At 70.6% G+C, this 44,852-nt stretch carries 42 protein-coding genes (1 of these 42 cut by a window edge); 5 read left to right on the top strand and 37 right to left on the bottom strand.

Going from position 1 to position 44,852, the window contains the following annotated elements:
• From ACWD4O_RS33920 to pyrR, 4 genes are all read right to left on the bottom strand, one after another.
• A protein-coding gene (locus tag ACWD4O_RS33920; protein ID WP_451285805.1) for a PH-like domain-containing protein crosses the window boundary here: on the bottom strand, window positions 1–372 show its 5' portion. Its footprint begins 210 nt before the window's first position; only the first 372 of its 582 coding nucleotides appear in the window; the start codon lies at window positions 370–372; its stop codon lies beyond the left edge, outside the window.
• Complete coding sequence (locus ACWD4O_RS33925) at window positions 369–1,655, bottom strand: dihydroorotase (RefSeq protein WP_451285806.1); 1,287 nt, start codon at window positions 1,653–1,655, stop codon at window positions 369–371. Before ACWD4O_RS33925 ends, ACWD4O_RS33920 begins: the two co-directional genes overlap by 4 nt.
• 6 nt (window positions 1,656–1,661) lie before the next feature.
• Window positions 1,662–2,642 carry an aspartate carbamoyltransferase catalytic subunit gene (locus ACWD4O_RS33930; protein WP_451285808.1) on the bottom strand — a complete coding sequence of 327 codons (981 nt, stop codon included), beginning with the start codon at window positions 2,640–2,642 and terminating at the stop codon, window positions 1,662–1,664.
• A gap of 86 nt (window positions 2,643–2,728) precedes the next feature.
• A complete protein-coding gene (gene pyrR / locus ACWD4O_RS33935) occupies window positions 2,729–3,331 on the bottom strand; it encodes a bifunctional pyr operon transcriptional regulator/uracil phosphoribosyltransferase PyrR (RefSeq protein ID WP_451285810.1) in 603 nt (200 codons plus the stop codon).
• A gap of 241 nt (window positions 3,332–3,572) precedes the next feature.
• Here pyrR and bldD point away from each other — a divergent pair, with 241 nt between their 5' ends.
• The gene (bldD, locus tag ACWD4O_RS33940) at window positions 3,573–4,073 is read left to right on the top strand and encodes a transcriptional regulator BldD (RefSeq protein ID WP_020128858.1); all 501 of its coding nucleotides are present in this window, start codon (window positions 3,573–3,575) and stop codon (window positions 4,071–4,073) included.
• 238 nt (window positions 4,074–4,311) lie between these two features.
• On the opposite strand, the gene nusB is transcribed toward bldD, so the two are convergent.
• From nusB to ACWD4O_RS34030, 18 genes are all read right to left on the bottom strand, one after another.
• Window positions 4,312–4,746 carry a transcription antitermination factor NusB gene (gene nusB, locus ACWD4O_RS33945; RefSeq protein WP_451046938.1) on the bottom strand — a complete coding sequence of 145 codons (435 nt, stop codon included), beginning with the start codon at window positions 4,744–4,746 and terminating at the stop codon, window positions 4,312–4,314.
• A gap of 2 nt (window positions 4,747–4,748) precedes the next feature.
• Entirely contained in the window at window positions 4,749–5,315 is a 567-nt protein-coding gene (gene efp / locus ACWD4O_RS33950) for an elongation factor P (protein WP_351919104.1), read from the bottom strand.
• A 51-nt stretch (window positions 5,316–5,366) separates the two neighbouring features.
• Window positions 5,367–6,473, bottom strand: coding sequence for an aminopeptidase P family protein (locus ACWD4O_RS33955; RefSeq protein WP_451285813.1), 1,107 nt, complete (start codon window positions 6,471–6,473; stop codon window positions 5,367–5,369).
• A gap of 103 nt (window positions 6,474–6,576) precedes the next feature.
• Window positions 6,577–7,434 (bottom strand): Pro-rich N-terminal domain-containing protein, encoded by an 858-nt coding sequence (locus ACWD4O_RS33960; protein WP_451285815.1) that lies wholly within the window; start codon window positions 7,432–7,434, stop codon window positions 6,577–6,579.
• Between the two features lie 210 nt (window positions 7,435–7,644).
• The gene (gene aroB, locus ACWD4O_RS33965; protein WP_351919108.1) at window positions 7,645–8,739 is read right to left on the bottom strand and encodes a 3-dehydroquinate synthase; all 1,095 of its coding nucleotides are present in this window, start codon (window positions 8,737–8,739) and stop codon (window positions 7,645–7,647) included.
• Window positions 8,736–9,251, bottom strand: a complete 516-nt coding sequence (locus ACWD4O_RS33970) for a shikimate kinase (protein WP_451285817.1) — start codon at window positions 9,249–9,251, stop codon at window positions 8,736–8,738. The genes aroB and ACWD4O_RS33970 overlap by 4 nt, the downstream gene beginning before the upstream one ends.
• Window positions 9,248–10,432, bottom strand: coding sequence for a chorismate synthase (gene aroC, locus ACWD4O_RS33975; protein ID WP_451285818.1), 1,185 nt, complete (start codon window positions 10,430–10,432; stop codon window positions 9,248–9,250). The genes ACWD4O_RS33970 and aroC overlap by 4 nt, the downstream gene beginning before the upstream one ends.
• Window positions 10,433–10,635: 203 nt before the next feature.
• Entirely contained in the window at window positions 10,636–11,493 is an 858-nt protein-coding gene (locus tag ACWD4O_RS33980; protein WP_451285820.1) for a shikimate dehydrogenase, read from the bottom strand.
• Window positions 11,474–13,261 (bottom strand): endolytic transglycosylase MltG, encoded by a 1,788-nt coding sequence (gene mltG, locus ACWD4O_RS33985; RefSeq protein WP_451285822.1) that lies wholly within the window; start codon window positions 13,259–13,261, stop codon window positions 11,474–11,476. Before mltG ends, ACWD4O_RS33980 begins: the two co-directional genes overlap by 20 nt.
• A gap of 123 nt (window positions 13,262–13,384) precedes the next feature.
• Window positions 13,385–13,849, bottom strand: a complete 465-nt coding sequence (ruvX, locus tag ACWD4O_RS33990) for a Holliday junction resolvase RuvX (protein ID WP_451285878.1) — start codon at window positions 13,847–13,849, stop codon at window positions 13,385–13,387.
• An 8-nt stretch (window positions 13,850–13,857) separates the two neighbouring features.
• Window positions 13,858–16,530 carry an alanine--tRNA ligase gene (alaS, locus tag ACWD4O_RS33995; RefSeq protein WP_451285824.1) on the bottom strand — a complete coding sequence of 891 codons (2,673 nt, stop codon included), beginning with the start codon at window positions 16,528–16,530 and terminating at the stop codon, window positions 13,858–13,860.
• Complete coding sequence (locus tag ACWD4O_RS34000; RefSeq protein ID WP_450948689.1) at window positions 16,530–16,874, bottom strand: hypothetical protein; 345 nt, start codon at window positions 16,872–16,874, stop codon at window positions 16,530–16,532. Before ACWD4O_RS34000 ends, alaS begins: the two co-directional genes overlap by 1 nt.
• A gap of 8 nt (window positions 16,875–16,882) precedes the next feature.
• A complete protein-coding gene (locus ACWD4O_RS34005; protein ID WP_351919123.1) occupies window positions 16,883–17,320 on the bottom strand; it encodes a DUF948 domain-containing protein in 438 nt (145 codons plus the stop codon).
• Between the two features lie 145 nt (window positions 17,321–17,465).
• Window positions 17,466–18,080 carry a 30S ribosomal protein S4 gene (gene rpsD / locus ACWD4O_RS34010; RefSeq protein ID WP_351919125.1) on the bottom strand — a complete coding sequence of 205 codons (615 nt, stop codon included), beginning with the start codon at window positions 18,078–18,080 and terminating at the stop codon, window positions 17,466–17,468.
• Window positions 18,081–18,399: 319 nt separating this feature from the next.
• Window positions 18,400–19,755 carry a replication-associated recombination protein A gene (locus tag ACWD4O_RS34015; RefSeq protein ID WP_451285827.1) on the bottom strand — a complete coding sequence of 452 codons (1,356 nt, stop codon included), beginning with the start codon at window positions 19,753–19,755 and terminating at the stop codon, window positions 18,400–18,402.
• A gap of 60 nt (window positions 19,756–19,815) precedes the next feature.
• Complete coding sequence (locus ACWD4O_RS34020; RefSeq protein WP_451285829.1) at window positions 19,816–20,475, bottom strand: vitamin K epoxide reductase family protein; 660 nt, start codon at window positions 20,473–20,475, stop codon at window positions 19,816–19,818.
• A gap of 170 nt (window positions 20,476–20,645) precedes the next feature.
• Window positions 20,646–21,908: a histidine--tRNA ligase gene (gene hisS / locus ACWD4O_RS34025; RefSeq protein ID WP_451285831.1), complete on the bottom strand. Its 1,263-nt coding sequence runs from the start codon at window positions 21,906–21,908 to the stop codon at window positions 20,646–20,648.
• A 13-nt stretch (window positions 21,909–21,921) separates the two neighbouring features.
• The gene (locus ACWD4O_RS34030) at window positions 21,922–22,638 is read right to left on the bottom strand and encodes an MBL fold metallo-hydrolase (RefSeq protein ID WP_451285833.1); all 717 of its coding nucleotides are present in this window, start codon (window positions 22,636–22,638) and stop codon (window positions 21,922–21,924) included.
• A 179-nt stretch (window positions 22,639–22,817) separates the two neighbouring features.
• Between ACWD4O_RS34030 and ACWD4O_RS34035 the strand changes: the two genes are divergently transcribed.
• Together ACWD4O_RS34035 and ACWD4O_RS34040 are read left to right on the top strand one after the other, a co-directional pair.
• Window positions 22,818–23,636, top strand: a complete 819-nt coding sequence (locus tag ACWD4O_RS34035) for a peptidylprolyl isomerase (protein WP_451285835.1) — start codon at window positions 22,818–22,820, stop codon at window positions 23,634–23,636.
• Between the two features lie 167 nt (window positions 23,637–23,803).
• Window positions 23,804–25,033 (top strand): DUF349 domain-containing protein, encoded by a 1,230-nt coding sequence (locus ACWD4O_RS34040; protein ID WP_451285837.1) that lies wholly within the window; start codon window positions 23,804–23,806, stop codon window positions 25,031–25,033.
• 98 nt (window positions 25,034–25,131) lie between these two features.
• On the opposite strand, the gene ACWD4O_RS34045 is transcribed toward ACWD4O_RS34040, so the two are convergent.
• The 15 genes from ACWD4O_RS34045 to pgsA form a co-directional block, all read right to left on the bottom strand.
• Window positions 25,132–27,657 carry a RelA/SpoT family protein gene (locus ACWD4O_RS34045; protein ID WP_451285839.1) on the bottom strand — a complete coding sequence of 842 codons (2,526 nt, stop codon included), beginning with the start codon at window positions 27,655–27,657 and terminating at the stop codon, window positions 25,132–25,134.
• Between the two features lie 202 nt (window positions 27,658–27,859).
• Window positions 27,860–28,408, bottom strand: coding sequence for an adenine phosphoribosyltransferase (locus ACWD4O_RS34050; RefSeq protein ID WP_450948680.1), 549 nt, complete (start codon window positions 28,406–28,408; stop codon window positions 27,860–27,862).
• Window positions 28,405–29,517, bottom strand: a complete 1,113-nt coding sequence (gene secF, locus ACWD4O_RS34055; protein WP_451285841.1) for a protein translocase subunit SecF — start codon at window positions 29,515–29,517, stop codon at window positions 28,405–28,407. Before secF ends, ACWD4O_RS34050 begins: the two co-directional genes overlap by 4 nt.
• A 3-nt stretch (window positions 29,518–29,520) precedes the next feature.
• Complete coding sequence (gene secD / locus ACWD4O_RS34060; RefSeq protein WP_451285843.1) at window positions 29,521–31,320, bottom strand: protein translocase subunit SecD; 1,800 nt, start codon at window positions 31,318–31,320, stop codon at window positions 29,521–29,523.
• 134 nt (window positions 31,321–31,454) lie between these two features.
• Entirely contained in the window at window positions 31,455–31,973 is a 519-nt protein-coding gene (gene yajC, locus ACWD4O_RS34065) for a preprotein translocase subunit YajC (protein WP_451285845.1), read from the bottom strand.
• A 176-nt stretch (window positions 31,974–32,149) separates the two neighbouring features.
• A complete protein-coding gene (gene ruvB / locus ACWD4O_RS34070) occupies window positions 32,150–33,220 on the bottom strand; it encodes a Holliday junction branch migration DNA helicase RuvB (RefSeq protein ID WP_451285846.1) in 1,071 nt (356 codons plus the stop codon).
• Between the two features lie 10 nt (window positions 33,221–33,230).
• Window positions 33,231–33,836, bottom strand: coding sequence for a Holliday junction branch migration protein RuvA (gene ruvA / locus ACWD4O_RS34075; RefSeq protein WP_451285847.1), 606 nt, complete (start codon window positions 33,834–33,836; stop codon window positions 33,231–33,233).
• On the bottom strand, window positions 33,833–34,435 hold the full coding sequence (gene ruvC, locus ACWD4O_RS34080; protein WP_451285880.1) for a crossover junction endodeoxyribonuclease RuvC: 603 nt from the start codon (window positions 34,433–34,435) through the stop codon (window positions 33,833–33,835). Before ruvC ends, ruvA begins: the two co-directional genes overlap by 4 nt.
• 117 nt (window positions 34,436–34,552) lie before the next feature.
• Window positions 34,553–35,305, bottom strand: coding sequence for a YebC/PmpR family DNA-binding transcriptional regulator (locus ACWD4O_RS34085; RefSeq protein WP_351907895.1), 753 nt, complete (start codon window positions 35,303–35,305; stop codon window positions 34,553–34,555).
• A gap of 48 nt (window positions 35,306–35,353) precedes the next feature.
• Window positions 35,354–35,959 (bottom strand): pyridoxal 5'-phosphate synthase glutaminase subunit PdxT, encoded by a 606-nt coding sequence (pdxT, locus tag ACWD4O_RS34090; RefSeq protein ID WP_451285850.1) that lies wholly within the window; start codon window positions 35,957–35,959, stop codon window positions 35,354–35,356.
• A gap of 6 nt (window positions 35,960–35,965) precedes the next feature.
• The gene (gene pdxS, locus ACWD4O_RS34095) at window positions 35,966–36,877 is read right to left on the bottom strand and encodes a pyridoxal 5'-phosphate synthase lyase subunit PdxS (RefSeq protein ID WP_351907899.1); all 912 of its coding nucleotides are present in this window, start codon (window positions 36,875–36,877) and stop codon (window positions 35,966–35,968) included.
• A gap of 171 nt (window positions 36,878–37,048) precedes the next feature.
• Entirely contained in the window at window positions 37,049–37,600 is a 552-nt protein-coding gene (locus ACWD4O_RS34100) for a LemA family protein (RefSeq protein WP_358807440.1), read from the bottom strand.
• A gap of 34 nt (window positions 37,601–37,634) precedes the next feature.
• Entirely contained in the window at window positions 37,635–38,804 is a 1,170-nt protein-coding gene (locus ACWD4O_RS34105) for a glycosyltransferase family 4 protein (protein WP_451285853.1), read from the bottom strand.
• Window positions 38,801–39,718 carry a phosphatidylinositol mannoside acyltransferase gene (locus ACWD4O_RS34110; protein ID WP_451285855.1) on the bottom strand — a complete coding sequence of 306 codons (918 nt, stop codon included), beginning with the start codon at window positions 39,716–39,718 and terminating at the stop codon, window positions 38,801–38,803. The genes ACWD4O_RS34105 and ACWD4O_RS34110 overlap by 4 nt, the downstream gene beginning before the upstream one ends.
• A complete protein-coding gene (gene pgsA, locus ACWD4O_RS34115) occupies window positions 39,715–40,389 on the bottom strand; it encodes a phosphatidylinositol phosphate synthase (RefSeq protein WP_351907907.1) in 675 nt (224 codons plus the stop codon). Before pgsA ends, ACWD4O_RS34110 begins: the two co-directional genes overlap by 4 nt.
• Window positions 40,390–40,666: 277 nt before the next feature.
• Here pgsA and ACWD4O_RS34120 point away from each other — a divergent pair, with 277 nt between their 5' ends.
• Window positions 40,667–42,862: an elongation factor G-like protein EF-G2 gene (locus ACWD4O_RS34120; RefSeq protein ID WP_451285857.1), complete on the top strand. Its 2,196-nt coding sequence runs from the start codon at window positions 40,667–40,669 to the stop codon at window positions 42,860–42,862.
• A gap of 198 nt (window positions 42,863–43,060) precedes the next feature.
• Window positions 43,061–44,722 (top strand): hypothetical protein, encoded by a 1,662-nt coding sequence (locus ACWD4O_RS34125; protein ID WP_451285859.1) that lies wholly within the window; start codon window positions 43,061–43,063, stop codon window positions 44,720–44,722.
• The last annotated feature ends 130 nt before the right edge of the window (window positions 44,723–44,852 follow it).

Raw genomic sequence — 44,852 nt, forward strand, 5'->3', positions numbered from 1 at the left:
GCCGGCCGGGACGAAGAAGTCGGTCGCGCCGGGCCGTACGACGTCCAGTCCCGCGTCCGTCAGGGTGAGCTCGACCCGGCTGCGGGTGCCCAGGCCGTGCGCCACGATGCGGTCGAGCCACTGCCCGGCGGTGGTGGAGCCGTGGTAGCGGCCGCTCATGCTCAGTCTCACCGGGCCGAGGTCGTCCGGCGCGGTGGAGAGGTCGGGCAGGTCGCCCTGGAGTGTGCCGCGCCACTTCCAGCCCTCGCGCATCAGCCAGTACACGAGCGCGACGAAGAGGCCGAGACCGACCACCCAGCCGAGCCGGGCGGCCCAGTCGGTCACTTCGGCCGATTCCTTCTCGGCCGCGAGCAGTAGTGCTGCAGATGTCACGTGAGCTTCCCGTCGACGAGCGTGGCCTTGCCCCGGAGCCAGGTGTGCGTGACACGGCCCGGCAGCTCACGCCCCTCGTAGGGGGTGTTCCGGCTGCGCGAGGCGAAGCCCGCGGGGTCCACCGACCCACGGTATTCCGTGTCGACGAGCGTGAGGTTGGCGGGCTCACCTGCCGAGACGGGGCGTCCATGGCCACCCGCCCGTCCGATCCGGGCGGGTGCGAAGGACATGCGGTCGGCGACCCCGGCCCAGGTCAGCAGGCCCGTGTCCACCATCGTCTCCTGGACCACCGACAACGCGGTCTCCAGGCCGACCATGCCCATGGCGGCCGCGGCCCACTCGCAGTCCTTGTCCTCGTGCGGGTGCGGGGCGTGGTCGGTGGCGACGATGTCGATCGTGCCGTCGGCGAGCGCCTCGCGCAGCGCCAGCACATCGCGCTCGGTGCGCAGCGGCGGGTTCACCTTGTAGACCGGGTTGTAGCTGCGCACCAGCTCGTCGGTGAGGAGCAGGTGGTGCGGGGTGACCTCGGCGGTGACGTCGATGCCGCGCGACTTGGCCCAGCGGACGATCTCGACCGACCCGGCGGTGGAGAGGTGGCAGATGTGGACGCGGGAGCCGACGTGCTCGGCGAGCAGGACATCCCGGGCGATGATCGATTCTTCGGCCACCGCGGGCCAGCCCCCGAGCCCCAGCTCGGCGGAGACGACGCCCTCGTTCATCTGGGCGCCCTCGGTCAGCCGCGGCTCCTGGGCGTGCTGGGCGACGACCCCGCCGAAGGCCTTCACGTACTCCAGTGCGCGGCGCATGATCACCGCGTCGTCGACGCACTTGCCGTCGTCGGAGAAGACGGTGACGCCGGCGGCCGACTCGTGCATGGCGCCGAGCTCGGCAAGCTTCCTGCCCTCCAGGCCGACGGTGACCGCGCCGATGGGCTGCACATCGCAGTAGCCGTGCTCCCGGCCCAGTCGCCAGACCTGCTCGACCACGCCGGCGGTGTCGGCGACGGGGAAGGTGTTGGCCATGGCGAAGACGGCCGTGTAGCCGCCGGAGGCGGCCGCGCGGGTGCCCGTCAGCACGGTCTCGGAGTCCTCGCGGCCGGGCTCGCGCAGATGGGTGTGCAGGTCGACCAGGCCCGGCAGCAGCACCTTGCCGCCGGCCTCGACGACCTCGGCGCCCTCGGCGGACAGCCCCGCGCCCACGGCCTCGATGACGCCGCCGTCGATGAGGACGTCCTGCGGCTCGCCGCCGAGCACCTTCGCACCACGGATAAGGATCTTGCTCATGGGTTCTTACTTCTCCTCGGTGGTACGGGCGTGGCTGACGGCGGGCTCGTTGCCGCCCAGGAGCAGGTACAGGACGGCCATCCGGATGGACACGCCGTTGGCGACCTGTTCGACGACGGTGCAGCGCGGGGAGTCGGCGACCTCGGCGGTGATCTCCATGCCGCGGACCATCGGGCCGGGGTGCATCACGATGGCGTGCTCGGGCATCCGCGCCATCCGGTCGCCGTCGAGGCCGTAGCGCCGCGAGTACTCGCGCTCGGTCGGGAAGAACGCGGCGTTCATGCGCTCCCGCTGGACGCGCAGCATCATCACGGCGTCGGACTTGGGCAGCGTGCTGTCGAGGTCGTACGACACCTCGCAGGGCCAGGACTCGATGCCGACCGGCACCAGGGTGGGCGGGGCGACCAGGGTGACCTCGGCGCCCAGGGTGTGCAGCAGGTCGACGTTGGAGCGGGCGACCCGGCTGTGCAGGACGTCCCCGACGAGCGTGATGCGCTTGCCCGCGAGGTCCTGGCCGAGGCCGGCGTCCCGGCCGACCAGGCGGCGGCGCATGGTGAAGGCGTCCAGCAGCGCCTGGGTGGGGTGCTGGTGGGTGCCGTCGCCGGCGTTGACCACGGCCGCGTCGATCCAGCCGGAGGTGGCCAGGCGGTACGGCGCGCCGGAGGCGCCGTGCCGGATGACGACCGCGTCGACGCCCATCGCCTCCAGCGTCTGTGCGGTGTCCTTCAGGGACTCGCCCTTGGACACCGACGATCCCTTGGCGGTGAAGTTGATGACGTCCGCGGAGAGGCGCTTCTCGGCGGCCTCGAACGAGATACGCGTGCGCGTGGAGTCCTCGAAGAAGAGGTTGACGATCGTGCGGCCGCGCAGGGTCGGGAGTTTCTTGATGGGCCGGTCGGCGACGCGGGCCATCTCCTCGGCGGTGTCGAGGATCAGGACGGCGTCGTCGCGGGTGAGGTCGGCGGCCGAGATGAGATGACGCTGCATCTGTCAGGCTCCGTAAGGCAGTTCAGGATATTGGGGAGATTCCGGGCAGGCGAGGGCGCGCCGGAACGGCGGGCGCGCGACGTCCGCTACGGGGTCTGCTTCACACCGAGCAGCACGGTGTCGCGACCGTCCTCCTCGGCGAGCAGGACCTTGACCGTCTCCCGCAACGACGTGGGGAGGTTCTTGCCGACGTAGTCGGCGCGGATGGGCAGTTCCCGGTGGCCGCGGTCGACGAGGACCGCGAGCTGCACCGCGCGCGGGCGCCCGAGGTCGTTCAGGGCGTCGAGGGCGGCGCGGATGGTGCGGCCGGAGAAGAGCACGTCGTCGACGAGGACGACCAGCTTGCCGTCGAGGCCGTCACCGGGGATCTCGGTGCGGGCCAGCGCACGCGGCGGGTGCATGCGCAGGTCGTCGCGGTACATGGTGATGTCGAGGGAGCCGACGGGGATCTTGCGGTCGGTGATCTGCTCGAGTTTCTCGGCGAGCCGCCGGGCGAGGAAGACGCCGCGGGTCGGGATGCCGAGCACCACCACGTCGTCGGCGCCCTTGGCGCGTTCGACGATCTCGTGGGCGATGCGCGTCAGCACGCGCGCGATGTCGGGGCCTTCGAGAACGGGCCGCGCATCGGTGTGCCGGGGATCCTGCTGGGAGTCCTGCTGGGTGTCCTGCTGGGTGTCCTGCGTGTCCATATGAAACGGACCTCCTTCTCCGCCTCACGGGACGGACCTTAAAGGACGTCGGATTTGCGCCATCCACGGTAGCAGGCCGGGACGACACCCCTGATCACCCCCTTGGCGTAATCGGCCGGCGTTACCACGGAAGCGTCGGTGTGGACCATTCGGCTTGACGCAGAAGAATCACGCTGCGTAACCTCACAGTGAGTTACCAGCACGCGGCTCCTGCCGCGTCGACCCAGTGCCGGGGAGCTATATGTCCAGCGAATACGCCAAACAGCTCGGGGCCAAGCTCCGAGCGATCCGCACCCAGCAGGGCCTTTCCCTCCACGGTGTCGAGGAGAAGTCCCAGGGACGCTGGAAGGCCGTCGTGGTCGGTTCGTACGAGCGCGGCGACCGCGCCGTGACCGTGCAGCGCCTGGCCGAGCTGGCGGATTTCTACGGCGTTCCCGTGCAGGAGCTGCTGCCGGGCACCACCCCTGGCGGCGCGGCCGAGCCCCCGCCGAAGCTGGTCCTGGACCTGGAGCGACTGGCCCATGTGCCGGTCGAGAAGGCGGGCCCGCTGCAGCGCTACGCGGCCACGATCCAGTCGCAGCGTGGTGACTACAACGGCAAGGTGCTGTCGATCCGCCAGGACGACCTGCGCACCCTCGCCGTCATCTACGACCAGTCGCCCTCGGTCCTGACCGAGCAGCTGATCAGCTGGGGCGTCCTGGACGCGGACGCGCGTCGTGCCGTCTCCCACGAGGAGGGCTGAGCCTCTCGACGGCTCAGCAGGTCTCAGCAGAAACGTGCCGCCGGGGTGGCCGGAACTTGACGGTTCCGGCCACCCCAGCGGCTTTCTGCGGGCCTGTAGTGCCTCAGGGGTACCCGGCGACGCCCCAGGGGCGCGGGAATGCCGAAGGGGCCCTCAGCGTGCTGCTGCGGGCCCCTTCTGTGATGGTCGTACCGGCTCCGGCTCGTAGGACGCGCCGCCGGTCACGCCTCGCTGCCGTCTAAGCCTCGTCCCGGCGCAGTGACGGCTTGAGCTCCTTCAGCCGGCCGAGCAGGCCGTTGACGAACGAGGGCGACTCGTCCGTGGAGAACTCCTTCGCCAGCTGCACCATCTCGTCGAGGACGACCGCGTCCGGGGTCTCGTCGGCCCAGATCAGCTCGTAGGCGCCGAGCCGCAGGATGTTGCGGTCGACCACGGGCATCCGGTCCAGCGTCCAGCCGACCGAGTACTGGGAGATCAGCTCGTCGATACGCCGCGCGTGCTGCGCGTAGCCCTCGACCAGCTGCATCGTGTACTCGCTCACCGGCGGCTGCCGGGTGTCGGCCCGGGAGAGCCGGATCCAGTCCGCGAGGACCGTCAGGACATCGGCTCCGCGCTGGTCGCCCTCGAAGAGGATCTGGAAGGCGCGCTTGCGGGCCGTGTTGCGGGCAGCCACGGTTAGCTGTTCACCCGGCCGAGGTAGTCGCTGGTGCGGGTGTCGACCTTGATCTTCTCACCGGTGGTGATGAAGAGCGGGACCTGGATCTGGTGACCGGTCTCCAGGGTGGCGGGCTTGGTGCCACCGGTGGAGCGGTCGCCCTGCAGGCCCGGCTCGGTCTCCTGGACGACGAGCTCGACGGCGGCCGGCAGCTCGACGAAGAGCACCTCGCCCTCGTGCTGCGCGACCGTGGCGGTGAAGCCCTCGATCAGGAAGTTGGCGGAGTCGCCGACAGCCTTGCGGTCGACCATGAGCTGGTCGTAGGTCTCCATGTCCATGAAGACGAAGTACTCGCCGTCCATGTAGGAGAACTGCATGTCGCGCTTGTCGACAGTGGCCGTCTCGACCTTGACGCCGGCGTTGAACGTCTTGTCGACGACCTTGCCGGAAAGCACGTTCTTGAGCTTGGTGCGCACGAATGCGGGGCCCTTGCCGGGCTTGACGTGCTGGAACTCGACGACGGACCAGAGCTGGCCGCCTTCGAGCTTGAGCACCAGGCCGTTCTTGAGGTCGTTCGTGGAAGCCACGGTTGCGGAATCTCCTGGACTGACGTGGACGACCCCGGGGCACGCACCTGCCTAGAGGGCGAGCAGCTCCTTGGTCGTGATGGTGAGTAGCTCGGGTCCGCCGTCCGCCTCGGGGCGCACGACGAGCGTGTCATCGATCCGGACCCCGCCCCGGCCCGGGAGGTGTACCCCGGGTTCGACGGTGACCGGCACGCAAGCGTCCAGTTTACCCATGGCTGCGGGAGCCAGCTGCGGGTCCTCTTCGATTTCGAGTCCGACGCCGTGCCCGGTGAGTGCCGAAAGGCCCTCGGTACGCCCTGCGGAGTCCAGGATCTGGCGGGCCGCGCGGTCCACGTCACGATAGGCGGCACCGGGCGCCAGGGCCTCACGTCCGGCGCGCTGAGCGGCGAAGACGAGGTCGTACAGCTCGATCTGCCAGTCGGCCGGGGACGTCCCGATCACGAAGGTGCGGCCGATCTCGCAGCGGTAGCCGCGGTAGGTCGCCCCCAGGCAGACCGAGAGGAAGTCGCCTTCCTCCACCCGCCGGTCGGTGGGCCGGTGCCCGCGTCGGCCGGAGTTCGGGCCCGCGGCGACCGACGTGGCGAAGGCGGGACCGTCGGCGCCGTGGTCGACGAGGCGCCGCTCCAGCTCCAGGGCCAGGTGCCGTTCCGTGCGGCCGACCAGGATGGACTCCAGCAGCTCCCCCAGCGCCTGGTCGGCGATCTCGGCGCCGATCCGCAGACAGGAGATCTCCTCCTCGTCCTTCACCACCCTCAGCTGTTCGACCGCGCCGCCCAGGTCGGCGAGGCGCAGCCGGGCCGCGACCGAGCGGAGCTCACGGTGGCGGGCCACCGTGAGGTGATGTTCCTCGACCGCGAGACAGTCGCCGCCCTGGCCCAGCAGAAGGCCGGCGGCGGCGACCGCCGGATCGCCTCCGGCGCCGGGCAGGACATGGACGCGCAGCGCGTCGTCCGGTCGCCCCTCGGAGGGGCGGTCCTCGGGCGGGACGGCGCAGACGAGGAGGTCCTCGCGTCGGCCCAGCAGCAGGACGGCGCCGCGCGGAGCCGCGCCCGCCAGATACCTCACATTGGCGGGGCGGGAGATGAGCGCCGCGGTGCTGCCGGCCGCGTTACAGCGCTCCCGGAGACGGGTTCGGCGGGACGCGTAGACCTCTGACATGACACGAGCGTAGGAGCGGTGGCCGGATTGTGCTGGCTGGAAGGGTGCCGTTCGGGGGACCGGGCGGGGCGAACGGTGGTATGCCGGGGCCGGGTCCCGCCCGTCACCACTTCGGGGGGCTGGCGATCGCCCTTGCCAGCACGTCGTCCAGGACCCTTGCCGTGGTCGGGACGTCCAGCTGGGAGTTGTCGATGATGGGCAGGCCGGAGCCGTACCAGCCCGCCATGCGGCCGTGGATGCGGGCCACCTCCTCGTCGGCGAGGCGGCGGTTGCCGGAGCGTTCGGCGTTGCGCTCCAGGACGACCTCCAGCCCGGGGAGCAGGACGACGGGCAGCAGACCGGGGCCCACATGGCGCTTCCAGCCGCCGAGGCCCACGGCCGGGCGGTCGGGGAAGATCGCGTCGTCCAGGATGCACGAGATGCCGTTGGCCAGGAAGTTGCGCGCGGCGAAGCCGCAGGTGCGGCGGGCCAGGCGGTACTGGGCCTCGGAGTGGTCGTTCCACCCCGACTGCGGGTCGGCGAAGCCGGAGCGGACCCATTCGCGTACGTCGTCGAGGCTGACGTGGGCGGTGGGCACCCGGCGGTGGTCGGCCCAGAACTTGGCGACGCTGGTCTTGCCGGCGCCCGCGGGGCCGATCAGCAGGACCGCGAGCGTCGTGGCCGTCGGGTCGGGGACGGTCGGGGCGGGCGGCGCGCTGGGCATCGGGACCGGACCGCCGGGCGGCAGCGGGACGTGCCCGGTGGTGTCGGCGCTCTGCGGGACGGGGGCGTGGCCGGGGGCGGGCGGCGGCGGCACGGGCGGGATCGGCGGCTGGGGCGCGGGCGGGACCGGGCCCGAGGGAGCCCCCAGGTATCCCGGCTGGTGCGGGCCCGGGTGATGTGCGGCCGGCGACCAGCCGACGGCCGGACCGTGCCCCGGCTGATGGGGCGGCGGCAGCGGAGAACCCACTGCGTGCTGCATCCGGTGCCACTCCGTCTCGTACAGGCAATTGGCGCTGGCTGTAGGGGTGCGGACCCCGTCTTCGCTACTGAACGGTACCGCCCCAGGCCATCGTTTGGTGAACGGCCGGGGGCGGTCCGAAGTGCCCGGTGCGGAAAGCGAATCGGGCGGAAGGGGAGCGGTCGGACTTACCCGGCCGTCCCGTGGCCCTGCCCGGCCTCAGGCCGTGTCCTACTCGCCCACCTCGCCGTACGCGGCGAGCAGCACGGCCGGGTCGGGACCCTCGAGGACGGTCGGCTTGGCCAGGCCGTCCAGGACGATGAAGCGCAGCAGGTCGCCGCGGGACTTCTTGTCGACCTTCATGTTCTCCAGCAGCTTGGGCCACTGGTCGTGACGGTAGTGCAGCGGCAGCCCCACGGCCTCGAGTACCGTGCGGTGGCGGTCGGCCGTGGCATCGTCCAACCGGCCCGCCAGGCGGCCCAGTTCGGCGGCGAAGTGCATGCCCACCGAGACGGCCGCGCCGTGCCGCCACTTGTAGCGCTCGTTCTTCTCGATGGCGTGCGCCAGGGTGTGGCCGTAGTTGAGGATCTCCCGCAGGCCCGACTCCTTCAGGTCGGAGGACACGACGTCCGCCTTGACCCTGATGGAGCGTTCGATGAGCTCGGCGGTGTGCGGGCCCGCCGGGGTGCGGGCGGCCTCGGGGTCGGACTCGATGAGGTCGAGGATCGCCGGGTCGGCGATGAAGCCCGCCTTGATGATCTCGGCGAGCCCGGAGACGTAGTCGTTGACCGGGAGGGAGTCCAGCGCGGCCAGATCGCACAGCACGCCGGCCGGCGGATGGAAGGAGCCGACGAGGTTCTTGCCCTCGGCCGTGTTGATGCCGGTCTTGCCGCCGACGGCCGCGTCGACCATGGCGAGCACGGTGGTCGGGACGGCGATCCAGCGCACCCCGCGCAGCCAGGTCGCCGCGACGAACCCGGCGAGGTCGGTGGTCGAGCCGCCGCCGACGCCCACGACGACGTCGGTGCGGGTGAACCCGGACTGGCCGAGCGCCTTCCAGCAGTAGGCGGCGACCTCTGCGGTCTTGGCCTCCTCCGCGTTGGGCACCTGGATGGCGACCGCCTCGTAGCCCTGCTCGACCAGGTCGGCGCGCAGCGCGTCCCCGGTCTCGGCGAGCGCCTCGGGGTGGATGACGGCGACCCGCTTGACCCGGTCGCCGATCAGAGCGCCGAGTTCGCTCAGCAGCCGGCGTCCGACCAGGACCTCGTACGGCTCGGATCCCGCGCTGCCGCCGACCCGGATCCGCGTTACGGACTCGCTGCTCATGCTTCCTTCAACTCCAAAGCGTCCAGGGCGACTTGGGTGACCTCTTCGGCCGTACGGCCGTCCGTCGGCACCACGGCCGTGGCGACTCCCTCGTACAGATGGCGGCGGGCCTCCATCAGCTCGCGCCACTGCTTGCGCGGGTTGACGGCGAGCAGCGGGCGGGCCGCGTTGAGGCCGGTGCGCCGGACGGCTTCCTCGACGTCCATGGACAGGTAGACCACGCACTGTCCGGCCAGCAGGCCGCGCGTGTCCGCGTCCAGGATCGAGCCGCCGCCGAGCGCCAGGACGCCGTCGTGCTCGGCGAGCGCGCGGTGCACGGCCTGCTTCTCGAGCGCACGGAAGGCTTCCTCGCCGTCGTCGACGAAGATCTCCGCGATGCTGCGGCCCTGCTCGGCGACGATGTCGTCGTCGGTGTCCCGGTAGCCGACGCCGAGCCGCTCGGCCAGCAGCCCGCCGACGGTGGACTTGCCGACGCCCATCGGGCCGACCAGGACGACCAGCGGCCCGCTCATCGGATGCGCAGGTTGTCGAGGTACGAGCGCACGTTGCGGTGGGTCTCGGTGACGCTGTCGCCGCCGAACTTCTCCGCCACGGCGTCCGCCAGCACCAGCGCGACCATCGCCTCGGCGACGATCCCGGCGGCCGGGACCGCGCACACGTCGGAGCGCTGGTGGTGCGCCTGGGTGGCCTCGCCCGTGACCACGTCCACCGTCTTCAGGGCGCGCGGCACGGTCGCGATCGGCTTCATGGCCGCCCGCACGCGCAGCAGCTCGCCCGTGGTCAGACCGCCCTCGGTGCCGCCGGAGCGACCGCTGGTGCGCCTGATGCCCTCGGGCGTGGTGACGATCTCGTCGTGCGCCTTCGAGCCGGGCACGCGCGCGAGGTCGAAGCCGTCTCCGACCTCGACGCCCTTGATCGCCTGGATGCCCATCAGGGCGGCGGCGAGACGGGCGTCCAGTCGGCGGTCCCAGTGCACGTGCGAGCCGAGGCCGACCGGGACGCCGTACGCGAGCACCTCGACGACGCCGCCGAGGGTGTCGCCGTCCTTGTGGGCCTGGTCGATCTCCGCGACCATCGCCTTCGACGCGTCCGCGTCCAGGCAGCGCACCGGGTCCTCGTCCAGCTTCTCGACGTCGGCGGGGACGGGGTAGACGCCGTAGGGCGCCTTGGCGGCGGCCAGCTCCACCACGTGGGAGACGATCTCGATGCCGGCCGTCTCCTTCAGGTACGACCGGGCGACCGCGCCCAGCGCGACCCGGGCGGCCGTCTCACGCGCGGAGGCGCGCTCCAGGACGGGCCGTGCCTCGTCGAAGCCGTACTTCTGCATCCCGGCGAGGTCGGCGTGGCCGGGGCGCGGGCGGGTGAGCGGGGCGTTGCGGGCGAGGCCCGCGAGGATCTCCGGGTCGACCGGGTCGGCCGCCATGACCTGTTCCCACTTCGGCCACTCCGTGTTGCCCACCATGACCGCCACCGGCGAACCCATGGTGAGACCGTGCCGGACGCCGCCGAGGAAGGTGACCTCGTCGCGTTCGAACTTCATGCGCGCGCCGCGCCCGTAGCCGAGCCGCCGTCGCGCCAGGTGGTCGGCCACCATCTCCGTGGTGATCGGGACGCCGGCGGGAAGGCCCTCCAGCGTCGCGACAAGTGCGGGACCGTGGGATTCCCCCGCGGTCAGCCAACGCAGCCTGCTCAACGATGCTCCTCAGTACTCGCGCCCCGTATGCCCTGCCGCACGCGCGTCCTCGCGTACGTCGTCGGCGTGACCTGGTGCGCGGCCCTGGCCCGCCGCCTCCGATCCTCCCACGTCCCGGCTCCGGAACCGGTCGCCGGTCCAGCAACCGGACGGCAGGAACCTGAAAGCACCACCTGGCGGGGCGCTCTTGCGGTCCGCCGTGGTCATGGTTCTTCGTGCGTCCGGCGGGCGGCGAGGGCGTGTTCGCCGGCCTTGCGCATGGCCTCCACGGGGGCCGGGGCGCGTCCGGTCATCTGCTCCACCTGGAGCACCGCCTGGTGCACGAGCAGGTCGAGCCCGCCGACGACGGCGCCGCCGAACATGGACCAGCGGGCGGCCAGCTCGGTCGGCCAGGGGTCGTAGAGCACGTCGAAGAGGGTGGCGGGGCGTTCCGGCACCGCGGCGGCGAGGGCGTCGGTGGCCTGGGCCGGGGTGGTCGCGACGACCAACGGGAAGCGCAGGGCGTCGGCGGCGTCCGTCCAGTCCGCGATCCGGACCTCGACGTCGAGCCGCTCGCCCCACTGCCGCATCTCGGCGGCGCGGGCCGCGCTGCGCACATAGGCGACGATCTCGCCGGTGCAGACCCTGGACAGGGCGGCCAGCGCGGAGGACGCGGTGGCGCCCGCGCCGAGGATCGCGGCCGAGTCGACCTGTTCGATCCCGCGCTCGCGCAGGGCGGCGACCATGCCGGGGATGTCGGTGTTGTCGCCGAGCCGTCGGCCGTCATCGGTGAGGACGAGGGTGTTGACGGCCTCGACGGAGGCCGCCGTCTCGCTGATCTCGTCGAGCAGCGGGATGACGGCACGCTTCAGCGGCATGGTCAGCGAGAGACCGGCCCACTCGGCGCCGAGCCCGTCGACGAAGGCGGGCAGAGCCGCCTCGTCGACGTCGAAGCGGTCGTAGGTCCAGCCGCCGAGTTCCAGCGCGTCGTACGCGGCGCGGTGCAGCGCCGGTGAGAGGGAGTGGGCGATGGGGCTGCCCAGTACCGCGGCCCGGCGGGCGTCAGTTGCCCGTGCTCTCATCGAACTTGTCCTTGAGTTTCAGGAATTCTTCGTGCGTCTTGGCGAATTCGGTCTTGCTCACGCCGTCGGTCGCCACGAAGTAGTACCAGCCCTCGTCGGTCGGATTCAGCGTCGCCTTGATCGCCACGTCGCCGGGATTTCCGATCGGGCCCGGCGGCAGGCCCTTGCGGGTGTAGGTGTTGTACGGGTCCTTGTCCTTGTTGATCTCCGACTCGCTGATTTCGATGTTGCTCTCGTTCTTCGCGTAATTGAAGGTCGAGTCGAACTGCAGGAAGCCGTATGTCTGGGGGTTCGCGAGATCGAGGCGGTTGTAGATGACCTCGGCCATCCTGCGGTAGTCGTCGCTGGTCTTGCCCTCGGCCTGGACAAGGCTGGCGACCGTGATCACCTGCAGCGGACTGTCGAGTTTGAGCGTCTTGGCCTTGGCCTCGAGGTCGTACCCGGCGTACGCCTCGTTGGCGCGGGCGACCATCGACTTGAGGACCGCCTCCGGCTTCATGCCCTTGGCCGCGCCGTAGGTGCCGGGCAGGAGGAAGCCCTCCAGCGGGTCCTTGATGTCATCGTTGTCATTCGCCCACTTGGGCAGCCCGAGCGTCTGAAACTTGCTTTCCGCGACCTTTTTGGTGGTACCGGCGGAAAGGCCGAGTTTCGTGTCGATGACCTTGTAGACGGCGATGTTGCGCTGGCCGGGCGTGACCACCACATTGGCCTGGCTCTTCGGGTCGAGCATCATCGCGACGGCGCTCTTCGCGGACATCTCCTTCTTCAGGATGTACGCGCCCGCCTGGATGCCGTCCGCTTCGGCATTGCTCGTGAACGCGGAGACGAACGCGTCCACGCTCTTCACGACCCCGGCGTCCTTCAGCAGCCGGCCGATGGCGGCGCCGCCGGATCCCTTGGGAACCTCCACGCTCACGGACTCGCTCGTGCCCTCGCCCGCGTAGTCCGGAGCCGCGCCGTAACGATTCTGGTAGAAGTCGTAGCCGAAGTAGCCGACGCCCGCGATGCCCCCGCCGAACACCAGCACGACGACCAGACAGGCACAGCCGCTGCGGCTCTTCTTGCTCTTCGTGGCCTTGGCGCCTTTGCCGCCCCGGCCCCGCCGACTCCCGGGCTCCGCCTCGTCGTCGTCCTCGTCGTCCTCGGCCCCGCCGCCCGCGAAGAAGGCGTGCTCGCCCTGGTCCGGACCCGGATCCCAGTCAGTTCTCTGCTCCGACTCGGGATCCGGCGCCGCTTCGGGCGCGGGATCCGGTTCGGGCTCGGCACGCCGCCGGGCGGGCGGCTCCGGAGGCGGGTAGGCGTCCGGGGTGCCGTAGAAGTCGGGCTGCTGCGCGCCGTAGGCCGCGGCCTGCTGGCCGTAGGGGTCGCCGGGGTCGGCCGCGTACGGGACATGGGCATGAGTGCCCGTGCCGTCCCAGCCGCCCTCCGGGTAACCCTCGTGGTAGGCCTGCTGGTTCGGGTCTACGTACTGCTGCTGACCCTGGTCCCCGTACTGCTGCTGGTCGTAGCCCTGGTACTGCGGGTCGTACTGCTGCTGCTCGTACTGCTGTTGGTACTGCTGCTGGTCGTACTGCTGCGCCTGTCCGTGGCCCCAGTCGCCGTACTCCGGCTGCTGAGGCTGCTGCTGCGGGTAGTGGTGCTGCTGCTGGCCGCCGTAGGCAGGCTGATGACCCGTGGGGGCCTGCTGCCCTTCCCATCCGCCGTCCCCGAACAACGGGTCCTCCGGATGCCACGGTTCGGAGCCTGGGCCCCGGCCATACTCAGTCATCGATCCCCTAGAGCCGCGAGGCGGCGATCACGCGGCCTTCGCGGGCCCGTCACCGTTCCGCCTCTCTCTGTGCGGCGACTGTTCGAACAGCACCGCATCGCGCGGAACGTTACCGTATCGCGATCAGATGACCACTTCGACGCCCTCGCCCGGTGCTTTACCTGACACCCGTTCGGATTCCAGTGCCTGCTGAAGGATGATCACAGCGGCTGCCTGGTCGATGACCGCACGGCCCTTCTTCGACTTCACGCCCGAGGCGCGCAGTCCCTGACTGGCCGTCACGGTCGTCATCCGCTCGTCGACGAGCCGCACCGCGATCGGCGCGATGCCCTTCGCGAGCTCCTGGGCGAAGCCCCGAACCTTTACCGCGGCCGGGCCCTCGCCCCCCTTGAGGGAACGCGGAAGACCCACGACGACCTCGATCGGCTCGTACTCCTCGACCAGTTGCCGAAGGCGGCGATGAGCTGCCGGAAGATCCCGGCCGGGGACCGTCTCCACCGGAGTGGCGAGGATCCCGTCGGGGTCGCACGAGGCGACCCCGATCCGGGCGTCCCCGACGTCGATCGCGAGCCGACGGCCCTTGCGCATCGGGTGACTCACTTGGCCGTTTCCGCCACGAGCCGCTCGACCGCGTCGACGGCCTCGCCGACGGCGGCCGGGTTCTGGCCGCCGCCCTGGGCGACGTCCGGCTTGCCGCCACCGCCGCCGCCGAGGGTCTTGGCGGCCGTGCGGACCAGCTCGCCGGCCTTGAGACCGCGCTCGCGGGCGGCCTCGTTGGTGGCGATGACCGTCAGCGGCTTGCCGTTGTTGACCGCGAACAGGGCGACCACGGCGGCCCGTCCGCCCTGGATGCGACCGCGCACGTCGAGGACCAGCTTGCGCAGGTCGTCGGGGGCGGTGCCGTCCGGGACCTGACCGGTGACGACGGCGATCCCGTGGACGTCCTTGGCGGACTCGACAAGTCCGGCGGCGGCCTGGAGCACCTTCTCCGCGCGGAACTTCTCGATCTCCTTCTCGGCGTCCTTCAGCTTGCCGAGCATGGCGGAGACCCGCTCCGGGAGCTCCTCCGGACGCCCCTTGATCAACTCCTGGAGCTGGGCGACGACCGTGTGCTCACGGGCGAGGAAGTTGTAGGCGTCGACGCCGACGAGGGCCTCGATCCGGCGCACGCCCGAGCCGATCGACGACTCGCCGAGCAGCTTCACCAGACCCAGCTGGGAGGTGTTGTGCACATGGGTGCCGCCGCACAGCTCCTTGGAGAAGTCGCCGATGGTCACCACACGGACCCGCTCGCCGTACTTCTCGCCGAACTCGGCGATGGCGCCCTGCTTCTTGGCCTCGTCGATGCCCATGACGTCGGCGCGGACGTCCAGGTCGCGGGCGAGCACCTCGTTGATCTTCTGCTCGACGTCGGTCATCACAGCCGTCGGAACGGCGGCCGGGGAGCCGAAGTCGAAGCGGAAGCGGCCGGGCTGGTTCTCGGAACCGGCCTGGGCGGCCGTCGGGCCGAGCGCGTCGCGCAGGGCCTGGTGGGTGAGGTGGGTGGCCGAGTGGGCGCGGGCGATGGCGGTGCGGCGACGGGAGTCGATCGAGGCGTGCACCGAATCGCCGACGGTCACCTCGCCGACCTGGACGACGCCCTTGTGGACGTAGACGCCCGGGACCGGCTTCTGGGTGTCGCGGATCTCGACGACGGCGCCGGAGCCCACCTTGATACGGCCGGTGTCGCCGATCTGGCCGCCGCCCTCGGCGTAGAACGGGGTGCGGTCGAGGACGATCTCGACCTCGTCGCCCTCGGTGGCGGCCGGGGAGGAGACGCCGTCGACGAGGATCCCGACGACCGTGGACTCGCCCTCGGTGTCCGAGTAGCCGAAGAACTCGGTCTCGCCGGCCTTGTCGGCGATCTCCCGGTAGGCGCCGGTCCCGGCGTGGCCGGTCTTCTTGGCCTGGGCGTCGGCCTTGGCGCGCTCCCGCTGCTCCTTCATCAGACGGCGGAAGCCGTCCTCGTCCACGGACAGCCCCTGCTCGGCGGCCATCTCGAGGGTGAGGTCGATCGGGAAGCCCCAGGTGTCGTGGAGCAGGAACGCCTTGTCGCCGGCCAGGACACTGCCACCGGACTGCTTGGTCTCGGTGACGGCGGTGTCGAGGATGTTGGTGCCGGCCTTCAGCGTCTTGAGGAAGGCGTTCTCCTCGGCGACGGCGACCTTCTCGATGCGCTCGCGCTCGGTGATCAGCTCCGGGTACTGCTGGCCCATCATGCCGATCACGGTGTCGACGAGGTCCAGGACGACCGGACCGGACGCGCCGAGCAGGCGCATGTTGCGGATGGCGCGGCGCATGATCCGGCGCAGGACGTAGCCGCGGCCCTCGTTGCCGGGGGTGACGCCGTCGCCGATGAGCATCACGGAGGTGCGCATGTGGTCGGTGACCACGCGCAGCGAGACGTCCGAGTCGTGGGCCTTGCCGTACTCGACGCCGGTCAGCTCGGTGGCCTTCTTGATGACGGCCATGGAGGTGTCGATCTCGTACATGTTCTGCACGCCCTGCAGAATCATGGCGAGGCGCTCCATGCCGAGGCCCGTGTCGATGTTCTTGCTCGGCAGGTCGCCCAGGATCTCGAAGTTGTCCTTGCCGATGCCCTCGCCGCGCTCGTACTGCATGAAGACGAGGTTCCAGATCTCCACGTACCGCTCGTCGTTGACGGCGGGGCCGCCCTCGACGCCGAACTCGGGGCCGCGGTCGTAGTTGATCTCGGAACAGGGTCCGCAGGGGCCGGGGACGCCCATGGACCAGTAGTTGTCCTTCATGCCGAGGCGCTGGATGCGCTCGGCGGGGACGCCGATCTTGTCGCGCCAGATGGTCTCGGCCTCGTCGTCGTCGAGGTAGACCGTGATCCACAGACGCTCGGGGTCGAGCCCGTAGCCACCCTTGTCCTGGGGCGTGGTGAGCAGCTCCCAGGCGTAGGTGATGGCGCCTTCCTTGAAGTAGTCGCCGAAGGAGAAGTTGCCGCACATCTGGAAGAACGTGCCGTGACGGGTGGTCTTGCCGACCTCTTCGATGTCGGGCGTGCGGACGCACTTCTGCACGCTGGTGGCGCGCGACCACGGCGGCTTGACCTCACCGAGGAAGTACGGCTTGAAGGGGACCATGCCGGCCGGGACGAGGAGCAGAGTCGGGTCGTCCGCGATGAGCGACGCCGAAGGGACGACGGTGTGCCCGCGCTCCTCGTAGAAGCTCAGCCAGCGGCGGCGAATCTCGGCCGACTCCATCAGTGGTCCTCATTCCGGTCGTACGGGTGCGTCGTGGTCTCGACGTACGTCGTGTGCTTGCTGTTCTCGATGGCGGCGTACCGCCGGGGGCCGGGGAGTGCGGGGTCCTCGTGGATGCCGAGCGCGTCCTCGAGTTCCGCCTCCCGCTGAGCCATGTTGTCGCGGACGTCGAGCGCGAAGCCGACCGCGCGGTCCTTGAGGCGTGCTCCCGTCTCGAGCGCCTTGTTGGCCGCGGTCGCGGCGAGGCTCTCGGGGGTCAGCTGCCTGAGCTTGCGGTTGACCTTGGTGGTGGCCCAGACACCGGCGGCGACGCCCGTGGTGAACCAGAAGGTGCGGCGGAACATCGCTGGTCTCAGTCCCTCTTTCCACGGGGCTTGCGCTTCTCCCGCCGGGAGACCGTACGGCCCACGATCACGGTACGCCGGGGCTCCCTGGCGGGCGCGTCGTCCTTCCGGCCCAGGGCGCGGCGGACGCCGTACCCGAAGGCGGCGACCTTCACCAGGGGGCCGCCGAAGGTGGAGGCGACGGTCGTCGAGAGCGCGGAGGCGTTCGACGTGACCTCCTGGACGTCGGAGGCGATGGAGTCGACCCGGTCGATCTGGGTCTGTGCGGAGCGCACCGCCGCGGAGGCGTCGGCCAGCAGCGGGACGGCCTGCTCGGTCACGTCCGCGACCAGCTTGGTGGTCGCCCTGAGCGTCTGGGCCAGCCTCGCCAGCGCGACGGCCAGGAAGGAGACCAGGATCGCCCAGAAGACGGCCACCAGGATCCCGGCCACTTCTCCACCGGACACCTGGCACTCTCCTTGCAGTGATGTCACCTATCTCTGGCGCTGAGCCTATCGCGCCGGACCCGGCGATCCGTACCGGATTAGGGGTGTGCGAAGGCCCGCCGTCGCCCGCCCCGAGGGGCAGGCGGCCGGCGGGCCTTCGCGGAGATCAGCGTGCGTAGTACTCGACGACGAGCTGCTCGTCGCAGATCACCGGGATCTCCTTGCGGTTCGGCTCGCGGTCCAGGCGGAAGGCCAGGGCGCGGAGGTTCACCTGGAGGTAGCGCGGGGTCTCGCCGTCGGGGGCGAAGCCGCCCTCACGGGAGATGGAGAAGAGGGTCTTCTCGCGGCTGCGCTCACGGACCATCACGACGTCGTCGGGCTTGACGCGGAAGGACGGCTTGTCGACCTTCTGGCCGTTGACCTCGATGTGGCCGTGGACGACCATCTGGCGGGCCTGGTAGATCGTGCGGGCGATGCCCGAACGCAGGACCAGCGCGTCGAGACGGCGCTCGAGCTCGATGATCAGGGCCTCACCGGTCTTGCCCTGGACCTTGGAGGCACGCTCGTAGGCGCGCACGAGCTGGCGCTCGGACACGTCGTACTGCGCGCGCAGACGCTGCTTCTCGAGCAGACGGACCTTGTAGTCCGAGTTCTGCTTGCGGCCGCGACCGTGCTCGCCCGGCGGGTAGGGGCGGGCCTCGAAGTACTTGACGGCCTTCGGGGTCAGCGCGATGCCGAGGGCACGCGACTTCTTGACCTTGGGGCGGGACTGATTCGCCACTGTGTTCTTCTCTTTCCTGAATTTCCGGCTTGTCAGGGTTAAGGGAGGTCGCATCCGCAGCCGGGGAAACCCGCCGGTCCGCAAGGGACCTGTCGGGCAGCCGCTCCCCTTGGTCTGGGCACATACGTGCAGCACGCGAGTTGCCCACCGACCGTTCCCGGAGCTCCGGGTGGTGGTGGGCTGCCCGCGACACCGTTCGACCGGTGCGCGACGCTCCTGGAGCCGATCCATGGACCAGGGATCCGAGGACCGGGGCTCCGGCTGACTGTCCTGTTCTGACGGCACAGGACGCAGCACTTCGGGCGAGTCTACAGGGTGCTCAGGAGCCCTTGCGACCGAGGTGCGCTCTGGTCCACTCGACCGCGTCCGCGTAGCGGGCCTCGGCGCCGTGCCGGGTGGGCGCGTAGTACTCCCGGCCGTCGATCGCGTCCGGCGCGTACTGCTGGGCGGCGATGCCCTCGGGCAGGTCGTGCGGATACACGTACCCCTGGGCGTGCCCCAGCTTGGCGGCGCCCTTGTAGTGCCCGTCCCGCAGATGCGGCGGGACGGGGCCGGCCAGTCCCTTGCGGACGTCTTCCAGGGCGGCGCCGATCGCCGTCGTCGCGGCGTTGGACTTGGGGGCCAGGGCGAGCGCGATGGTGACATGGCTGAGGGTGAGCGCGGCCTCGGGGAAGCCGATCATGGCGACGGCCTGGGCGGCGGCCACCGCGAGGGGCAGGGCGCCCGGATCGGCGAGGCCGATGTCCTCGCTGGCGGAGATCATCAGCCGGCGGGCGATGAAGCGGGGGTCCTCGCCGGCCTCGACCATGCGGGCCAGGTAGTGCAGGGCCGCGTCGACGTCCGAACCGCGGATGGACTTGATGAGGGCGCTGGCGACGTCGTAGTGCTGGTCGCCGTCGCGGTCGTACTTCACCGCCGCGCGGTCGACCGTCTGTTCCAGCGTCTTGAGGCTGATCTCGGTCTCGTCCTGGTCGAGGGCGGCGCCGGCGGCCGCCTCCAGGGCCGTCAGGGCGCGGCGGGCGTCGCCGCCGGCGATGCGCAGGAGGTGGGCCTCGGTGTCCTCGGGGAGCGTGACGGCCCGCTTCAGGCCGCGGTCGTCGGCCAGCGCCCGCCTGACGAGGTCGCGGAGGTCGCCGTCCGTGAGGGGTTCGAGGGTGAGCAGGAGCGAGCGGGAGAGGAGCGGCGAGATGACCGAGAAGTACGGGTTCTCGGTGGTCGCCGCGATCAGCGTCACCCAGCGGTTCTCGACGGCCGGCAGGAGGGAGTCCTGCTGGGCCTTGCTGAAGCGGTGGATCTCGTCGAGGAAGAGGACGGTCTCCTTGCCGAAGCCGCCGATGGCGCGGCGGGCGCCGTCGATGACCGCGCGGACCTCCTTGACGCCCGCGGTGATCGCCGACAGCTCCACGAACCGCTTGTCGGTGGCCTTGGAGACGACGTACGCCAACGTCGTCTTCCCGGTGCCGGGCGGGCCCCAGAGGATCACCGAGGAGGGGCCGGCCGGGCCCTTGCCGCCGTCGCCGACCAGGCGGCGCAGGGGTGAGCCCGGCTTCAGCAGGTGCTGCTGGCCCACCACCTCGTCGAGGGTGCGCGGGCGCATCCGGACCGCCAGGGGGCTCCCTGCGGGGTCCTTCTCCTGGCGTGCTTCGGCTGCGGCGGTGAACAGGTCGGGCTCCACACGTCGGAGCCTACGTCAGGGGTCCGACAGTCCCGCCGGGCACGTGGTCCGCCGCCGGGCTCAGGCCCAGAGGTCGGCGCCCCAGCGGGTCAGGATCAGCATGCCGATGATGCCGACGTGGGTGGCCGGCAGGACCCAGGTGAACTCGCCGAAGAACCGCTTCAGCCAGCTCGGGGCGGGCAGGAGGTCGTTGCGCACGTTGAACGAGGTGACGTACCAGAACATGGTGATCGTCGCGACCCAGGCCAGCGAGCACCACAGGCACAGGGCGTTGATCTTGTACAGGGACTGGTACTGCAGCCAGGTGCAGAAGACCACGCCGAAGAGCGTGCCGAAGTTGAACGTCAGCCAGTACCAGCGGGGGAACCGGGCCCGGGTCAGCAGGCTCATGCCGACGCAGATGACGATCCCGTAGCAGACCAGGCCGAGCATCGGGTTGGGGAAGCCGAAGGCGGCGGCCTGCTTGCTCTCCATGACGCTGCCGCAGGACACGATCGGGTTGATGCTGCAGCTGGGGGTGAACGTCTTGCCGTCCACCTTGCCTTCGAGGATCTTGAACTTGTCGACCGTGATGACCCACGCGGCGAGCAGACCGGCCGCGCCGGTGATCAGCAGCAGGATCGCGAACGCACGGCTGCCGCCCACCGTCCGGGGCTCGGACGCGGCGACGCGCTCGGGCTCGGACTCCGTGGAGACGTCTTTGACTGTCGTCTTGCTCATCACGCCGATCCGTCACTTGAGAGTTGGACCATCTTCGGGCTGGGGCCATTGTGCCGCACGAGGCCGTCCGTCCACCGTTCGGTGGACATAAGGACGTACGTGCGGCAGCCGCCGGGCGTTCGGTTCCGGCCACCTGCCGAAACCGGTGACGCCCGGCGTGCGGCGGGGCCCTAGCCCAGCCTCGACTCCAGTTCTGCCACGATCTCGTTGACGCCGATCGCCGTCTGCTCCCCGGACTGCATGTCCTTGAGCTGGACGACGCCCTCGGCCAGGTCGCGTTCGCCCGCGACGATCGTGTAGCGGGCGCCGCTGCGGTTGGCGCTCTTCATCGCGCCCTTGAGCCCCTTGGCGCCGTAGGAGAAGTCGGCGGCGACGCCGAGCTTGCGCAGCTCGGTGACCTTCGCGAAGAGCACCCGGCGGGCCTCCTCGCCCAGCGGGACCGCGAACACGGAGGTCGAGGCGGGCATTTCGAGCTCCACGCCCTCCGCCTCCAGCGCCAGCACCGTGCGGTCGACGCCCAGGGCCCAGCCCACCGAGGGCAGCGCGGGGCCGCCGAGCATCTCGGAGAGGCCGTCGTAGCGGCCGCCGCCGCCCACCGCGGACTGGGAGCCCAGTCCGTCGTGGACGAACTCGAAGGTCGTACGGGTGTAGTAGTCCAGGCCGCGCACCAGCTTCGGGTCGTCCTCGAAGGCGACGCCGGCCGCGGTGATCAGCTCGCGGACCTCCTCGTGGTACGCCTTGCAGGCGTCGCACAGGTAGTCGCGCAGCAGCGGGGCGTCGCCGAGCTGCTTCTGCACCGACTCGCGCTTGTCGTCGAGCACCCGGAGCGGGTTGATCTCCGCGCGGCGCAGGGTGTCCTCGTCGAGGTCCAGGCCCCGCAGGAAGGTCTGCAGCGCCTCCCGGTACACCGGACGGCACTCCTTGTCGCCCAGCGAGTTGAGCAGGATGCGGAAGTTCCTCAGGCCCAGCGTGCGGTACGCCTGGTCGGCCAGGATGATCAGCTCGGCGTCCAGCGCCGGGTCCTCCGCGCCGATCGCCTCGGCGCCGACCTGGGAGAAGTGCCGGTAACGGCCCTTCTGGGGGCGCTCGTAGCGGTAGTACGAGCCGGAGTACCAGAGCTTGACCGGCAGGTTGCCCGTCTTGTGCAGGTTGGCCTCGAGGGCGGCGCGCAGCACGGAGGCCGTGCCCTCGGGGCGCAGCGCGAGCTTGTCGCCGCCCTTGGTCTCGAAGGCGTACATCTCCTTCGTCACGATGTCGGTCGACTCGCCGACACCGCGCGCGAACAGCTCGACGTTCTCGAAGCCGGGCGTCTCGACGTAGCCGTAGCCGGAGTTGCGCAGCGGCGCGGCGATCGCCTCGCGGACGGCCAGGAACTTGGCGCTGTCCGGCGGAATCAGGTCGTACGTGCCCTTGGGGGCCTGAAAGGTGCTCACGGAAGGTCTCTCGTCACATTCCTCGTCGGGGAGGGGTGGGCGAACCCGCTCCCTGGCCGGCGGCCGCCACCTGCCGCAGATACGGGTTGGCGGCGCGTTCCTGGCCGATGGTCGTCTGGGGGCCGTGGCCGGACAGCACCACGGTCGAGTCCTCGAGCGGCAGGCACACACGGGCCAGCGAGTCGAGCATCTCGGCCATGTCGCCGCCGGGCAGGTCGGTGCGTCCGATGGAGCCGGCGAACAGCAGATCCCCGGAGAAGAAGACCGACGGGACGTCGGCCGTCTCGGGCATCCGGAAGGTCACCGACCCCCTGGTATGGCCCGGCGCGTGCGCGACGGAGAACTCCAGGCCCGCCAGGTCCAGCCGGACGCCGTCGGTCAGCTCCCGGACGTCGTCCGGCTCCCCCACGGTCAGCTCGCCCATCAGCGGCATCCCGATGGACCGGCCCAGCGCCTTCTCGGGGTCGCTCATCATGTAGCGGTCCTCGGGGTGGATCCAGGCGGGCACGTCGTGCGCGCCGCACACCGGGACGACCGAGGCCACATGGTCGAGGTGGCCGTGGGTGAGGACGACGGCGACGGGCTTCAGCCGATGCTTCGCAATCGCTTCCTCGACTCCGGGGGCCGCCTGGTGGCCCGGGTCGATGATCACGCACTCCTCGCCCGCGGCGGGGGCGACGAGATAACAGTTCGTCCCCCAGGCGCCGGCGGGGAACCCGGCAATGAGCACGATCGTCCTTCGTTTGTGTCGATACGCGTGGGCTTCTGGCGGCTGCGCCAGTGGTCAGAGCCTACCGGCGCTGCCGTTTCCTCAGCGAACCCATATACGGTACGGGACACACGCAGGCTGTCGGCTCACAAGACGCACGCGTCCCAGTCGACGTACGAGACGCACGAGGAGAAAACCCGGTGGTCACCCAGGAACAGCGGAAGCGTCAGCTCGCCCGGGAGAAGTTCTTGCGGCAGCAGCAGCGGCGCACCAGCGCCCGGCGCAAGGCGCGTGTACGCAACTCGGTGATCGCGTCGGTGCTCGGCGTGATCATCATCGGCAGCCTGGCGCTGTACACGACGGGCGTCCTGAAGGACGACGACGACAAGGCGAACGCGAGCTCGGAGACGACGCCGTCCGCGACGCCCAGCGCCGCGAAGGACCCGTGCGAGAAGGCCGCCGCCGGCGCGATCAAGACGGAGACCTGGAAGAAGGAGCCGACGGTCACCATCGACGCGTCGGCGAAGTACACGATGACGCTGGCGACCACCTGCGGTGACATCGGCATAGCCCTGAAGGCGAAGGCCGCGCCGCACACGGTGAACTCGTTCAGCTTCCTCGCCGGCAAGGGCTACTTCGACCACACCAAGTGCCACCGGCTCACCACCAACGGCATCTATGTGCTGCAGTGCGGCGACCCGACGGGCCAGGGCAGCGGCGGTCCGGGCTACACCATCCCGGACGAGAACCTGAAGGACACCAGCCTCAAGGACAACGTCTACCCGGCGGGCACGGTCGCGATGGCCAACACCGGTCAGGCGCACACCGGCGGCAGCCAGTTCTTCCTCGTCTACCAGGACAGCCAGCTGCCGCCCAGCTACACCCCGTTCGGCACGGTGTCGGCCGACGGCATGAAGGTTCTGCAGAAGATCGCCGCCGCGGGCGAGAACACCGGCGCCGGTGACGGAGCCCCGAACGCGACGGTCGTGATCAACAAGGCGGCGGTCACGAAATCCTGACGACGACCTGAAGACAACCTGACGACAAGGGGCGGTCAACTGCGCAATTTCGGTCGCGCTGGATGCGGACAGGCGGCCCGCCGGTCGCCTATGTTGGCCGTGACGAAACTGTGGACGATGCCCAGGGGCGCTGAAGCCCCTCGGAGGCATCATGTGGAGGAGGCGCTGTGAGCAGCGACCCGTGGGGCCGCGTCGACGAGACGGGGACCGTGTACGTGCGTACGGCCGACGGCGAGCAGGTGGTCGGTTCCTGGCAGGCAGGCTCCCCCGAGGAAGCACTGGCCTACTTCGAGCGCAAGTACGAGGGCCTGGTTGTCGAGATCGGCCTCCTCGAGAAGCGAGTGCAGACCACCGATCTGTCGGCCAAGGACGCGCAGGTCGCGATCGACCACATCCGCGAGCAGGTCGACGCGCACCACGCGGTCGGCGATCTCCAGGCGCTGAAGGACCGGCTGGACAAGCTGGTGGCGACCGTCGAGTCGCGCCGCGAGGAGCGCAAGCAGCAGCGCGCCAAGCAGTCCGACGAGGCCCGCAAGGCCAAGGAGGACCTCGTCACCGAGGCGGAGCAGCTGGCGCAGTCCGACCAGTGGCGGGCCGCCGGTGAGCGGCTGCGCTCCCTGGTGGACACCTGGAAGGGTCTGCCGCGGCTGGACCGCAAGTCGGACGACGAGCTGTGGCACCGCTTCTCGCACGCCCGCTCGGCGTTCTCCAAGCGCCGCAAGGCGCACTTCGCGCAGCTGGACGCGCAGCGCGAGGACGCCCGCCGGGTCAAGGAGCGGCTGGTCTCCGAGGCCGAGGGGCTGTCCGGCTCCACGGACTGGGGTCCGACGGCGGCGCGCTACCGCGAGCTGATGGCGGAGTGGAAGGCGGCGGGCCGCGCCCAGCGCGAGCACGAGGACGATCTGTGGAACCGCTTCCGCGGTGCGCAGGACGTGTTCTTCGCCGCCCGCAGCTCGGTGTTCGCCGAGCGGGACGCGGAGCAGACGGAGAACCTGAAGCTCAAGGAGGAGCTGGCCGAGGAGGCCGAAAAGCTCCTGCCGGTCGGGGAGCTGAAGGCGGCGCGTGCCGCGTTCCGCTCGATCAACGAGCGCTGGGAGGCCATCGGCCATGTCCCGCGGGACGCCCGGCCGAAGATCGAGGGCCGGATGCACGCCGTGGAGCGGGCGATCCAGGAGTCCGAGGAGGCCGAGTGGCGCCGGACGAACCCGGAGGCACGCGCGCGTGCCGCGGGTCTGACCGGTCAGCTCCAGGCCGCCGTGGACAAGCTGAAGACGCAGATCGAGCAGGCCCGTGCCCAGGGCAACTCCGCGAAGGCCGACAAGCTGGAGCGGGAGCTCGAGGGCCGTCAGGCGCTGCTGGACCAGGCCCTGAAGGGCCTGGAGGAGTTCGGCGGCTGACACACCGGCTGACACCCGAGCCACAGTCACGTGAGGGGCCCCGTACCTCGTGTACGGGGCCCCTCACGTGTGTTCCGGCGTGCGTACCGGCGTACCGACTACGGCCGGCGCGCCGACGTCACCCGGTACACGTCGTAGACGCCCTCGACGCCGCGTACGGCCTTCAGGACGTGACCCAGGTGCTTGGGGTCGCCCATCTCGAAGGTGAAGCGGGAGGTGGCCACCCGGTCGCGGGAGGTCTGGACCGCCGCGGAGAGGATGTTGACGTGCTGGTCGGACAGGACCCGGGTGACATCCGAGAGAAGGCGGGAGCGGTCGAGGGCCTCGACCTGGATGGCGACCAGGAAGACCGAGGACTGCGTCGGCGCCCACTCGACCTCGAGGATGCGCTCCGGCTCACGGGACAGTGACTCCACGTTGACGCAGTCGCTGCGGTGAACCGATACGCCACTACCACGCGTGACGAATCCGATGATCGGGTCGCCGGGGACGGGCGTACAGCAGCGGGCCAGCTTGACCCACACGTCGTCGACGCCCTTGACGACGACCCCGGGGTCCTGGTTGGTGCGCCGCTTGCGGCCGCGGCCGTGGGTCGGCGGGACCGCCTCGTCGATCTCCTCGGTGGCCGCCTCCTCGCCGCCGAGGGCCTGCACCAGCTTCTGCACGACGTTCTGCGCGGCCACATGGCCTTCGCCGATCGCCGCGTACAGCGAGGAGATGTCCGGGTAGCGCATCTCGTGCGCGAGCGTGACCAGCGAGTCGCCGGTGAGGATGCGCTGGATCGGCAGGTTCTGCTTGCGCATCGCGCGCGCGATGGCGTCCTTGCCCTGCTCGATCGCCTCGTCCCGGCGCTCCTTGGAGAACCAGGCTCTGATCTTGTTGCGGGCGCGCGGCGACTTGACGAAGTTCAGCCAGTCCCGGGACGGTCCGGCCCCGGCCGCCTTGGAGGTGAAGACCTCCACCAGGTCGCCGTTGTCCAGGGTCGACTCCAGCGGCACGAGACGGCCGTTGACGCGGGCTCCTATGGTGCGGTGGCCCACCTCGGTGTGCACCGCGTACGAGAAGTCCACGGGCGTGGCGCCGGCCGGCAGCGCTATCACGTCGCCCTTCGGCGTGAAGACGAAGACCTCGTTGCGCGACAGGTCGAAGCGCAGGGACTCCAGGAACTCGCCGGGGTCCTCGGTCTCCTTCTGCCAGTCGAGGAGCTGGCGCAGCCACGCCATGTCGTTGAGGTGGTCGTCCTTGCCGGTGGTCCGCGGCTGGTCCGAGCGCACCTTGGAGGCGCCGGCGACGGCCTCCTGCTTGTACTTCCAGTGCGCGGCGATGCCGTACTCGGCGCGGCGGTGCATGTCGAAGGTGCGGATCTGCAGCTCGACCGGCTTGCCGTTGGGGCCGATGACCGTGGTGTGCAGCGACTGGTACATGTTGAACTTGGGCATCGCGATGTAGTCCTTGAACCGGCCGGGGACCGGGTTCCAGCGCGCGTGCACCGTGCCGAGGGCCGCGTAGCAGTCGCGGACGGTGTCCACGAGGACGCGGATGCCCACCAGGTCGTAGATCTCCGCGAAGTCACGGCCGCGGACGATCATCTTCTGGTAGACGCTGTAGTAGTGCTTCGGGCGGCCGGTGACGGTCGCCTTGATGCGGGCGGCCCGCAGATCGGCCTGGACCTCGTCGGTCACTATGGCCAGATACTCGTCACGCTTCGGTGCCCTCTCGGCCACCAGCCGGACGATCTCGTCGTACATCTTGGGGTAGAGGATCGCGAAGGCGAGGTCCTCCAGCTCCCACTTGATGGTGTTCATGCCCAGGCGATGGGCGAGGGGCGCGTAGATCTCGAGGGTCTCGCGCGCCTTCTTCTCCTGCTTCTCGCGCTTGAGGTAGCGCATGGTGCGCATGTTGTGCAGCCGGTCGGCGAGCTTGATGACCAGGACGCGCGGGTCCTTGGCCATCGCGACGACCATCTTGCGCACGGTCTCGGCCTGCGCGGCCTCGCCGAACTTGACCTTGTCCAGCTTGGTGACGCCGTCGACGAGCAGGGCGACCTGGTCGCCGAAGTCGCGGCGCAGGTCCTCCAGGCCGTACTCGGTGTCCTCGACGGTGTCGTGCAGCAGGCCCGCCATGAGCGTGGCCGGGTCCATGCCCAGTTCGGCGAGGATCGTGGTCACCGCGAGCGGGTGCGTGATGTACGGGTCGCCGCTCTTGCGCTTCTGGCCCCGGTGCCAGCGCTCGGCCACCTGGTAGGACTTCTCGATCTGGCGCAGCGTCGCCGTCTCGATCTTGGGGTCGTTGCTGCGCACTATCCGCAGCAACGGCTCCAGGACCGGGTTGTACGGGTTCTGGCGCTGCACGCCGAGGCGGGCGAGGCGGGCCCGGACGCGGTTGGAGGAGCCGGAGCGCGGAGGCTGCTGAGCGGCGGCCGGGCGGGCTGCGGGCGTGGTCGAGGAGCGCTCGGGCGAGTCCGGCTTGGGGCGTGCCTGCTCGGCCGGCTTGTCCACGGGCGCGGAGCGGTCGTGCTCGACCGGCCCACGGCTGTCGTCCTTCGCGTGCGACGCGGGCGTGGCCGCGGGGCCCGAGGCGGACTCGGGCTTGGCGGCTGTCAGGTGCTGGGCCTCGTCTGGCAAGAGGGCTCCTCGTGCGCGATCCGGGTCCCCCGGTCAGGTTCCGGAGGACCCATCGTAGCGATCCTGGGCCGAAGGATCGCCTTCAGGCCGATGTGAGGGCCGTCTACCGGAGAAACGCAAGGGGCGGGCACCGGATTCCTCCGGGCCCGCCCGCTTGGCGTACGGCGGTTTTCGGACCGTGCTCAGATCCCTGAGACCGTGCTCAGATCGTGAGCAGCGCCTCCAGGGGCGCCCCGTCGAGAGCCGCCTCCAGCCGGGGGCGGCCGGCCAGGAAGCCCAGCTCCATCAGGACGGCGACGCCCGCGACCTCGGCGCCCGCGCGATGGATGAGCTGGATCGACGCCTCGGCGGTGCCGCCGGTGGCCAGGACGTCGTCGACGATCAGCACACGGTCGCCGGGGTTGAGGTCCTCCGCGTGCACCTCGATCTCGGCCGAGCCGTACTCCAGGTCGTAGGCCTGGCCGAGGGTCGCGCCGGGGAGCTTGCCCGCCTTGCGCACGGGGATGAAGCCGAGGCCGGCCCGGACCGCGACCGGGGCGCCCAGGATGAAGCCCCGGGCCTCCAGGCCGACGACCTTGGTGGCGCCGGTGCGCTCGGCGATCTCCACGAACGCCTCGGTGAGCGCGTGGAACGCCGCCGGGTCCGCCAGGAGCGGGGTGATGTCCTTGAACATCACTCCCGGCTCCGGGTAGTCGGCCACGTCACGGATGCGGCTGAGCAGCAGCCCGTTGAGGTCGGTGAGCTCGGTCATCGGCGCTTCCCCGACGGACGGCCACGGCCCCGGCCCCGGGCGGCGGGCTGGTTGCGCGGACCGACGACCGCGGCCGCGGCGTCCTCCGGCTCGTCGTCGTAGCCGTCGGTGGCACGGGTCTCGACGAACTGCTCCTCGGTCGTGGCCTGGGCCCGCTTGGCCAGGACGCGCTTCCTCAGCGCCTTGATCTGCGGCTCGCGCTCCTTGAGGTCCGCGACGAGCGGCGTGGCGATGAAGATCGAGGAGTAGGCGCCGGCCGCGAGGCCGACGAACAGCGACAGCGAGATGTCGTTGAGCGTGCCCGCGCCGAGGACGCCGCCGCCGATGAACAGCAGACCCGCCACCGGCAGCAGCGCGACGACCGTGGTGTTGATGGAGCGGACCAGGGTGCCGTTGATCGAGCGGTTGGCGATCTCGCTGTAGGTGAAGCGAGTCTGTTTCGTGAGGTCCTTCGTCTGTTCCTTGAGGGAGTCGAAGACGACGACCGTGTCGTACAGCGAGTAACCGAGGATGGTCAGCAGACCGATCACCGTGCCGGGCGTGACCTCGAAGCCGACGAGGGCGTAGATGCCGACCGTGATGGTGATGTCGTGGATCAGGGCGACGAGGGCCGCGATGGCCATCCGCCACTCGAAGGCGATCGCCAGGTAGATCACGACCAGGACCATGAAGATCGCCAGGCCCTGCCAGGCCTTGTTGGCGACCTGGTCGCCCCAGCTGGGACCGACCAGCTCGGCGGTGATCGTCTCCGGGTCGGTCTTGAAGTCCTCGGCGAGGTCGGCCTTGATCGTGTTGGACTGCTTGATGTCCATGCCGGCGATCTGGATGCGCAGCGAGCCGTTGCCGAGCTTCTGCACGACCGCGTCATGGCCGGACGCCTCCTTGGCGTACTCCTCGGCCTGGGAGACCGAGACGCTGGTCTTCTCGGTGGTGAAGACGGCGCCGCCCTGGAAGTCGATGCCCATGTTCAGGCCGCGCACCGCCAGGCCGAGGATGGCCGTGATGGTGATCAGGATCGAGATCCCGTACCAGAGCTTGCGGTGGCCGATGAAGTCGTAGCTGACCTCGCCACGGTGCAGTCGGGCGCCGAGGTTACCGAGTTTCGACATCGCTCACGCCTCCTTCGTCTCGACGGGGCCGGCGGCGGAACCGGCGGGACGGCGGGTGCGGCGGATCGGCGGCTGGGCACCCAGGCTCTTCGGGTCGAGGCCGGACCACTTGTGGCCGCTCGCGAAGAACTTCCGCCGCGCGATGAGCGTCATCAGCGGCTTGGTGAAGAAGAAGACCACGACCACGTCGAGGACGGTGGTCAGGCCCAGCGTGAACGCGAAGCCCTGGACCTTGCCGACCGTGACGATGAACAGCACGGCGGCGGCCAGGAACGACACGAAGTCGGAGACCAGGATGGTGCGCCGGGCGCGCGGCCAGGCCCGCTCGACGGCGGGACGCAGGGTGCGGCCCTCGCGGATCTCGTCCCGGACGCGTTCGAAGTAGACGATGAACGAGTCCGCGGTGATACCGATGGCGACGATGGCTCCACAGACGGCCGGCAGGTTCAGCGCGAAGCCGATGGCCGGGCCGAGCAGCGCCATGAGCACGTAGGTGAGCGCCGCGGAGACCAGCAGCGAGGCGATCGCGATGAGCGACAGACCGCGGTAGTAGGCCACCAGGTAGATGATGACCAGCGCGAGGCCGATGGCGCCCGCGAGCAGACCGGCGTGCAGCTGGTCACCGCCGAGCGCGGCCGTCACCGTGGTCACGCTCTGCTCCTGGAAGGAGAGCGGGAGCGCACCGTACGACAGCATGTTGGCGAGGCTCTGGGCCTCCTCCTGCGTGAAGCTGCCCGAGATCTGGGCCTGGCCGCCGGTGATGGCGGAGTTCACGAACGGGCTGGAGACGACGTTGCCGTCGAGGACGATGCCGAACTCGTTCTGCGGCTGGGTGTTCTGCGCGAGCTGGCCCGTGATGTCGGCGAACTTCTTGGAGCCCTTGGACGTGAAGTCCATGGTGACCTGCCAGCCGGCGGCGGTCTGCGTGTCGTAGACGGCCTGGGCCTTCTTGACGTCGGTGCCGTCGACGGCGGCCGGGCCGAGCAGGTACTTGTACCAGACCTTGTCGATCTCACCGCAGGCCACGGTCGCGTCCCCGGGCTTGATGCCCTCGCCGGCCGCGATGCGGACCGATTCCTTGGAGCAGTCGAGGGCCGCGTACTTGGCCTGCAGCGCGGCGTCGTCGGCGGTGACGGCGGCGCTGCTGCTCGCGGAGGCCGACGGGCTGGCGGAGGCGCTCGCCTTGGTGCTCGCGGACGCCGACGGGGTCGAGTCGGCCTTCAGCGCGTCGGTGACGGCCCGGCCCTGCGAGGTGGCGGTGGCCGACGGGGACGTCGAGGAGGTCGCCTTCTCGCCGGTGGTCGCGGAGGCGCTCGCCGACGGGCTCGTGGAAGCGCTCGGCGAGGCGGTGGACGAGCCGCTGGTGGACGCGCTCGGCGAGGGGGTGGCGGCGGCGGAGGCGGAGGCCTCCTGGGCCAGCACCGGACGGAAGTACAGCTTGGCGGTGGTACCGACCTGCGCCCGTGCCTTCTCCGAGTCGGTGCCCTTGGGGATGTTCACGATGATGTTGCGGTCGCCCTGGGTCTGCACCTCCGCCTCGGAGACGCCCAGCCCGTTGACACGGCGGTTCATGATCTCCACCGCGGTGTCCATGTTGGCCTTGTTGATCGCGGATCCCTGGTCGGCCTTCGCCTCCAGCGTGATGCTGGTACCGCCGGCAAGGTCGATGCCGAGACGCGGAGTGGTGTGACCGGAGGCGAACATGCCTCCGGTGAGCCCCACGATGGCGATCAGGATCAGGGCCAGCGAGCGCCCTGGCTTGCTCTGGGCACTCGCGCTCCGGCCCTTCTTAGGTGCTGCCACCTTCTCGTACTCCCTCTCGGGCCGCCTCACGCCGGGTCAGCGCGGCGGCGGCCATGACATGGTGTCGGGATCCCCTGGCGAGAATGCGCGCGCCCCGGCACGGACGGGTGTGCCCGTCTGCGCCGGGGACGGGGCTACTTCTTCGTCTCGGAGTCGCCGTCGGTCTTCTCCGGCTCTTCGTCGGCCTTGGCCGGCTCGGCCTCGGCGGCCTTCTCCTGGACCTCGTCGGGTCCGTCCTTCTTGCCGAGGTCGACGACCTTGTCGTCGGAGGCGGCGGCAGCTTCGTCGGCGGAGTCGTCGGTCTCGGCGGACTCGGTGAGGGAGGAGGCGTCGTCCGGGACGACGTCGGAGTCGGACTTCAGGTCGTGCTCGATGCCGTGCACGATGCGGTTGTACTCGTCGTCGGTCAGGACGGCGCCGATCGCGTTCTTCGCGAAGAGCAGTTCCACACCCGGCCCCGCATCGAGGAGGAGAGTGTCGTCACTGACCTCCTTGACCGTCGCGTACATGCCCCCGATGGTGCGGACACCGCTGCCGGGCTGCAATTGGTTACGCATGTCGGCCGCTGCTTGCTGCTTCTTCTTGGCCGACCGGGTCATCAGGAACATGGCCCCGATGAGCACGATGAACGGGAGGAGGGTCACAGGACTCACGGGTCGGAACTTCCTTCAGACGACCGCGATGGTTGAGCGGCCTGATGGATGGGGGTTGTGTGCTGCCGACAACGGCGGCATCGGCGGAGTCTAAGCGAGTCCGCGCGCATGGAACAACGCTCAGCATGGCACCAGGGTTCCTGACCCGGCCAATGCCGCGGCCGTGGCCCCGGGCGTCATGTCCCGAACAGGTCGCCCTGGCCACTTCCCCGGGTCGGCGTGCGGGTCGGGGTCAGGCCGAGGTGGGTCCAGGCGGCCGGGGTGGCCACCCGCCCGCGCGGCGTACGCGCGAGTAGGCCCTCACGCACGAGGAAGGGTTCGGCGACCTCCTCCACGGTCTCACGTTCCTCCCCCACCGCGACGGCGAGCGTGGACAGACCGACCGGGCCGCCGCCGAACAGCTTCAGCAGCGCCTCCAGGACCGCGCGGTCGAGGCGGTCCAGGCCTCGGTCGTCGACTTCGTACACCTTCAGTGCCGCCGCCGCGATCTCGCGGTCGATGATCCCGTCGGCCTTGACCTGCGCGTAGTCGCGTACCCGGCGCAGCAGGCGGTTGGCGATCCGGGGCGTGCCGCGGGAGCGGCCGGCGATCTCGGCGGCGCCGGCGGTGTCGATCTCGACGTCGAGGAGGTTCGCCGACCGGTGGATCACGCGCTGCAACTCGCCGGGCTCGTAGAACTCCATGTGCCCGGTGAAGCCGAAGCGGTCGCGCAGCGGGGGCGGCAGCAGGCCCGCGCGCGTGGTGGCGCCGACCAGGGTGAAGGGCGGCAGTTCGAGGGGGATGGCGGTGGCGCCGGGTCCCTTGCCGACGATGACGTCGACGCGGAAGTCCTCCATCGCCATGTACAGCATCTCCTCGGCGGGCCGGGACATGCGGTGGATCTCGTCGAGGAAGAGGACCTCGCCCTCCTGGAGCGAGGAGAGGATCGCCGCGAGGTCGCCGGCGTGCTGGATGGCGGGGCCGCTGGTGATGCGGATCGGGGCGCCCATCTCGGCGGCGATGATCATCGAGAGGGTGGTCTTGCCGAGGCCGGGAGCGCCGGAGAGCAGCACGTGGTCCGCGGTCGCGCCCCGCGCGCGTGCGGCGCGCAGGACGAGGTCGAGCTGTTCGCGGACCTTCTCCTGGCCGATGAACTCGTCCAGGTCCTTGGGGCGCAGGGCGGCCTCGACGGCTTGGTCCTCACCGTCGGCTGACGCGCCGACGAGCCGCTCGGGGGCGGTCTCTTCGGTCGTGTCGTCCCAGTTCACTGACGTTCTCCTAGCGGGCGCGGTTCAGGGTCTGCAGGGCGGCCTTGAGCAGCTGGCCCACCTGGGGCGCGCCGGCGGCGGCCTCGGCCTGCGGCGTCACGGCGGCGACCGCCTCGTCGGCCTCGCGGGTCGCGTAGCCGAGGCCGATCAGGGCGGCGTGCAGCTGGTCGCGCCAGCCGCTGGTGACCGGCGCGCCGATCGCCGGGGCGCCGATCGGCTCGCCCAGTCGGTCCTTGAGCTCCAGCAGCAGCTTCTGCGCGCCCCTCTTGCCGATGCCCGGCACCGCGATGAGCGCCTTCTCGTCCCCCGTGGCCACGGCTCGGCGCAGGGCGTCCGGCGTGTGCACCGCCAGCATGGCCTGGGCCAGCCGGGGGCCGACCCCGCTGGCGGTCTGCAGCAGCCCGAAGACCTGGCGTTCGTCGTCGTCCACGAATCCGTACAGGGTCAGCGAGTCCTCCCGTACGACGAGGGAGGTGGCGAGCTTGGCCGGCCGGCCGAGCCGGAGCGTGGACAACGTGTTCGGGGTGCACTGGAGGGCCATGCCCACGCCGCCCACCTCGACCACCGCGGTGTCCGGAGCGAGTGCGGCGACCGTGCCGCTGACGAAGGCGATCATGCCGTACGGCCTTTCGATGTCATGGGTGCGTTGGCTGTCGTCGGTGCGTTGGCTGTCGTCGGTGCTTTGACCGTCGTCGACGCTTTGGCCGCGTGCAGGGCGACGGCCTGCTGGAGTCGGTTCTGCGCGGGGGCGCGCCAGATGTGGCAGATGGCGAGGGCGAGGGCGTCGGCCGCGTCGGCCGGTTTGGGGGGCGCGTCGAGCCGCAGCAGGCGGGTGACCATGGCGCCGACCTGCGCTTTGTCCGCGCGCCCGCTGCCGGTGACGGCGGCCTTGACCTCGCTGGGCGTGTGCAGGGCGACGGGGATGCCGCGGCGGGCGGCGCACAGCATGGCGACGGCGCTGGCCTGGGCGGTGCCCATGACCGTGCGCACGTTGTGCTGGCTGAACACCCGCTCCACGGCGACGAATTCGGGCCGGTACTCGTCCAGCCAGCGTTCGATGCCCTGCTCGACCTCGACGAGGCGCTGCCCCAACTCGGCGTCCGCCGACGTCCGTACGACGCCCACGCCGAGCATGGTGAGCGGCCGGCCCGCGACCCCCTCGACGACGCCGACACCGCACCGCGTCAGTCCGGGGTCCACCCCGAGTACCCGCACACCCGCCCCTCTCATCGATCTCCTGTTTGTGCAGGCTATCGGGTGCCGCTGACAACGACGGCGGGCCGGTGGGACGTGTCCCACCGGCCCGCCGCATCCGCTCGGCTCGCGGCAGCGTTACGCGTCGACCTTCTCCATGACCTCGTCGCTGACGTCGAAGTTGGCGAAGACGTTCTGGACGTCGTCGCTGTCCTCGAGCGCGTCGATCAGCTTGAAGATCTTCTTCGCGCCCTCCTCGTCCAGCTCGACCTGCATGGTCGGGACGAAGTTGGCCTCGGCGGAGTCGTAGTCGATGCCGGCTTCCTGGAGGGCGGTGCGGACCCCGACCAGGTCGGTGGCCTCGCTGAGGACCTCGAAGGACTCACCGAGGTCGTTGACCTCCTCGGCGCCCGCGTCGAGGACCGCGCCCAGCACGTCGTCCTCGGTCAGCTCGCCCTTGGGGACGATGATGACGCCCTTGCGGTTGAAGAGGTACGACACCGAGCCCGGGTCGGCCATGTTGCCGCCGTTGCGGGTCATGGCGACGCGGACGTCGGAGGCGGCGCGGTTGCGGTTGTCGGTGAGGCACTCGATGAGCACGGCGACGCCGTTCGGGCCGTAGCCCTCGTACATGATCGTCTCGTAGTCGGCGCCGCCGGCCTCGAGACCGCCGCCGCGCTTGACCGCGGAGTCGATGTTCTTGTTCGGGACCGACTGCTTCTTGGCCTTCTGGATGGCGTCGTAGAGCGTCGGGTTGCCCTCGATGTCGACGCCGCCCATCCGGGCCGCGACCTCGATGTTCTTGATCAGCTTCGCGAAGAGCTTGCCGCGTTTGGCATCGATCACGGCCTTCTTGTGCTTCGTCGTAGCCCATTTAGAGTGGCCGGACATCTGCCTGTCTCCTTCGCGTAACCCAACCAAATACGAACGGCAGAGATCCTACAAGGACTCCGCCGCCCGGTATGCGCGCACCATGTCGACGAACAGGGCGTGCACCCGGTGGTCGCCGGTCAGCTCCGGGTGGAACGACGTGGCGAGCGCGTTGCCCTGGCGGACCGCGACGATATGACCCTCGTGCTCGGCGAGCACCTCGGTCCCGGCGCCGACGGACTCGACCCAGGGGGCGCGGATGAACACGCCCTCCACAGGATCGCCCGTGACGCCGTTCACGTCGAGTGCGGCCTCGAAGGACTCGTTCTGGCGTCCGAAGGCGTTGCGGCGCACGATCATGTCGATGCCGCCGACGGTCTCCTGTCCCGAGCGCGGGTCGAGGATCTTGTCGGCGAGCATGATCATGCCCGCGCAGGTGCCGTAGACGGGCATTCCGTCCCGCACACGCGCGCGAAGAGGCTCCATCACGCCGAAGAGGACGGCCAGCTTGGAGATCGTCGTGGACTCGCCGCCGGGGATGACCAGGCCGTCGACCTCGGCGAGTTCCTCGGGGCGCCGCACCGGCCTGGCCACGGCGTCGGCCGAGGCCAGGGCGACGAGGTGCTCCCGTACGTCGCCCTGGAGGGCCAGGACGCCTATGACAGGTGTGCTCATCGGTGACTACCAGCCGCGGTTGGCGTAGCGCTCGGACTCGGGGAGGGTGTCGCAGTTGATGCCGACCATGGCCTCGCCCAGGTTGCGGGAGGCGTCCGCGATGATCTTGGGGTCGTCGTAGAAGGTGGTCGCCTTCACGATCGCGGCGGCGCGCTTGGCCGGGTCGCCGGACTTGAAGATGCCGGAGCCGACGAAGACGCCCTCGGCGCCCAGCTGACGCATCAGCGCGGCGTCGGCCGGGGTGGCGACGCCACCGGCGGAGAACAGCACGACCGGGAGCTTGCCGAGCTCGGCGACCTCCTTGACGAGCTCGTACGGGGCGCGCAGGTCCTTGGCGGCGGCGTACAGCTCGTTGTTGTCGTAGCCGCGCAGGCGGGCGATCTCGTTCTTGATCTGCCGCAGGTGGCGGACGGCCTCGACGACGTTGCCGGTGCCGGCCTCGCCCTTGGAGCGGATCATCGCCGCGCCCTCGGCGATGCGGCGCAGGGCCTCGCCCAGGTTGGTGGCGCCGCAGACGAAGGGGGTGGTGAAGGCGAACTTGTCGGAGTGGTTCACCTCGTCGGCCGGGGTGAGCACCTCGGACTCGTCGATGTAGTCGACGCCGAGGGACTGCAGGACCTGGGCCTCGACGAAGTGGCCGATGCGCGACTTGGCCATCACCGGGATGGAGACCGCCTCGATGATCTCCTCGATCATGTTCGGGTCCGACATCCGGGCCACGCCACCGTCCTTGCGGATGTCGGCGGGGACCCGCTCCAGCGCCATGACGGCCACGGCGCCGGCGTCCTCGGCGATCTTCGCCTGCTCGGCGTTGACCACGTCCATGATCACGCCGCCCTTGAGCTGCTCGGCCATCCCGCGCTTCACGCGCGCGGTGCCGGTCTCGGGGGTCTGGTTTTCGGAGATCGTGCTGGACACGGGGTGACCTCACTCGTTGAAAAGAGGATTTCTGCAGCACCGAGGAAACGCGAGTGGACCAGTCCACAGCAAGGGCCAATGAACACCCGGTGGATCGTTTTCGTCCCACCGGAGGCCGGTCGGAGGTCGGACGGACGCCAGCCGGAGGTCGCTCGGAGGTCGCCCGTCGGTTCAGCCCGACCGGTCGGACAGGACGGGCGGAGGCTCGTCGTCCATTTCGAAGGCCATGGGGAAGGGCGCGTGGCCGGCCAGGCGGAACCAGCGGACCTTGCGGTGCTCGCGGAGTCTGCGGGCCGCGCCGACCGCGTCGTTGTGGAAGCGGCGGGCCATGGGGACGCGGCGGACGGCCGCCGTGAGCTCGCGGGCCGCCGCCTCTCCGCCGGGCGCCTCGCGCACCACGTCCAGTTGCTGCGTGTCCGCGAAGACGGCGCGCAGGGCCTGGCTGAGGTCGCTCTCGGCGACCTCCCGCTGCTCCTCCTCGGCCTGCCGGGCGGCGTGCGCGGCCTCGTACAGGACGATCGAGGCCGCCGGGTCGAGAACCTTGGAGGTGGCCAGCTCCTGGGCCACGGACGCGCGGCGCAGCAGCTGCGCGTCCAGCGCGGCGCGGGCGGCGTCGATGCGGGCGTGCAGCCGGTCCAGCCGTCCCGCCGTCCAGCTCAGGTAGAGGCCGATCGCGACGAGGACGACCAGGGTCCAGATCAGGGTTGCGGTCACGGGCGGCAAGGCTACCCGTGCGCTCTACGGCGGCGAGGGCAGGTCAGTCCCGCGCCAGCCCGAGCCGGGCCCGCAGGCCGACGGAGGCCCGGTCGTCGTCGGCCGCCACCGCCGCCGCGCCGTCCGTCACCGTCTCGTACACCGACAGGATGTCCGCGCCGACGGTCGACCAGTCGAAGCGCCGTACGTGCGCGCTGCCGCGGCTGCGCAGTTCGGCTCTGCGCTCCGGGTCGCCCAGCAGGCGCACCGCCGCCTCGGCCAGCGCGTCCGCGTCCTCGTTGACGAAGAGCTCGCCCGCTGCTCCCTGGTCGAGGACCTGGGCGAAGGCGTCGAGGTCGGAGGCGAGCACGGGGGCCCCGGCCGACATGGCCTCGACGAGGATGATGCCGAAGCTCTCGCCGCCGGTGTTGGGCGCGACGTACACGTCGACGCTGCGCAGGAAGCGCGCCTTGTCCTCGTCGCTGATCATGCCGAGGAACTCCACGCGCGCGTGCAGTTCCCTGGGCAGGCTCTCCACCGCCTCCTTCTCGTCCCCGCGGCCGGCGACCAGCAGCCGGGCCTGCGGCCGCTCGGCGAAGATCTTCGGCAGGGCCCGCATCAGGACGGGCAGGCCCTTGCGGGGCTCGTCGATGCGCCCGACGAAGCCGATCGTGTCGCCCTGCCACTCGGGGTTGGGCTCGGCCCGGGCGAAGAAGTCGACGTCGACGCCGTTGGGGATGACGACCGCGTCCCCGCCGAGGTGCTCGACCAGGGTGCGGCGCGCGTACTCGCTCACGGCGATCCGCGCGCTGATCTTCTCCAGGGCGGCCTGGAGGATGGAGTACGCGGCGATCATCGCGCGCGAGCGCGGGTTGGACGTGTGGAAGGTCGCCACGATCGGCCCCGAGGCCGCCCAGCAGGTCAGCAGGCCGAGGGAGGGCGAGGTCGGCTCATGGATGTGGACGACGTCGAACGCGCCGTCGTGCAGCCAGCGCCGCACCCGCGCGGCGGACAGGAAGCCGAAGTTGAGGCGCGCCACCGAGCCGTTGTACGGCACCGGGACGGCCCGGCCGGCCGAGACGACGTACGGCGGCAGCGGGGTGTCGTCGTCGGCCGGGGCCAGCACGGACACCTCGTGGCCGAGCCGGATGAAGTACTCGGCGAGGTCGCGGATGTGGAACTGGACGCCGCCCGGCACGTCCCAGGAGTAGGGGCAGACGATGCCGATTCTCACTCGGGCGCCCCGTCCGACGGGCGGGGTTCCAGGTCTGCGAGCCACAAGCGCTGCAGCATGTGCCAGTCCTCCGGGTGTTCGGCGATGCCGGTGGCGAAGGCGTCTGCCAGCGCCTGTGTCATGGCAGACGTCTTCTCGGCCCGCGTACCTGTCTCGGGTACCTCGATCGGGGGATGCACACGGCCCTGCATGACGGGCGAGTCGTCGTACCAGAGCGTGACGGGGAGCAGGATCGCGTCGGTCTGCTGGGCGAGCAGCGCCGGTCCCGCGGGCATCCGGGTCGTGTCCCCGAAGAAGTCCACCTCGACGCCGGAGGCGGACAGGTCGCGCTCGGCGACCAGGCAGACCAGGCCGCCGTCGCGCAGCCGCCGGGCCAGGGTGGCGAAGGCGGCGCCGCCGGTGTGCGGCAGCACCTCCATCCCGAGGCCCTCCCGGTAGGCGACGAAGCGGTCGTACAGCGTCTCCGGCCGGAGGCGTTCGGCGACGGTGGTGAACGGCGTCCCGAGCTTGGTGGTGACCCAGGCGCCGGCCAGGTCCCAGTTGCCCATGTGCGGCAGGGCGAGGATGACGCCCTTGTCGGAGGCGATGCCGTCGGTGAGGTGATGCACGTCCTTGGGCTCGAAGCCGCCGCGGACGCGCTCGGCGCTCCAGGCGGGCAGTCGGAAGGACTCCATCCAGTAGCGCAGGTAGGAGCGCATCCCCGCGCGCGAGAGCTCGGCCAGCCGCTCGGGGCTCGCGTCCGGCACCACGCGCGCGTAGTTGCTCTCCAGCCGCCGTACGCCCTTGCCGCGCCGCTTCCACGCGAGGTCGGCGACCGTGCGCCCGAGCCGTACGGCGGCGGGCTCGGGGAGCTTCTTGACGGTGCTCCAGCCGAGACCGTACAGCGCGTCGGTCAGGCGATCCTGGGCGCTCACTTCGCGGCCTCGCTCCCCTGGGCCTCCTCCTGCGCGGCGGCGGCCTCCGCCTCGGCCGACTCCCGCCGGACCGTGACGACCCGCTGGATCAGCGTGACGAGACTGCCGACGGCGACGATCCACAGCGCGATCGGCAGCAGCACCTGGATGCCGGGCACGCCGAACGTGTGCAGACCCGCCAGACCGGCCGCGACCAGGGAGATCACCAGGCGTTCGGCGCGCTCCACGAGTCCGTTGACGGCGACCGGCAGGCCGATCGACTCGCCGCGGGCCTTCGTGTACGACACTACCTGGCCGCTGGCCAGGCAGAAGATCGAGACGGCGCACAGGGCGATGTCGTCCCCGTTGCCCGCGTACCAGAGCGCGAAGCCTCCGAAGATCGCGCCGTCGGCGACCCGGTCGAGCGTGGAGTCCAGGAAGGCGCCCCAGCGGCTGGAGCGGCCGAGCTGGCGCGCCATGTTGCCGTCGACGAGGTCGGAGAACACGAAGAGCGTGATGACGATCGTGCCCCAGAAGAACTCGCCCCGGGGGTAGAAGACCAGCGCGCCCGCCATCACGCCGGCGGTGCCGATGAGGGTGACCGTGTCAGGGCTCACGCCCCGGCGGATGAGAAACGCGGCGAACGGTGTGAGGACACGCGTGAAGAATGCACGCGCGTACTTGTTCAGCATGGCCTTCCCGAGGGCTCGGTGTGGCCGCGCGGCCCCTGCTGGCCACCGGCTGGCCCATCGTAGCCACGCGCGCGTGTGTGCGACGGTCGGGCACCCGGACCCCCGTGTCACGGCCTGCCGGATTCCGGGGCGCGGCCGGGTCGCGTCCGCCGTATGGACGCGCGGTGACCGGAGTGGAAAGCTCGAAGGACCGCGGGCGTCGTCGGAGCCGCCATCGCACGCGGGGCCGCCGTGCCCGCGCCCCCAGTGACCTCACCGTGCACGGGAGGCAAGGAAAATGGGCGACAAGGCGAATGCACATCCCGGAGCCGCCGGCAGGGCTACAGCGGCCGACCACCCCGCGTCCGTACGGAATGTGGTGCTGGTCGGCCACTGCGGATCGGGCAAGACGACATTGGTGGAGGCTCTCGCGCTCACGGCGGGAGCGGTGAACCGGGCGGGCCGTGTGGAGGACGGCGGCACCGTCTCCGACTACGACGAGATCGAGCACCGGCAGCAACGCTCGGTACAGCTCTCCCTGGTGCCCGTCGACTGGGACGGCATCAAGGTCAACCTCCTCGACACCCCCGGATACGCCGACTTCGTCGGGGAACTCAGGGCCGGTCTGCGCGCCGCGGACGCGGCCCTCTTCGTCGTCTCGGCGGCGGACGGCGTGGACGGCTCGACCCGCATGGTGTGGGAGGAGTGTGCGGCCGTGGGGATGCCCCGCGCGATCGTCGTCACACACCTGGAGGCCGCCCGCGCGGACTTCGAGGAGATGACCCGGATCTGCGCGGAGGCCTTCGGCGGCGACGACCCGGACGCCGTCCTGCCGCTGTACCAGCCGCTGCGCGGGCCCGAGGGGCCCGACGGGCACGCGCCCGTGACCGGGCTGACCGGGCTGCTGTCCCGGACGCTGTTCGACTACTCCTCCGGTGAGCGCAAGGAGTCCGAGCCGGGCGAGGACCAGCTGCCGGACCTGGAGGAGGCCCGCAACCGGCTGATCGAGGGGATCATCGCCGAGAGCGAGGACGAGACCCTCATGGACCGCTATCTCGGCGGCGAGCAGATCGACGTCAAGACGCTGATCGAGGATCTGGAGCGGGCCGTCGCGCGCGGCACGTTCTTCCCCGTCCTGGCGGCCGCCCCCGCCGCCGAGGGCGCCCGGCAGGGCCTGGGCACGGTCGAGCTGCTGGAGCTGGTCACGAGGGGCTTCCCGACGCCCCTGGAGCGCGAGGCGCCCCGGGTGACGACGGTCGACGGCAGGCCGCGCGACCTGAGCTCCTGCGATCCGGACGGGCCGCTGGTCGCCGAGGTCGTGAAGACCTCCTCCGACCCCTACGTCGGCCGGGTCTCCCTCGTCCGGGTCTTCTCGGGCACGCTGCACCCCGACGAGACCGTCCACGTCTCCGGGCACGGCCTCGCCGACCGCGGCCACGAGGACCACGACGTCGACGAACGCATCGGCGCCCTGTCCGCGCCGTTCGGCAAGCAGCAGCGGACCCTGACGCACTGCATCGCGGGCGACCTCGCGTGCGTGGCGAAACTCGGCCGCGCGGAGACCGGCGACACCCTCTCCGCGAAGGACGACCCACTGCTCATGGAGCCCTGGCAGATGCCCGACCCGTTGCTGCCGCTGGCCATCCAGGCGCACAGCAAGGCCGACGAGGACAAGCTCTCGCAGGGGCTGGGCCGGCTGGTCGCCGAGGACCCGACGATGCGCCTGGAACAGAACCAGCACACCCACCAGGTGGTGCTGTGGTGCCTCGGCGAGGCCCACTCGGACGTCGCGCTGGAGCGGCTGCGCTCCCGCTACGGCGTCCAGGTCGACGTCGTCCCGCACAAGGTCCCCCTGCGGGAGACGTTCGCGGCGCGGTCCGGCGGGCGCGGGCGGCACGTCAAGCAGTCGGGCGGGCACGGTCAGTACGCCATCTGCGAGATCGAGGTGGAGCCGCTGCCGGGCGGCGCGGGCATCGAGTTCGTGGACAAGGTGGTCGGCGGCTCGGTGCCGCGCCAGTTCATCCCGTCCGTCGAGAAGGGCGTGCGCGCGCAGGCGGCGAGGGGCGTGGCGGCCGGGCATCCGCTGGTCGACATCCGGGTCACGCTGCTCGACGGCAAGGCCCACTCGGTGGACTCCTCCGACGCCGCGTTCCAGACGGCCGGCGCGCTCGCGCTGCGGGAGGCGGCGGCCGAGGCGACGATCCATCTCCTGGAGCCGGTGGCCGAGGTGAGCGTCCTGGTCGGCGACGACTACGTGGGCGCCGTGATGAGCGACCTGTCGGGGCGGCGCGGGCGGGTGCTGGGCACCGAGCAGACCAGCGGCGGCCGCACTCTGGTGCGGGCCGAGGTCCCCGAGATCGAGATCGGCCGGTACGCGGTCGACCTGCGTTCCCTCTCGCACGGCACGGCGCGCTTCCAGCGCGCGTACGCCCGGCACGAGCCGATGCCGGCGCAGGTCGCCGAGCGGGTCCGCCAACAGACGCAGGAAGGCTGACGGTTGGTGCCCGGGCGGCCTCAAGTGGCCGGTGCGGCACCGTAGTGGAACAGTTCCCTCCGATTCGGCGGGCGGCTTCGGCCGTCCGCCGACGGATGTCGGCGCCTGCGGATACGCTGATGACCTGATCAACAGGTGTGCGGAGCACGGAAGTCGGGAAGGCCGCAGAAGCGAGAGTGGCGGCGATCGGGGGCGGGAATGACCGTTGACAGCGGTTACGCGGACATCTTCGGACCACAGGTGCCGCAGACGGGCGACGGCGGGCAGACGCCGACGTTCGGCCTGGCCTCGGCGGCCTACCGGGACAACCCGGTCGAGGACATCAAGAAGGCCGACAACGAGTGGCACCAGACGGCTGTCAACAGCGGCCGCAAGTGGGCCCGGATCTTCCGGCCCAACCTCGGCGAGGCGTTCTCGCAGGCGGTGATCGACCGCATGCTGGGCGTCGGCCGCAGTCCCCTCATCCAGTCCTTCGGCAGCGATCCGCAGGTCGTCGTCGAGCACTGCCTCGCGGCCAACCGCATCCGCCGGGAGCGCGACCAGAAGCTGACCGGCGTCATGCTGCTGTGCGGAGTGCTCTTCCTGCCCGGCCTGTTGGTGTGGCTGCTGGTCTTCCAGCTCCGGGCGACCATGGGCAAGCAGGAGAACAAGCGGGTGTCCGGCCTCGCCACCGGCCTGCTCGTCGCCGTCGGCGCGCTCGCCGTGATCTTCCTCGTCAAGATTCCGTTCACCGGCTTCTGGGGCTGGTACGCGCGCGGTTGCATCGTGGCGCCCGTGGCCGGCTGGTTCCTGGCCAAGCGGATCTGCGAGGGCACCGCGAAGGACCTGCGCGAGCGCTGGGACAGCCTGCTGTCCGGCGGCAGCGTCGGCGCCAAGGTCCCCGAGGCGGTGCCGACCAGCCCGAACCAGACGGCGGCGGAGCAACTGCGTCAGTCCCTGGCCCGGCTCAGCGCCGAGCAGCAGTCCAACTCCGTCTTCTACGCCGGTCCCAAGGGCATACTCGGCATGGGCACCCGCTGGGGCGCGTGGCATCTCGCCGAGGAGCTGGTGCCGACCGACCCCAACAAGGGCGTCCACCAGTTCCGGAGTTGGACCGTCGTACGGGCCATCCACGACCAGCTCACCGTGCTGAACCGGCAGAGCCTGAAGACCGGCGGCTTCCCGCCGCCCGCGGTCCGGCACTGGATCGTCACCCCGGTCGGCGAGAACGCCAAGGCGGTCTCCCGGCCGGAGGGCACCAACGTCGAGGCCTACCAGGTCAAGCCGAGGGCCATAGAGGACATCTGCAACAACCAGCAGTTCGGCGGCGGCGACCGGCACTACCTGGGCGTCCAGTGGCCGCTGTGGGACGGCCAGTTGATCATCACCATGCTGATCACGGTGACGGTGCTGCACGAGACGCTGCGCATCGAGGTCACCGGACACGCCCTGGGCCCGGTGAACGGCCTGTTCACCACCAAGTCCGAGGCCCCCACCAAGACCGTCGCCAAGAGCGTCCGGTTCTGGGAGACGCGCACGATCAAGCTTCCGCTGGTCACCGCCGACGAGGTGGTCCGGCTGGCCGCACGCGCCACCATCAGCTGGTACCCGCCGCTGCTGAAGTGGCTCGGCGGCTCCATCGGCCTGCCCGAGCCCTTCGGTCTGCGGCACGCCTGGGCCGACCAGCCCTGGCGCCACCGCTTCATGGCGGACGACGCGCTGCGGGCGGCCACCCCGGTGCTGCGCGTGGTGCACACGGCCGCGCTCAAGGTGCTCAAGGAGCACGACGTGAACATCGAGAAGTTCAGCTCGCGCTCGTCGGCGCTCAGCGGGGCCGTGCAGGATGTGGCGCCGAAGAAGGCGGACACCTACGACGCGTAGGCCTCCGGCGGTTGGGCGGCTTTGTCGTGCGGGTGGTCTGGGGCCGGCCCCTGGGGGCTGCCGAAGATCAGCGTGCACATCGGGTTGCCGAGCGCGAGGAAGCCGAAGGCGATCGGCTCGATGGCGACGG

The sequence above is a fragment of the Streptomyces sp. NPDC002623 genome (assembly GCF_053592635.1).

Coding starts and splice junctions, on each gene's coding strand:
- bldD (WP_020128858.1), top strand. CDS start 3,573: ATGTCCAGCGAATACGCCAAACAGCTCGGGGCCAAGCTCCGAGCGATC.
- ruvX (WP_451285878.1), bottom strand. CDS start 13,849: ATGCGCAAGGGCCGTCGGCTCGCGATCGACGTCGGGGACGCCCGGATC.
- pgsA (WP_351907907.1), bottom strand. CDS start 40,389: ATGCTGAACAAGTACGCGCGTGCATTCTTCACGCGTGTCCTCACACCG.
- ACWD4O_RS34050 (WP_450948680.1), bottom strand. CDS start 28,408: ATGACCGAGCTCACCGACCTCAACGGGCTGCTGCTCAGCCGCATCCGT.
- ACWD4O_RS34085 (WP_351907895.1), bottom strand. CDS start 35,305: ATGTCCGGCCACTCTAAATGGGCTACGACGAAGCACAAGAAGGCCGTG.
- ACWD4O_RS33955 (WP_451285813.1), bottom strand. CDS start 6,473: ATGTCAGAGGTCTACGCGTCCCGCCGAACCCGTCTCCGGGAGCGCTGT.
- ACWD4O_RS33930 (WP_451285808.1), bottom strand. CDS start 2,642: ATGCAGCGTCATCTCATCTCGGCCGCCGACCTCACCCGCGACGACGCC.
- ACWD4O_RS33960 (WP_451285815.1), bottom strand. CDS start 7,434: ATGCAGCACGCAGTGGGTTCTCCGCTGCCGCCGCCCCATCAGCCGGGG.
- ACWD4O_RS34125 (WP_451285859.1), top strand. CDS start 43,061: ATGACCGTTGACAGCGGTTACGCGGACATCTTCGGACCACAGGTGCCG.
- ACWD4O_RS33980 (WP_451285820.1), bottom strand. CDS start 11,493: ATGAGAGCACGGGCAACTGACGCCCGCCGGGCCGCGGTACTGGGCAGC.
- ruvA (WP_451285847.1), bottom strand. CDS start 33,836: ATGATCGCCTTCGTCAGCGGCACGGTCGCCGCACTCGCTCCGGACACC.
- ACWD4O_RS34120 (WP_451285857.1), top strand. CDS start 40,667: ATGGGCGACAAGGCGAATGCACATCCCGGAGCCGCCGGCAGGGCTACA.
- aroB (WP_351919108.1), bottom strand. CDS start 8,739: ATGAGCAGCGAGTCCGTAACGCGGATCCGGGTCGGCGGCAGCGCGGGA.
- ACWD4O_RS33925 (WP_451285806.1), bottom strand. CDS start 1,655: ATGAGCAAGATCCTTATCCGTGGTGCGAAGGTGCTCGGCGGCGAGCCG.
- ACWD4O_RS34020 (WP_451285829.1), bottom strand. CDS start 20,475: ATGAGCAAGACGACAGTCAAAGACGTCTCCACGGAGTCCGAGCCCGAG.
- pdxT (WP_451285850.1), bottom strand. CDS start 35,959: ATGAGCACACCTGTCATAGGCGTCCTGGCCCTCCAGGGCGACGTACGG.
- ACWD4O_RS34000 (WP_450948689.1), bottom strand. CDS start 16,874: ATGTTCCGCCGCACCTTCTGGTTCACCACGGGCGTCGCCGCCGGTGTC.
- secF (WP_451285841.1), bottom strand. CDS start 29,517: ATGTCGAAACTCGGTAACCTCGGCGCCCGACTGCACCGTGGCGAGGTC.
- ACWD4O_RS33970 (WP_451285817.1), bottom strand. CDS start 9,251: ATGAGCGGGCCGCTGGTCGTCCTGGTCGGCCCGATGGGCGTCGGCAAG.
- mltG (WP_451285822.1), bottom strand. CDS start 13,261: ATGACTGAGTATGGCCGGGGCCCAGGCTCCGAACCGTGGCATCCGGAG.
- pyrR (WP_451285810.1), bottom strand. CDS start 3,331: ATGGACACGCAGGACACCCAGCAGGACACCCAGCAGGACTCCCAGCAG.
- alaS (WP_451285824.1), bottom strand. CDS start 16,530: ATGGAGTCGGCCGAGATTCGCCGCCGCTGGCTGAGCTTCTACGAGGAG.